57 protein-coding genes, 1 pseudogene and 1 other annotated feature are annotated in these 57,671 nt (G+C 42.7%); of the genes and pseudogenes, 44 read left to right on the top strand and 14 right to left on the bottom strand.

Features of this window, described 5'->3' with window-relative positions; translation table 11 throughout:
• Nucleotides 1-140: 140 nt before the first annotated feature.
• Entirely contained in the window at nucleotides 141-1,571 is a 1,431-nt protein-coding gene (gene proS, locus ACTWQL_RS17685) for a proline--tRNA ligase (protein ID WP_443143755.1), read from the bottom strand.
• A 217-nt stretch (nucleotides 1,572-1,788) separates the two neighbouring features.
• Nucleotides 1,789-2,012, bottom strand: a binding site (T-box leader).
• Nucleotides 2,013-2,170: 158 nt separating this feature from the next.
• Here proS and ACTWQL_RS17690 point away from each other — a divergent pair.
• A complete protein-coding gene (locus ACTWQL_RS17690; protein WP_443143756.1) occupies nucleotides 2,171-2,782 on the top strand; it encodes a peroxiredoxin family protein in 612 nt (203 codons plus the stop codon).
• A complete protein-coding gene (locus tag ACTWQL_RS17695; protein WP_443143757.1) occupies nucleotides 2,775-3,395 on the top strand; it encodes a hypothetical protein in 621 nt (206 codons plus the stop codon). The genes ACTWQL_RS17690 and ACTWQL_RS17695 overlap by 8 nt, the downstream gene beginning before the upstream one ends.
• Before the next feature lies 1 nt (nucleotide 3,396).
• On the opposite strand, the gene ACTWQL_RS17700 is transcribed toward ACTWQL_RS17695, so the two are convergent.
• Nucleotides 3,397-4,728 carry a DUF2254 domain-containing protein gene (locus ACTWQL_RS17700; protein ID WP_443143758.1) on the bottom strand — a complete coding sequence of 444 codons (1,332 nt, stop codon included), beginning with the start codon at nucleotides 4,726-4,728 and terminating at the stop codon, nucleotides 3,397-3,399.
• A gap of 308 nt (nucleotides 4,729-5,036) precedes the next feature.
• Here ACTWQL_RS17700 and ACTWQL_RS17705 point away from each other — a divergent pair, with 308 nt between their 5' ends.
• On the top strand, nucleotides 5,037-5,318 hold the full coding sequence (locus ACTWQL_RS17705; protein ID WP_443143759.1) for a hypothetical protein: 282 nt from the start codon (nucleotides 5,037-5,039) through the stop codon (nucleotides 5,316-5,318).
• A gap of 296 nt (nucleotides 5,319-5,614) precedes the next feature.
• Here the strand turns inward: ACTWQL_RS17705 and ACTWQL_RS17710 are convergent, their stop codons facing one another.
• Both ACTWQL_RS17710 and ACTWQL_RS17715 read right to left on the bottom strand, forming a co-directional pair.
• A complete protein-coding gene (locus ACTWQL_RS17710) occupies nucleotides 5,615-6,961 on the bottom strand; it encodes a DUF2254 domain-containing protein (protein WP_443143760.1) in 1,347 nt (448 codons plus the stop codon).
• Nucleotides 6,962-7,052: 91 nt separating this feature from the next.
• A complete protein-coding gene (locus tag ACTWQL_RS17715) occupies nucleotides 7,053-7,859 on the bottom strand; it encodes a CAP domain-containing protein (RefSeq protein WP_443143761.1) in 807 nt (268 codons plus the stop codon).
• Between the two features lie 219 nt (nucleotides 7,860-8,078).
• Between ACTWQL_RS17715 and ACTWQL_RS17720 the strand changes: the two genes are divergently transcribed.
• On the top strand, nucleotides 8,079-8,708 hold the full coding sequence (locus ACTWQL_RS17720; RefSeq protein WP_443143762.1) for a hypothetical protein: 630 nt from the start codon (nucleotides 8,079-8,081) through the stop codon (nucleotides 8,706-8,708).
• A gap of 172 nt (nucleotides 8,709-8,880) precedes the next feature.
• Here ACTWQL_RS17720 and ACTWQL_RS17725 read toward each other — a convergent pair whose 3' ends face one another.
• On the bottom strand, nucleotides 8,881-8,988 hold the full coding sequence (locus tag ACTWQL_RS17725; RefSeq protein WP_443143763.1) for a YjcZ family sporulation protein: 108 nt from the start codon (nucleotides 8,986-8,988) through the stop codon (nucleotides 8,881-8,883).
• 311 nt (nucleotides 8,989-9,299) lie between these two features.
• On the opposite strand from ACTWQL_RS17725, the gene ACTWQL_RS17730 reads away from it, so the two are divergent.
• The 3 genes from ACTWQL_RS17730 to ACTWQL_RS17740 all read left to right on the top strand — a co-directional run bounded on the left by ACTWQL_RS17730 (nucleotide 9,300) and on the right by ACTWQL_RS17740 (nucleotide 10,826).
• Nucleotides 9,300-9,458 (top strand): hypothetical protein, encoded by a 159-nt coding sequence (locus ACTWQL_RS17730; protein WP_443143764.1) that lies wholly within the window; start codon nucleotides 9,300-9,302, stop codon nucleotides 9,456-9,458.
• 266 nt (nucleotides 9,459-9,724) lie between these two features.
• Nucleotides 9,725-9,955, top strand: coding sequence for a hypothetical protein (locus ACTWQL_RS17735; RefSeq protein ID WP_443143765.1), 231 nt, complete (start codon nucleotides 9,725-9,727; stop codon nucleotides 9,953-9,955).
• A 136-nt stretch (nucleotides 9,956-10,091) separates the two neighbouring features.
• Nucleotides 10,092-10,826, top strand: coding sequence for a C39 family peptidase (locus tag ACTWQL_RS17740; protein ID WP_443143766.1), 735 nt, complete (start codon nucleotides 10,092-10,094; stop codon nucleotides 10,824-10,826).
• A gap of 187 nt (nucleotides 10,827-11,013) precedes the next feature.
• Here the strand turns inward: ACTWQL_RS17740 and ACTWQL_RS17745 are convergent, their stop codons facing one another.
• A complete protein-coding gene (locus ACTWQL_RS17745) occupies nucleotides 11,014-11,490 on the bottom strand; it encodes a hypothetical protein (protein WP_443143767.1) in 477 nt (158 codons plus the stop codon).
• Between the two features lie 350 nt (nucleotides 11,491-11,840).
• Between ACTWQL_RS17745 and hutH the strand changes: the two genes are divergently transcribed.
• From hutH to hutG, 4 genes are read left to right on the top strand one after another with little or no spacing between them, the layout of a single operon-like run.
• Nucleotides 11,841-13,346, top strand: coding sequence for a histidine ammonia-lyase (hutH, locus tag ACTWQL_RS17750; RefSeq protein WP_443143768.1), 1,506 nt, complete (start codon nucleotides 11,841-11,843; stop codon nucleotides 13,344-13,346).
• A 12-nt stretch (nucleotides 13,347-13,358) separates the two neighbouring features.
• Entirely contained in the window at nucleotides 13,359-15,050 is a 1,692-nt protein-coding gene (hutU, locus tag ACTWQL_RS17755) for a urocanate hydratase (RefSeq protein ID WP_443143769.1), read from the top strand.
• A 2-nt stretch (nucleotides 15,051-15,052) separates the two neighbouring features.
• Nucleotides 15,053-16,333 (top strand): imidazolonepropionase, encoded by a 1,281-nt coding sequence (gene hutI / locus ACTWQL_RS17760; protein ID WP_443143770.1) that lies wholly within the window; start codon nucleotides 15,053-15,055, stop codon nucleotides 16,331-16,333.
• Complete coding sequence (gene hutG, locus ACTWQL_RS17765) at nucleotides 16,311-17,261, top strand: formimidoylglutamase (protein ID WP_443143771.1); 951 nt, start codon at nucleotides 16,311-16,313, stop codon at nucleotides 17,259-17,261. The genes hutI and hutG overlap by 23 nt, the downstream gene beginning before the upstream one ends.
• 243 nt (nucleotides 17,262-17,504) lie before the next feature.
• Here hutG and ACTWQL_RS17770 read toward each other — a convergent pair whose 3' ends face one another.
• Complete coding sequence (locus tag ACTWQL_RS17770) at nucleotides 17,505-18,884, bottom strand: Glu/Leu/Phe/Val family dehydrogenase (RefSeq protein WP_443143772.1); 1,380 nt, start codon at nucleotides 18,882-18,884, stop codon at nucleotides 17,505-17,507.
• Between the two features lie 266 nt (nucleotides 18,885-19,150).
• On the opposite strand from ACTWQL_RS17770, the gene ACTWQL_RS17775 reads away from it, so the two are divergent.
• The 11 genes from ACTWQL_RS17775 to ACTWQL_RS17825 all read left to right on the top strand — a co-directional run bounded on the left by ACTWQL_RS17775 (nucleotide 19,151) and on the right by ACTWQL_RS17825 (nucleotide 34,403).
• Entirely contained in the window at nucleotides 19,151-20,875 is a 1,725-nt protein-coding gene (locus tag ACTWQL_RS17775) for a S8 family serine peptidase (protein WP_443143773.1), read from the top strand.
• A gap of 316 nt (nucleotides 20,876-21,191) precedes the next feature.
• Nucleotides 21,192-22,640: a Na+/H+ antiporter NhaC gene (gene nhaC, locus ACTWQL_RS17780; protein ID WP_443143774.1), complete on the top strand. Its 1,449-nt coding sequence runs from the start codon at nucleotides 21,192-21,194 to the stop codon at nucleotides 22,638-22,640.
• Between the two features lie 46 nt (nucleotides 22,641-22,686).
• Complete coding sequence (locus ACTWQL_RS17785) at nucleotides 22,687-22,938, top strand: hypothetical protein (RefSeq protein WP_443143775.1); 252 nt, start codon at nucleotides 22,687-22,689, stop codon at nucleotides 22,936-22,938.
• Nucleotides 22,939-23,045: 107 nt separating this feature from the next.
• Complete coding sequence (locus tag ACTWQL_RS17790; protein ID WP_443143776.1) at nucleotides 23,046-25,175, top strand: sigma 54-interacting transcriptional regulator; 2,130 nt, start codon at nucleotides 23,046-23,048, stop codon at nucleotides 25,173-25,175.
• Nucleotides 25,176-25,580: 405 nt separating this feature from the next.
• Nucleotides 25,581-26,966 (top strand): aminotransferase family protein, encoded by a 1,386-nt coding sequence (locus ACTWQL_RS17795; protein ID WP_443143777.1) that lies wholly within the window; start codon nucleotides 25,581-25,583, stop codon nucleotides 26,964-26,966.
• 151 nt (nucleotides 26,967-27,117) lie between these two features.
• On the top strand, nucleotides 27,118-28,542 hold the full coding sequence (locus ACTWQL_RS17800; protein WP_443143778.1) for an NAD-dependent succinate-semialdehyde dehydrogenase: 1,425 nt from the start codon (nucleotides 27,118-27,120) through the stop codon (nucleotides 28,540-28,542).
• Nucleotides 28,543-28,575: 33 nt separating this feature from the next.
• The gene (locus tag ACTWQL_RS17805) at nucleotides 28,576-29,229 is read left to right on the top strand and encodes a GNAT family N-acetyltransferase (protein ID WP_443143779.1); all 654 of its coding nucleotides are present in this window, start codon (nucleotides 28,576-28,578) and stop codon (nucleotides 29,227-29,229) included.
• A gap of 40 nt (nucleotides 29,230-29,269) precedes the next feature.
• Nucleotides 29,270-30,403, top strand: coding sequence for an alanine dehydrogenase (gene ald, locus ACTWQL_RS17810; protein ID WP_443143780.1), 1,134 nt, complete (start codon nucleotides 29,270-29,272; stop codon nucleotides 30,401-30,403).
• A 44-nt stretch (nucleotides 30,404-30,447) separates the two neighbouring features.
• Nucleotides 30,448-31,800, top strand: coding sequence for a 4-aminobutyrate--2-oxoglutarate transaminase (gene gabT / locus ACTWQL_RS17815; protein WP_443143781.1), 1,353 nt, complete (start codon nucleotides 30,448-30,450; stop codon nucleotides 31,798-31,800).
• Nucleotides 31,801-31,814: 14 nt separating this feature from the next.
• The gene (locus tag ACTWQL_RS17820) at nucleotides 31,815-33,251 is read left to right on the top strand and encodes an aldehyde dehydrogenase family protein (RefSeq protein WP_443143782.1); all 1,437 of its coding nucleotides are present in this window, start codon (nucleotides 31,815-31,817) and stop codon (nucleotides 33,249-33,251) included.
• Between the two features lie 33 nt (nucleotides 33,252-33,284).
• On the top strand, nucleotides 33,285-34,403 hold the full coding sequence (locus ACTWQL_RS17825; protein WP_443143783.1) for a C45 family autoproteolytic acyltransferase/hydolase: 1,119 nt from the start codon (nucleotides 33,285-33,287) through the stop codon (nucleotides 34,401-34,403).
• Between the two features lie 35 nt (nucleotides 34,404-34,438).
• Here ACTWQL_RS17825 and ACTWQL_RS17830 read toward each other — a convergent pair whose 3' ends face one another.
• A complete protein-coding gene (locus tag ACTWQL_RS17830) occupies nucleotides 34,439-34,597 on the bottom strand; it encodes a hypothetical protein (protein ID WP_443143784.1) in 159 nt (52 codons plus the stop codon).
• A gap of 447 nt (nucleotides 34,598-35,044) precedes the next feature.
• Between ACTWQL_RS17830 and ACTWQL_RS17835 the strand changes: the two genes are divergently transcribed.
• The 13 genes and pseudogenes from ACTWQL_RS17835 (at nucleotide 35,045) to ACTWQL_RS17895 (ending at nucleotide 45,809) form a co-directional block, all read left to right on the top strand.
• A complete protein-coding gene (locus tag ACTWQL_RS17835) occupies nucleotides 35,045-36,085 on the top strand; it encodes a hypothetical protein (protein ID WP_443143855.1) in 1,041 nt (346 codons plus the stop codon).
• A complete protein-coding gene (locus ACTWQL_RS17840) occupies nucleotides 36,072-38,237 on the top strand; it encodes a molybdopterin oxidoreductase family protein (RefSeq protein ID WP_443143785.1) in 2,166 nt (721 codons plus the stop codon). Before ACTWQL_RS17835 ends, ACTWQL_RS17840 begins: the two co-directional genes overlap by 14 nt.
• A gap of 2 nt (nucleotides 38,238-38,239) precedes the next feature.
• Complete coding sequence (locus ACTWQL_RS17845; protein WP_443143786.1) at nucleotides 38,240-38,800, top strand: 4Fe-4S dicluster domain-containing protein; 561 nt, start codon at nucleotides 38,240-38,242, stop codon at nucleotides 38,798-38,800.
• A 20-nt stretch (nucleotides 38,801-38,820) separates the two neighbouring features.
• Nucleotides 38,821-39,345 (top strand): Rieske (2Fe-2S) protein, encoded by a 525-nt coding sequence (locus tag ACTWQL_RS17850; RefSeq protein ID WP_443143787.1) that lies wholly within the window; start codon nucleotides 38,821-38,823, stop codon nucleotides 39,343-39,345.
• Nucleotides 39,335-39,547 carry a hypothetical protein gene (locus ACTWQL_RS17855; RefSeq protein ID WP_443143788.1) on the top strand — a complete coding sequence of 71 codons (213 nt, stop codon included), beginning with the start codon at nucleotides 39,335-39,337 and terminating at the stop codon, nucleotides 39,545-39,547. The genes ACTWQL_RS17850 and ACTWQL_RS17855 overlap by 11 nt, the downstream gene beginning before the upstream one ends.
• Nucleotides 39,537-39,839 carry a hypothetical protein gene (locus ACTWQL_RS17860; RefSeq protein WP_443143789.1) on the top strand — a complete coding sequence of 101 codons (303 nt, stop codon included), beginning with the start codon at nucleotides 39,537-39,539 and terminating at the stop codon, nucleotides 39,837-39,839. The genes ACTWQL_RS17855 and ACTWQL_RS17860 overlap by 11 nt, the downstream gene beginning before the upstream one ends.
• The gene (locus ACTWQL_RS17865; protein ID WP_443143790.1) at nucleotides 39,832-40,110 is read left to right on the top strand and encodes a hypothetical protein; all 279 of its coding nucleotides are present in this window, start codon (nucleotides 39,832-39,834) and stop codon (nucleotides 40,108-40,110) included. Before ACTWQL_RS17860 ends, ACTWQL_RS17865 begins: the two co-directional genes overlap by 8 nt.
• The gene (locus ACTWQL_RS17870; RefSeq protein ID WP_443143791.1) at nucleotides 40,107-41,624 is read left to right on the top strand and encodes a nitrate/nitrite transporter; all 1,518 of its coding nucleotides are present in this window, start codon (nucleotides 40,107-40,109) and stop codon (nucleotides 41,622-41,624) included. Before ACTWQL_RS17865 ends, ACTWQL_RS17870 begins: the two co-directional genes overlap by 4 nt.
• Nucleotides 41,625-41,664: 40 nt before the next feature.
• Nucleotides 41,665-42,324 carry a sensor histidine kinase gene (locus ACTWQL_RS17875; RefSeq protein WP_443143792.1) on the top strand — a complete coding sequence of 220 codons (660 nt, stop codon included), beginning with the start codon at nucleotides 41,665-41,667 and terminating at the stop codon, nucleotides 42,322-42,324.
• 157 nt (nucleotides 42,325-42,481) lie between these two features.
• The gene (locus tag ACTWQL_RS17880; protein WP_443143793.1) at nucleotides 42,482-43,138 is read left to right on the top strand and encodes a response regulator; all 657 of its coding nucleotides are present in this window, start codon (nucleotides 42,482-42,484) and stop codon (nucleotides 43,136-43,138) included.
• A gap of 13 nt (nucleotides 43,139-43,151) precedes the next feature.
• Nucleotides 43,152-43,610: a GAF domain-containing protein gene (locus ACTWQL_RS17885; RefSeq protein ID WP_443143794.1), complete on the top strand. Its 459-nt coding sequence runs from the start codon at nucleotides 43,152-43,154 to the stop codon at nucleotides 43,608-43,610.
• Between the two features lie 89 nt (nucleotides 43,611-43,699).
• Nucleotides 43,700-45,073, top strand: a pseudogene (locus ACTWQL_RS17890) (PAS domain-containing sensor histidine kinase); the annotation flags it as partial.
• A gap of 55 nt (nucleotides 45,074-45,128) precedes the next feature.
• On the top strand, nucleotides 45,129-45,809 hold the full coding sequence (locus ACTWQL_RS17895) for a Crp/Fnr family transcriptional regulator (protein WP_443143795.1): 681 nt from the start codon (nucleotides 45,129-45,131) through the stop codon (nucleotides 45,807-45,809).
• Nucleotides 45,810-45,919: 110 nt separating this feature from the next.
• On the opposite strand, the gene ric is transcribed toward ACTWQL_RS17895, so the two are convergent.
• Nucleotides 45,920-46,639 (bottom strand): iron-sulfur cluster repair di-iron protein, encoded by a 720-nt coding sequence (gene ric / locus ACTWQL_RS17900; RefSeq protein WP_443143796.1) that lies wholly within the window; start codon nucleotides 46,637-46,639, stop codon nucleotides 45,920-45,922.
• 135 nt (nucleotides 46,640-46,774) lie between these two features.
• Here ric and ACTWQL_RS17905 point away from each other — a divergent pair, with 135 nt between their 5' ends.
• Both ACTWQL_RS17905 and ACTWQL_RS17910 read left to right on the top strand, forming a co-directional pair.
• Nucleotides 46,775-47,197: a hemerythrin domain-containing protein gene (locus ACTWQL_RS17905; protein WP_443143797.1), complete on the top strand. Its 423-nt coding sequence runs from the start codon at nucleotides 46,775-46,777 to the stop codon at nucleotides 47,195-47,197.
• 121 nt (nucleotides 47,198-47,318) lie between these two features.
• The gene (locus ACTWQL_RS17910; protein ID WP_443143798.1) at nucleotides 47,319-47,600 is read left to right on the top strand and encodes a hypothetical protein; all 282 of its coding nucleotides are present in this window, start codon (nucleotides 47,319-47,321) and stop codon (nucleotides 47,598-47,600) included.
• Nucleotides 47,601-47,836: 236 nt separating this feature from the next.
• Here the strand turns inward: ACTWQL_RS17910 and ACTWQL_RS17915 are convergent, their stop codons facing one another.
• Nucleotides 47,837-48,343, bottom strand: a complete 507-nt coding sequence (locus ACTWQL_RS17915) for a hypothetical protein (RefSeq protein ID WP_443143799.1) — start codon at nucleotides 48,341-48,343, stop codon at nucleotides 47,837-47,839.
• A 307-nt stretch (nucleotides 48,344-48,650) separates the two neighbouring features.
• Here ACTWQL_RS17915 and ACTWQL_RS17920 point away from each other — a divergent pair, with 307 nt between their 5' ends.
• Nucleotides 48,651-49,370, top strand: a complete 720-nt coding sequence (locus ACTWQL_RS17920) for a Crp/Fnr family transcriptional regulator (RefSeq protein WP_443143800.1) — start codon at nucleotides 48,651-48,653, stop codon at nucleotides 49,368-49,370.
• A 119-nt stretch (nucleotides 49,371-49,489) separates the two neighbouring features.
• On the opposite strand, the gene ACTWQL_RS17925 is transcribed toward ACTWQL_RS17920, so the two are convergent.
• Nucleotides 49,490-49,999, bottom strand: coding sequence for a DoxX family protein (locus ACTWQL_RS17925; RefSeq protein ID WP_443143856.1), 510 nt, complete (start codon nucleotides 49,997-49,999; stop codon nucleotides 49,490-49,492).
• A gap of 110 nt (nucleotides 50,000-50,109) precedes the next feature.
• Complete coding sequence (locus tag ACTWQL_RS17930; protein ID WP_443143801.1) at nucleotides 50,110-50,832, bottom strand: YwiC-like family protein; 723 nt, start codon at nucleotides 50,830-50,832, stop codon at nucleotides 50,110-50,112.
• A gap of 230 nt (nucleotides 50,833-51,062) precedes the next feature.
• On the opposite strand from ACTWQL_RS17930, the gene ACTWQL_RS17935 reads away from it, so the two are divergent.
• From ACTWQL_RS17935 to ACTWQL_RS17955, 5 genes are all read left to right on the top strand, one after another.
• Nucleotides 51,063-51,224, top strand: coding sequence for a cytochrome c oxidase subunit 2A (locus tag ACTWQL_RS17935; RefSeq protein ID WP_443143802.1), 162 nt, complete (start codon nucleotides 51,063-51,065; stop codon nucleotides 51,222-51,224).
• Nucleotides 51,225-51,247: 23 nt separating this feature from the next.
• Nucleotides 51,248-51,715 (top strand): cytochrome c oxidase subunit II, encoded by a 468-nt coding sequence (locus tag ACTWQL_RS17940; protein WP_443143803.1) that lies wholly within the window; start codon nucleotides 51,248-51,250, stop codon nucleotides 51,713-51,715.
• Nucleotide 51,716: 1 nt separating this feature from the next.
• Nucleotides 51,717-53,372 (top strand): b(o/a)3-type cytochrome-c oxidase subunit 1, encoded by a 1,656-nt coding sequence (locus tag ACTWQL_RS17945; RefSeq protein WP_443143804.1) that lies wholly within the window; start codon nucleotides 51,717-51,719, stop codon nucleotides 53,370-53,372.
• A gap of 50 nt (nucleotides 53,373-53,422) precedes the next feature.
• On the top strand, nucleotides 53,423-53,782 hold the full coding sequence (locus ACTWQL_RS17950) for a cytochrome C oxidase subunit II (RefSeq protein ID WP_443143805.1): 360 nt from the start codon (nucleotides 53,423-53,425) through the stop codon (nucleotides 53,780-53,782).
• A gap of 276 nt (nucleotides 53,783-54,058) precedes the next feature.
• Nucleotides 54,059-54,292: a hypothetical protein gene (locus ACTWQL_RS17955; protein ID WP_443143806.1), complete on the top strand. Its 234-nt coding sequence runs from the start codon at nucleotides 54,059-54,061 to the stop codon at nucleotides 54,290-54,292.
• On the opposite strand, the gene ACTWQL_RS17960 is transcribed toward ACTWQL_RS17955, so the two are convergent.
• Nucleotides 54,289-55,314 carry an acyltransferase family protein gene (locus ACTWQL_RS17960; protein ID WP_443143807.1) on the bottom strand — a complete coding sequence of 342 codons (1,026 nt, stop codon included), beginning with the start codon at nucleotides 55,312-55,314 and terminating at the stop codon, nucleotides 54,289-54,291. The genes ACTWQL_RS17955 and ACTWQL_RS17960 overlap by 4 nt on opposite strands.
• A gap of 206 nt (nucleotides 55,315-55,520) precedes the next feature.
• On the opposite strand from ACTWQL_RS17960, the gene ACTWQL_RS17965 reads away from it, so the two are divergent.
• A complete protein-coding gene (locus ACTWQL_RS17965; RefSeq protein WP_443143808.1) occupies nucleotides 55,521-56,441 on the top strand; it encodes a DNA-3-methyladenine glycosylase family protein in 921 nt (306 codons plus the stop codon).
• A gap of 197 nt (nucleotides 56,442-56,638) precedes the next feature.
• Here the strand turns inward: ACTWQL_RS17965 and ACTWQL_RS17970 are convergent, their stop codons facing one another.
• Nucleotides 56,639-57,517, bottom strand: coding sequence for a peptidoglycan-binding protein (locus ACTWQL_RS17970; protein WP_443143809.1), 879 nt, complete (start codon nucleotides 57,515-57,517; stop codon nucleotides 56,639-56,641).
• Nucleotides 57,518-57,671 lie beyond the last annotated feature (154 nt).

The following is a 57,671-nucleotide window of genomic DNA, read 5'->3' on the forward strand; positions in this document are numbered from 1 at the left end:
CGGAAATCAACGACTTTTAAAGAAAACTTGGCGAGACCAAGCCTTTTGTAGGTCGAGCCTTAGTTGCCCTTATACTGAAGAAAGTATTTTATACTTTCTTTAAGTGCAAAAGCAACAAAGTTTGCGATAACAGCCTTGATTTAATACGCCTTCGCCCAGTAAACCATATGCTTCGCTTCTTTCTCGCAGCAGAAGCAGGTGGCCTCTAATTTTTCCTGCTCGAACGGGATGCATCGTGATGTTGCGCCCGTTTCCTCTTTGATCTTTTCTTCACAGGCGGTTTCGCCGCACCACATCGCTTTGATAAATCCAGGTTGATCATTGAGTGTTGTTTTGAACTCATCAAAGCTTAAAGCAGTATATGTTCTTTCAGCTCGTAACGCTTTTGCTTTTTCAAAAAGATTCCTTTGAATATCTGCAAGAAGGTTTTCAATTGTTACATCAAGATCTTTTAATGGGACGAATTGTTTTTCTCCAGTATCCCGTCTCACCAAAACAACCTGCTCTTTTTCGATATCCTTAGGTCCGACCTCTAAACGGACCGGGATTCCTTTCATTTCGTATTCGTTGAACTTCCATCCAGGCTTTTTGTCACTCGCATCGATATCCACACGTGCGGCAGCGGAGAGGTGTTTTTTTAGCTCATAAGCAAAATCGAGCACTCCTTCTTTATGTTGGGCAATTGGCACGATCATCACCTGGGTTGGCGCCACTTTAGGAGGAATCACTAGCCCTCTGTTGTCCCCATGCACCATAATCAACGCCCCGATGATACGTGTTGTAAGACCCCAGGACGTTTGATGGACATGCTGAAGGTCGCCGTTTTGGTCGGAGTATTGAATGCCGAAAGCTTTTGCAAATCCATCTCCGAGATAGTGGGAAGTCCCGGATTGCAGCGCCTTCCCGTCATGCATGAGACTCTCGATCGTATAGGTGAAATCAGCACCTGCGAACTTTTCCTTCTCTGTTTTCTTTCCTTTTAAAACAGGAATAGCGAGGATGTCTTCACAGAGCTCAGCATAGACATTCAGCATTCGCGTCGTTTCCGCTTGTGCATCCTCAGCATCTGCATGACACGTGTGCCCCTCTTGCCATAAAAATTCTAAGGTACGCAAGAATGGCCGCGTCGTTTTTTCCCAGCGGACGACATTTGCCCATTGATTATAGAGCTTCGGCAGATCACGGTAGGAATGGATGATATTTTTATAATGCTCGCAAAACAGGATTTCAGAGGTCGGTCTGACACAAAGCCGTTCAGTAAGTTCTTCTTCACCGCCATGTGTGACCCATGCGACTTCAGGTGCAAATCCTTCGATATGATCCTTCTCTTTATTTAAGAGGCTTTCTGGTATGAACAAAGGCATATAGACGTTTTCATGACCTGTTTCTTTAATCATATGGTCAAGTTCGTTTTTGATATTTTCCCATAGCGCATACCCGTAAGGACGTATGATCATAGAACCGCGTACACTCGAATAGTCGATCAGATCAGCTTTCTTGACGACATCTGTATACCATTGCGCGAAATCCTCTTCCATCGCAGTAACATCTTGGACAAATCCTTTTCCCATTTCGATCACCTCTTGTTTATTCAAAAATTTAATGTTGATTTTCCATGTCTTAGCCTACTTCTGTAAGCTCTCCCGCTCGTTCCTAGCTCGAACCAAGTTGCATTTGCCCATTAGCGGGCTCAGGAGACCTTATTGACCAAAAGAATAGGATGTTACAAAAGTAACGGACTGCTTGAGATTGCTCGCTTTTCCCTCCATAACAAAAAGCCTTGACCCCAGAAGGGACCAAGACTTGGCGGTACCACCCTAATTCATAACGCACAATGATGCGCAATATACACTCGATGTTGATAACGGATTGCTTATCCGCTGTATCTTAGTCGATTTCGATACAGAACTCAGAGGCAGGTTCAAGTGCGGGCCCATGGAAACCTTTCAGCAGATGGCTTCCTCTCTAGAAAGGGCGTGATTCACTTTACTAATCCCCGTCATTGTTTCAGGTTGTTTGAAAGTAATATAATCCGGTTGACTATATTTGTCAAGAAGTAATATACAGGTTATCCACATTTAATAAAAAATATAAGAATTTTCAATGCTTGTTCATTTTTTTACTGATTCCTACTTATAGTATAGTAAGGCACTTTGTAGAGGTGAGGTAAATGCAACGACAGCTACAGTTTACAATTTTAGTTGGCTTGATCGTATTCCTGGGAATAATGGCATGGAGAATCCCAAATACGGCCGAACAATCGAAACAAACTGTGGAACATATTAAAGCTGAACAATCCAATAGAATCGGCGAAAATCCTGAATCGGTGGAAGTTGCAAATGTCCAGTCTGCTATTGCTGAAATTGGCAAGGAAGCACCGGATTTTACTTTGCAAAACCTTGACGGGGAAGAAGTCTCTTTATCGGATTATCGTGGAAAAACAGTAATCCTTAATTTCTGGACAACATGGTGTACGTATTGTAAAAAAGAAATCCCTGAACTGATCAATTTCCATCATCTCCATGAAAATGAAGAGGTTGTTATTCTTGCAGTGAATCTCAGCTCTGAAGAAGAAAATGTGGAGCAGGTGACGATGTTCGCAAAAGAATTCGAAATCCCTTTTCAAGTTCCGCTTGATACAGAAGGAATGGTCGGTCAAGCTTATCAGATCATTGTCATACCGACAACCTTTATCATCGACCCGGACGGCCTCGTAAAAAACAAAATCATGGGGCCCATGAATCTGGATGAACTTGAACAGCAGTTAAAAGGAGGTGGATAATTCATCAGGAGGAAAATACATCCTTTTATTGAATCTATACAAGTCAAATCATTATAAAGATGGTGTTGGGGATATGCGTGAATATAATAGCCTGATGAAGGATGAAGAACTTGATTTTTTTATTCAAGCCGTAGGTCTTGAACTTAAATGTATTGAAAGCAATTCGGTTTCATTTTATTTGAACCTTAATGAGGGATCCTACAGTTTCTATGAACCACTCTTATTACAAATAGATAATTATTTTCTTAGATTGGATTGTTGTGAAAAGGAAACGGACGATTATGAAGAGTATTACCATATCACTTGTAAAAAGCAGGATACACCTGAACCCCTGCAATATGAAATGAATGAAAACAATACTTTCGAGTACGCTGTACAGCCGCATTCGATTATTTCTATTTTTAATAAAATAATACGGGTTACGATTTACACGAAGGAGTTTCAAACAGAAAATGAACAAATCGTTTATGATTCGTCTCTCATATTCGATCTGGATAATGGGAAAAGAATTTGCCTCTCTCCACAACCAGTGATGGGTTTTGAATTGACCTTTGACCAGCAAAAGATGAAAAGCATAACGGAGGGGTATCACAAACGTATGGTTCTTGAATGATTCACAAAAGCTGTTTCTCCTTCTGGTGGCCCGTGTGCCGTGCTAAAATATCCAGCTTATAGTTCAAGTATTTGAAATCAAGGTGTATGAGAGCAGAGCGATCGATTCCTTCAACAATCGATTTTGCAAACTCCCAAATCGAATCTTTCATAGGTGCAGCGCTTTTTTCGGCAATCAATGTCAAGGCTTCGAAGATTGCACCAATGACAGAGACATCCTGTTTCCCATAATGGCGGATCTGGTAGAAACTTTTATACAAGACCTGTGAAAATTCACCTGTGTTCAGGATGACACGCAGGTTTTTTTCACTGTCATAGATATAAGGTTCCTCCAGTGACGTTTGAGCCAGTCTGGAGAGGATTTTACCCAGTCTCTGTATACAGGTGATGGCTGTGTAAGGGTCATTGACGGCAGGTGAGATGGCACGAAGGGCGATTTCTGTCAGCTTCTGGATACCATATTCGATATCTTGCTCAGTGGTCCTTTGCGTACCAACGCGTATATTTTGCAAATAATCCTCTATATCAAACGAGCGATCATCCAAAGACCAATAAGAAAAAAGGACCGTACCTTCATCTACATAGTCTCCAATGTTCTTTTCGAAACGGATGAGTAAATCATTTCTTGTTGCCAGTTTCACCATCTTGTCCAAATCAATGAATTGAAGATAGCCTGAGAATTCAGAGGATGCTTTCCCGCATTCCTTTGTTTTGTATTCTTCATTTTCCCAGCTCGACCAAGGGGAGGAGGGAGATGAAACCAGATCGGATCTGTCATCTTTATGGGATGATAGAATGGAAAGACAGTTGTCTGTGATATCCTGAATGAGGTTGTTGACCTGAATCCAAGTGCCTACATGATGGATGAAATAGACAAAAAATCCGAGACATAATGCGGATAAGGAAACGGACAACGAAGGGATCACTAAAAAGCTCCGTTGATCGGAAATGTTCATCCATAGCAGGACGAGGACGAAATACAAAAAAGATCCGATAAATATTCCCAACACTCTTCGTGTCACCATATCACTTAAAAAGTTATCGAGTGTACGAGGGGAATATTGCGCTAGATAGGTAGATAAGAGTACCATGATTGATGAAAATGTGATGGCTGTCATCGTCAGGATCGAAGTCGCTAATGCGCTAAGAATCAACTGGGTGGTGTTGCGATCGGTAATCATGAAGCCTGGGAAATGCATATGGAATTGCCTCAAATCCATCCAAAAATCCACTTCTACGGATAGATAGGCAAGCAAGACAGCAATCAAACTATAAAATGTAGGAAGATACCAGAAGCTTTGATGGATCTTATGTAATGAAATCTTTAAATACATCTTCCGCTCACCTCACAATTCATCTAACCTATTCTTCCTCTAAAAAAGAATTTTATGAAAGGCGTGTATGATTTCTCATCAATTACTCACTTTCGGTAAAATGGAATCGATCAGTTTAAAATTTAGGCTGTATTCGTAAACTTTGTAGCTCTTGAAAGTCGTTGATTTCCGCTCCAGGATGCTCGCTTTCCGCGGGGCGTGCGGTGAGCCCACTCGTCGCCTTGCGACCTCAGGAGTCTCCTTTTCAAGGAAGCATTTGTGCTCCTGCGTCTACAAGAAAGTCCTGTCGAAGCGAGCTTCCTCGTCGCATGCCTTGCGAGGAGACTATTCAGGTAGTAGGCACGCTGACCCCGCAGGAGTCTCGCACCTTGCTCTCCAATCAACTTGCACAATGTGAGTTTTTTAAAATGACTCAAAAACAACAATCTTTTAGAAAAGAGCCAAAATTTAAGAGGAGTCTGTCGTTGCTTCAGAAAGTTGTGATTGATCCTCCTGCTATAAAGAACTGCGGGTTTCCAAAGTTCACGGATCTGTGTGTCCGTATAATAGCGGTTCTGCGAAATATACGGATAGAAAACCTGTCTTTGTGACCGTATAATAGCGGTTCTGCGAAGTATACGGATAGAAAAACCGTCTTTGTGACCGTATAATAGCGGTTCTGCGAAATATACGGATAGAAAACCTGTCTTTATATCCGTCAAACTCCGATTCTCCCGTTTTCACGGAATGAAAGCTTCTCACATGTACATGGATGTACTTGGTTCACGTTCACACAATTCGTGGTGGTATTTAGTCGAAGGTCATTATTTTCGTTGGCTCGCTTTCTCGCCTTTGTGTATTAAATTTAGTTTGGAGCTATGATATTCCATTACAGTTTTGGGCATCTTTAATGCAATTTAACTTGCTGATATTCTTTTTCGCGACCGATGGTTTTTGCAAGGCGCATGATTTTTTCATTGATGAACTGTTTATCCCACTCTAACAATACATCTGCTTCAATTCCTTCAATGAAATAGACAGCAAAATCCCAGACAATTTTATGGAGCGAACGATCAAGGATATTCCGTTCAACAATCCCATGCAGTACGGATATAGTAGATGCGCACACCGAGACATCTTCACGCGCATAGTGGCGAAGCTGATAAAACGCTTTATAGAGCAGTTCCCGATAAGATTGGATATCCAGAATCACCCTTAAATTGTTTTCTTCATCGTAATAATAAGGCTTTGGAAACATGATTTCTCCCAATTCAGATAAAATCGTTCCGATCCGATTGATGGAGTTGATCGCCGTATGTGGATCGTTGATACCTGGTGAAATAGCTCGAAGTGCAATCTCAACCAATTTCTGAATACCAAATTCAACATCCTGAACCGTATTCCTTTCAGTACCGATCAAAAAGCATTCCTCGTATCGTGTTTCAGCTTCTTTAGTTAAAGAATCAGTATCAAGAAAGGAATACAATGGTGTCTCTTTAAAGACATAATCGCCGATCCTGCGTTCTACCTTGAGGATCTCATCGTTTTTTGTTGCTTTTTCCAATATTGGTTCTAGTTTGATCATTTGCAAATAGCCTGATGTAGGAGCATTGATCGTAACCTTACGCTTTTTTTCAAGATCATTGATGTTTTCTTTTACGGATATCTGTTTCGATTTTGCCTGATCGACCCCTAAGTGGAAGCTGTTACGGATCGTTTCTTGTGTCCGAGTTGTGATTTTGTCAATTAGATTGTTGACCTGAGTCCATGTTGCCACATGGTGGATGAAAAAGACGAAGAACCCAAGGCAAACAATCGCCCAAATGACGGCAATACCTGGACCAAGGAATAATTTCTTATCACTGAGATCCTTAAGAAAAAGCAATAAAAGCAATGAGTAGATGAATCCACCAGTAAAAACACCTAGGACCCGTTGTGTAACGACATCACTGATGAAATCCTGCAATGTCCTTGGTGAAAACTGGGATGAATATGTAGTCAACACGACCATGATTGAAGAGAATGTGATGGTCGTCATTGTGAGAACCGATACAGCAATCGCATTCAAAATGGTTTGTCCGAGCTTAACATCGGTCATCAAGGCGTTCGGCACATATTTTGCGATGATCTTCGTAGGGATCGCTTCTTCCAGATACATGCTCAACATCGCCATGAAAAGCGCTAGGACACCATAGAAGATGGGTAAGAACCAGAAGCTGTGTCTAAATTTAAGCCAATAGTCATTAAGTTTCATTTCCTCATCCTTCTTTCTACCCCTATTTATATCCAAAAAGAAGAAGCACCAACCGATATGGCTGATGCTTTCTTTCTATTTTATCAATTTATTAACCAGTGAATTCTTGAGAGAACATTTTACCGTATGGTCCGCCGTCAACAATTCCGATACCAATCTTCGTGTATTGGCTGCCAAGAATGTTTTTGCGGTGTCCATCAGAGTTCATAAGAGAAGTGTGTGCACCCTCTACTGAACTGTTTCCAGCAATGTTTTCACCTGCAGTGTTATATTCGATGCCGAATTGCTTCATCATATCAAATGGAGAACCATATGTTGGTGAATCATGACTGAAGTAGTTGTTATCGATCATGTCTTTTGATTTTGCACGTGCCATTTTTGTCAATTCTGGATCGACTTCCAATGGTTTTAGTCCAGCTTTTTCACGTTCCTGGTTCACAAGGTCAACCATTTGCTGCTCATCAGCAGTAAGTTGGAATTCACCTTCTGCAGCAGGCTGTTCAGATTGTTGTTGCTCAGTATTAGGCTGCTCTTGTGGAGTTGCCTTTTGCTCAGGGGCAGGAGCCGCTTCTTCTTTTGGAGCTGGCTCTTCAGCTTTAGGTTCATCAGCTTTAGGTTGCTCTTGTTTTGGAGCTTCCTGTTTTTGCTCACCTTGTTGGTCTTGTGCTTTCTTCAACGCTTCTTGGATTTTCTCTTGAAGCGCTGGGTCAAGCTCTTTACCCTTCAAGCAATTTTGGATGTATTCTTGCACTTTGTCTTGATCTACTTGACCAAGAACAACTTGTTTTTTCACATGTACTTGAGGCTGTTCAGCACCTGTAGATGCTTGACCAATGCCTGCGTTAACCCCAAAAATTGATGCAGATAGTAAAGAAGTAATAAGAAGTTTTTTGAACAATTTTTCCTACCTCCTAATTTTTTATAGTTACATAGACACATTTCGACTATGAAACTATTTGATGGGGGTTAGGAATTAATTGGAAATCACAATAGGTTTAGTTTGTATTCATATGGTCAATAATAATTGGTTAAGGAAAACTTGGAACTTGATAGCGAAAACTGCGATTTGTTTTCGAATACTATGAGGGATGAGCGGGAATTTAAGGAGGAGTCTGTTTTGTATCCAGAATTAGAAAAGTATAAACAACTGAAAAAACAATATGAAGAACAATTGCAACGTTTAAAGATAGACCAAGATGACTTAGAGGAAGAAAAAGAGAAGATGCTTCAAAAGTATGAGGATCTGCTTGGGAATTTCGGAGGCAGAGGTACGGTCGATCGATATAACAAAGAAAATGTTTCATCGTTACGATCAGAAATTCAAGAACTGACAGAAGAGCTTGGAGATGTGCTTGAAGAGACATCTCACCTGTCACGAGAGCAAAAAGAAAGGCTGAACGAATGGATGGAACCTTTGAAAAAAGGGTTGGATCGTGAAGTGATGGCTGCAAAGCAGCATTTGAAAATAAAAAAGGATGAGTTCCGTCGTTATCGTATTGAAATGCTGCTCTTGATGCAACAGGTTTTTGAAATCGAAGAGTACATACACGACGTTCATCTTTCATATACTGAAGCTTGTCAGGATTACTTGACGAATCAAGACCGGCAAACATTGCAGCTGCAAGCGATCGGTGTACGGCAGGATGTAAAACTGATGCTTGAGGAATTACAGGAAGACCTCGACTATGTAAACAAGTATGGAAAGATGCCAGAGTGGTTTCAGGAGGAAGTGAAATCGAAGGCATGATTTTAAGCAAAGGATTCGTGCAGAATTTCTCATGATTACAAACTTCACGAAAAAATAAGCCACAACAGGGGGGTGTTGTGGCTTTTTACTCCGTACAAGATTGGAAGGGTAATAGTAATTACATAAAGCGTTCGTAATTAACTATTTAGGATTAGGGGAAGTACAATTAGGTTTAATATACAAACGCTGTACCTACAATAATTAGCAAGATGAACAATACTAAGATTATGGAAAATCCAGTACCGTGAGAGTGACTTATGCTAATGCCCCCTTCGAACACTGCTCCAGTGAGAGTTCCTCACACTAATACAATATGCTCGTAAACACACTTGGTATGGACAAGTGCATTAGGACAAATATGGAATTTTATGATTTCAAAGGATTTTTTTCGTTTTTTTTTTAGGAAATTGCTGTATTCGCAAACTTTGTTGCTCTTGAAAGTCGTAGATTTCCGCTCCAGGATGCTCGCTTTCCGCGGGGCGTGCGGTGAGCCAACTCGTCGCCTTGCGATCTCAGGAGTCTCCTTTTCAAGGAAGCATTTGTGCTCCTGCGTCTACAAGAAAGTCCTGTCGAAGCGAGCTTCCTCGTCGCATGCCTTGCGAGGAGATTATTCAGGTAGTAGGCACGCTGATCCCGCAGGAGTCTCGCACCTTGCTCTCCAATCAACTTGCACAAGGTGAGTTTTTAAAAATGACTCAAAAGCAACCATCTTTTAGAAAAGTGCCAACGAAATTAAGTTCCATAAAATAAATCTGGGTCGAAAAACTGGATGTAATGATCGTATGAACACTCAATATGACCAATCTGGCGTGAAATACTGGATTTAGTGACCGTATGAGAAACAAATTGCTTAATTTTTCTTGAAGAATCAACAAAATCTTATGAGACTAAAGCGCTATATCAATATAACGGATAATAGGACTTTAATCCCCTTTCGACAATAAATGTTTTGTTTTCAACTTAAAAGGATATAGTTGCTTATACCAACATATTTATTGCAAAGGGGAGCTTAACACATGAAACAAATTGTAAGGGGTATCGTACTGATTTTAGTCAGCGTAGTCGGTTTTAACTGGTGGGATACGCTTTTAAGTTCAACTAAGATCCATGAAGCTCAATCCACACTTTTCTTTTATTCGGTTCCATATATCCTTTCATTCATGCTTGCGATTATCGGTGTAAGTTCGATTACATATGGCATGGGTTCATATAAAAAAGATCAATCAGATTTTGAAGAAACAGCCTGAATATAGGCTGTTTTTATTTTTTGCAAAAATAAGCAAGATATGCGTTCTAGACCCCTGAATTACCAAAAAATCATAGGGTTTTTGTATATGAACTTGGTCAACCTAATCATACATCCCTAGAAAATGGGGTATGATAATGAGGAAAATCACCACTGCAATCGCATTTGCAATGTTCGTTGCAGGGTGCAGCAATTCCGTTGCGATTTCAGAGCAACCGAAAAAGGCAACTTCCTCATTTAAAGAAATTCAAACTGTTGAAGCAATCAAAAAAGAAAAGGTCCTGTTACAGGTTCCTTTAATCAAACAGTTACCTGAATTACCAAGAGGATGTGAAGTCACCAGCCTTGCAATGTTATTGCGACATGCAGGAATAAATGTTGATAAAATGACCCTGGCAAAAGAGGTCAGAAAAGATCCAACACCTTACCAAAGAAAAAATGGTATAACTTATTTCGGCAATCCAAATCAAGGTTTTGTCGGAAATATGTATGATATAAATAAACCAGGATTAGGTGTATATTCAAAACCAATCGCTGATTTAGCTGAGCGATATCTCCCTGGGCGAGTAGTCAATCTCACAGGATCGGATTTTGAGGAAGTCATGCAGCATGTTGAACAAGAAAAGCCTGTATGGGTCATTAATAATACCTGGTTCTCCAGGGTACCAGCAAAGTATTGGGTCCAATGGCAGACTCCTCAAGGAAAAATGAACATCACCTATAAAGAACATTCCGTTTTGATCACTGGCTACGATGAACAAAACATTTATTTCAACGATCCTTTGGCGGGTATGAAAAACCGGAAAGTCCCAAAAGCCCAATTCCAAAAAGGATGGGAGCAGATGGGACGCCATGCGATCACATATAAGTGACCTGAAGAGTGATTCTTCATGGTCACTTTTTAAAAGTGGTTCATGAAGCACTTACAAGCATTTTTCGGGTTGGAAGTATCATATGAAACACTCATGGAACTCTGACTAATTTTGCAAAAATCAATAATAAGGTATAACAAAGCCAAGTAAAAACCGCCCTGAAAGCATGGGCGGTTTTCAATAACTGCTATTTCATTTCTTTACTGGTTTGTCCACTATAGCGGCTTAATTTTTCCCTGATTGACTGCCGGAGTTCTTCTGATTTCGCCGAGGAATAAGAATCCAAAAGCTCGTTGATCTGGTCCTGGCGGATGCCATTGCTCCACATTACATATGAACGATATTCGGTGCTCTTTAAATATTTTTTCAACATGTTATATTCAGGTCCGAAGTAGTAGGTGAGGTCGCAGTGGAACTCGATCATGTCATTCAGGTCGACAGCCAAAATCGTATCATCCAGTAAATACAGGGATGCCTCTTTTTTCCTCATCAATACAGGGACGGCATAAAGCTCATGTTCTTCAAGGACACCATGTGAAGTAGGTAAGAATAAATACGGTGTGTTTTCGCTATCAAAGCCTACAAAAAAGTCAGCGGCAGATTCTTGTAAAGTCGGTTGACGAAGCATCGTGCATTGGACGAGCAAGCGTTGAGATTCGATCATTCCCGGTTCCCCCTCGGTTTTTCGTTTAAGTATCAACAGAATGTCCACAATAAAGCTTTTTTATACACACGTTTGGAAGATTAATAGAGTCTGAAGACAACTTGTCCATTTTCGACTTGTCATTGACAAAGGAACGAGAAACCGTTTACACTAAAAATAGTATTATTGAATTACGAAAATTATGAAAGAAGTTGGCCAAAATGCGAGATTTATTTTTGCATCGAATTCAAATTCCAATAAAATCAATAGAATGCAGGAAGCCGTTGATCGATTGAAAAATCGGATCAGCGGCTTTTTTGATTGGATTTTATCTCGCTAAATTGGTAGTGCAATAGGAAGGGGGAGGTCAAATGATCACATTGACAGGGAATACGTTGACATTAAAAGAAATTTATCACGTGTTATTTGAAGGAGAACAGGTTCAAGCATCAGCCGAGAGTATGGAGAATGTTAAAGTGAGCCGTAAATCCGTCGAAAAGATCGTGTCCAATAATGAAGTTGTCTATGGAATCACGACCGGATTCGGAAAAATGAGTGACGTGTGGATTGATCAGTCACAGGTTGAAGCACTTCAGCTTAATTTGATCAGAAGTCATGCCTGTGGAGTGGGAGAGCCATTTCCAGAGATCGTCAGCAGGGCGATGCTTCTTTTAAGGACGAACGCTTTATTGAAGGGATATTCAGGGGTCCGTGTTGAAGTCATCAATTTATTGATTGACTGTATCAATAGTGGGATCCATCCAATTGTTCCGCAGCAAGGCTCGCTAGGAGCAAGCGGTGATCTAGCACCATTATCACATCTGGCGCTTGTACTCATCGGGGAAGGTGAAGCTTACTATAAAGGAAAAAGGGTGAGCGGAGAAGAAGCATTAGAAAGAGAAAATCTAACCCCGCTTGTGTTAAGTGCGAAGGAAGGTCTCGCTTTGATCAACGGGACACAAGCGATGACCGCCATGGGGGTAGTCGCTTATCTGGAGGCAGAAAAACTTGCATATCAAAGTGAACTGGTCGCAGCAATGACCTTAGAAGGGTTGAGAGGAATTACAGATGCGTTTGAGGAAGAAATCCATCAGGCGAGAGGATATCCCGAACAGGTCGGTGTCGCACAGCGGATCAGGATGTATATCAAACAAAGCAGGCTTTCGACAAAGCAAGGGGAAGTAAGGGTCCAGGACGCTTATTCATTGAGGTGTATTCCGCAAGTCCATGGCGCTACATGGCAAGCGTTGAACTATGTAAAAGAGAAGCTTGAGATTGAAATCAATGCTGCAACGGATAATCCCCTGATATTCGATTACGGGAACAAAGTGATATCCGGAGGAAATTTCCACGGTCAGCCGATTGCGATTGCCATGGATTTATTAAGCATTGCCATCGCTGAACTTGCGAACATTTCAGAGCGCCGCATCGAGAGGATGGTCAATCCACAGTTGAATGATCTCCCAGCATTCTTATCGGCGGATCCTGGAGTGGAATCAGGGGCGATGATCCTCCAATATGCTGCGGCTTCACTTGTTTCAGAAAATAAAACGCTGGCACACCCATCGAGCGTGGATTCGATTCCTTCGTCTGCGAACCAGGAAGATCACGTAAGTATGGGAACAATCGGTTCGCGTCACGCATACCAGGTCATCCAAAACACGCGGAATGTGCTTGCGATCGAATGGTTTTGCGCAATGCAAGCGGTTGAATTTAGAGGAGTTGAAAGGATGGCGCAGCGGACACGGAAAGCGTTTGACCGGGGAAGAGGAATTGCCCCGAGCATTACCGGAGACCGTGTATTCGCCAAAGACATTGAAAAGCTGTCACAGGATTTAAAGGAAGCCAATTGGCTTGGCATTTTAATTGAACAATAAATTTATTCCGAAATGGAGGGTTTTAAAATGACAAAAATCAAAGCGCCTAGAGGAACGACATTGAATACGAAAGGGTGGGTGCAGGAAGCGGCTTTGCGAATGCTGATGAACAATCTGGACCCTGAAGTGGCAGAAAAGCCTGAAGAACTCGTCGTTTATGGAGGGATCGGAAAAGCTGCACGAAATTGGGAAAGCTTTGATGCGATTGTCGAATCACTTAAGGATCTGGAAAACGATGAAACGTTGATGGTGCAATCCGGAAAGCCGGTCGCAATATTCAAGTCGCATGAAAACGCACCGCGTGTGTTGATTGCTAATTCCAATCTCGTACCAGCCTGGTCGAATTGGGAAACATTCCGGGATCTCGAGAAAAAAGGGTTAATGATGTATGGACAAATGACAGCGGGAAGCTGGATCTATATCGGAACCCAGGGGATTTTACAAGGAACGTATGAAACCTTCGCGGAGGCAGCTAGAAAGCATTTTGGCGGAACCCTCGCTGGTACTTTGACCGTAACTGCTGGACTTGGTGGAATGGGTGGCGCCCAGCCGCTTGCGGTCACGATGAATGATGGAGTCGTCATTGCAATCGAATGTGACCCGCATCGAATCCAGCGCAGAATTGAAACGAGGTATTGTGATACGAAAGCTGAGACGCTTGATGAAGCCTTGAAATTGGCAAAAGAAGCGATGGCGAAAAAAGAACCGCTTTCGATTGCTCTGCTTGGAAATGCGGCAGACATTTTACCTGAGCTTGTTAGACGCGGCGAAATTCCAGATCTTGTGACCGACCAGACTTCGGCCCATGATGTTTTGAATGGGTATTTGCCAATTGGATTCACTTTAGAAGAGGGCGAAGAATTACGGAAACGGGACCAAGAAACGTATATCTCAAAATCAAAAGAAAGCATCAAGCAACATGTGGAAGCGATGGTTGACCTGCAAAAGGCAGGGGCGGTCGTTTTTGACTACGGAAACAATATTCGTCAAGTTGCAAAAGATGAAGGATACGAAAATGCATTCGATTTCCCAGGATTCGTACCAGCCTTCATCCGACCGATGTTCTGCGAAGGAAAAGGACCATTCCGTTGGGCAGCGCTCTCAGGTGATCCTGAAGACATCCATGCGATTGATGAGGTGATCCTCAAGGAATTCGCACATGATGAACATTTGTGCAAATGGATCAAGATGGCACAGGAGAAAGTTGCGTTCCAGGGACTACCGTCTCGTATTTGCTGGCTAGGTTACGGGGATCGTGCCAAACTTGGGAAAATCATCAATGATATGGTCGAAAGCGGTAAAGTTAGTGCTCCAATCGTCATTGGTCGTGACCACCTTGACTGTGGTTCAGTCGCCTCCCCGAACAGGGAAACGGAAGCGATGAAAGACGGCAGTGATGCCATCAGCGATTGGCCGATATTGAACGCGTTGATCAATGGCGTCAACGGGGCAAGCTGGGTTTCTGTCCATCACGGCGGTGGTGTCGGAATGGGATACTCACAGCATGCTGGTATGGTCATTGTAGCGGACGGTACGAAGGAAGCAGGAGAAAGACTGGAACGCGTATTAACGTCTGACCCTGGTATGGGCGTGGTAAGACATGCAGATGCAGGTTATGGTTTAGCAATTAAGACAGCAAAGGAGAAGGGTGTCCGAATCCCGATGCTGGATAAGAGTAATGTAAGCGAAAGGAGTGGCGTATAATCATGACATTGAATGCAGATTTACTTTTGAAGAATATCGGTCAGTTACTGACGATGCAAGGAGAAGAAGGCATCCGTAAAGGTGAAGCGATGAAACAGATCGGGTTGATCGAAAAGGCTGTCGTAGCCGTGAAAGATGAGAAGGTCGTCTACGCAGGCCCGGCTGATCAGGCTCCATCTATTGAAGCAGAAGAAGAGATCGATTGTGAAGGGAAACTTGTAACACCAGGTTTAGTCGATCCGCACACCCATCTTGTGTTCGGGGGATCACGCGAGCATGAACTCGCCCTTAAACAGCAGGGCGTACCATACCTGGAAATCCTGAAACAGGGCGGGGGCATTTTATCAACGGTTAAAGCCACGCGCGAGACAGACGAAGAAACTCTTTATGACAGAGCCGTCTTCCATTTGGAGCGGATGCAAAGCTACGGGATTACGACGATGGAAGCGAAAAGCGGCTATGGGCTGGATGCAGAAACAGAGCTCAAGCAGCTTCGTGTCCTCAAAAGGCTCCAGGAAAACCAGAAGACAGACATCGTATCAACATATCTAGGCGCGCATGCGATTCCGAATGAATATAAAGGGAAGTCTGAAGCGTTTCTAGATGAGATGATCAACGTGATGGAAACCGTAAAAGAACAAGAGCTGGCAAGCTTCGTTGATATTTTCTGTGAAACAGGCGTCTTTACTGTCGAAGAGTCTCGACAGTATCTTCGTAAAGCAAAAGAAATGGGCTTTGACGTCAAAATCCACGCTGATGAAATCGATCCTTTAGGCGGAACTGAAATGGCCTGCGAAGTCGGCGCGATATCAGCTGATCATTTAGTCGGAGCATCGGAAGAGGGGATCCGAAAATTAGGTGAAACAAACACGATTGCAGTCCTTTTGCCCGGAACGACCTTTTATCTGAATAAAAATGAATTCGCGAAAGCGCGGGAGATGATCGAAGCGAATGCGGCTGTAGCGCTTGCGACAGATTTTAATCCAGGAAGCTCTCCGACCGAAAATCTGCAGTTCATCATGAATCTGGCGGCATTGAAATTAAAGATGACACCGGAAGAAATTTGGAATGCGGTAACGGTAAATGCAGCGTATGCGATCGGGTGTGGCGAACAGGCTGGGAAAATTGAAGAAGGACGTAATGCAGACATGGTGATCTGGGATGCTCCTAACTATCTCTATCTTCCTTATCATTATGGCGTGAATCATGTCAGGACTGTGTTGAAGAATGGGGAAACGCTCTTTGAAAGGGGAGAGCGTGTTGGCAAAGTTTCCGTATCTTAAGAAAGCTGGAGAAGCAGGATTTACAGACTCTCAGGTCATAAAAGCACATGAAATCGTCCGTGGATGGGATGAAGAAAGCCAGGTAAGTGGGATTGGTCTTTTAGGAGCTCCATTATCGAAGCCTTCGATCAGTCTATCTGGTGCCTCGCAAACACCAGGTGTGATCCGGCAGATGTTTTCAGCACTCTCGACCTATGCGATTGAACAAGAAAAGGACCTGGCAGAGGAGACGATCACCGATTTTGGAGATGTGGAAATGCATCTCACGGATATTCCTGCCTCACATGATCGAATCTATCAAACTTTTTCAAGCATATTAAAAGATCAGCCGACTATGGTTCCAATCATATTAGGCGGCGATCATTCAATCAGTTATCCAAGCATCAGAGCGTTTTCCGAGAACAGAAAAAAAGTAGGAATCATCCAATTCGATGCACATCATGATCTTCGTAATCGTGAGGATGGAGGGACTGGTAACGGTACGCCATTCCGTGCGCTTATTGAAGAAGGGGTTATTAAAGGGGATCAATTGATACAGATCGGAATCCGCAACTTTTCAAATAGCCAGCCTTATCATGAGTATGGCAAGGAACATGGTGTCACGATCCATACGATGAAAGATGTACGCGAAAAGAGCATGACGGAAATTTTACGCCAATCTATCAATCAACTAAAAGAGAAGGTCGATGTCATCTATGTTTCGTTGGATATGGATGTTCTCGACCAGGCTTTTGCACCTGGTTGTCCGGCAGTAGGACCAGGTGGAATGACGAGTGATTGCTTACTAGAGGGGATCGAAATGCTCGCAAAAGAGCCGATGGTCAAGGGGATGGACATCGTCGAAATTGATCCGACAGTCGATTTCCGGAACATGACAAGTAAACTGGCAGCATTCGTCATTCTGACTTTCATGCTGCATCGGGCATAAGAAAACAAAGCTATAACTGCCATCAGAAAAGAGCGTAGACAACATCCGTAGACTCCTGCGGGAACAGCACGAGTCGAAGACCCCGGAAGAAAGCGGTCTGTGCTTTCTGAGGAGGCTGAGGCCGTGCCCGCGGAAAGCGAAGGATGTTGACGAAGCGGAACCTTCATATATTGCTCAATAAGAAAACCCGGACAAATTGTCCGGGTTTTCTATTGATCAAAGTCGCATTTGCCGTTGACTCGATCAATACAACTTGCCTTGTCGGAACAGTACCGTAGATAGCTTCATAACGGCCTGGATGTAACAATTCTCTCTTAGCGGGAAAGGATCTCCGAAAAATTGAGGCAAAATGGTATCCATCGTTGATTGCATTTTTTCAAAGAGCATATCGAACACCTGCTCTTCACTATAGAACTGTGTTTCTCGGCCTTGCAGCCATTCGAAATAGGAAACGATGACACCACCAGCGTTGGCAAGGATATCGGGAACGATGATAACGCCGTTGTCCGCTAAATATTCATCGGCTTCACCCGTAACAGGGGCGTTGGCGCCTTCAACGATAATTTTCGCTTTAACCTGTGCCACATTATCTTTATGAACTTGGTCCTCTAGTGCAGCTAAGACTAACACATCGACATCCAGGTAAAGTACTTTTTCACGATCAAGGATCTCCGCTTTCATTTCCAACCCATTCAGTTCGTCTTCTGTAGTAGGAAGATCTCCTTCATTATTAGCGGTAAAATCAACAAGTGCAGGGATATCAAGACCTTCCGGATTAAATAAAGTAACATTACGATCACTTACGGCTACGATTTTGTTGTTCAAATGGGAACATCGAGAGGCTTCTAGAGCTGCAACTGAGCCGACATTTCCGAACCCTTGTACGGCCATCTTCAGTGGTTTTCCGCCATGGTCCAATGCAGTCTTTGCAAACGGATTCTCTTGTGCATCAAGCCATTCCCTTTTTCCGTTCAGAAAATCCGACATCATATAACGGTAGGTGAAATAGACACCTTTTCCAGTTGCTTCTCTTCTTCCCAATGAACCACCATTGATGATGCTTTTTCCGGTAAAGCTCCCTCGGTAAGTTGTTCCTGGCCGGATGCTCTTATATTCAGCCATCATCCAATCCATTTCACGATCTCCCGTCCCCATATCTGGTGCAGGGATATCCTTATCAGGACCAAGAATGTCACTGAAATAATGCACATATTTTTTACAGATTTGATGCAGTTCTTTGACTGTATATGTTCTTGGATTGAGGACTACTCCGCCCTTTCCGCCGCCGAAGGGGACTTCATGAAGGGCGTTCTTCAATGTCATGAGTGAAGCAAGGTTCGTGACTTCATCTTCATTGACAGATTCATGAAACCGGATCCCGCCTTTGTACGGTCCCAAAGTATTGTTGTGTTGGACACGAAAAGATGGGATCCGTACCACTTTCCCGTTTTCTAAAGCAATACGTAGAAACGATTTATGTATATGGTTCGGTGTTGAAAGAATCGCAGTAAGAGAAGTGAAAGCTTGTTCTCGATCCTGTTCCTTCAAATCTGGTAAAAAGGTCTCGTCTTCTAGTAATGCATCTAATGAGTGTTGGACAATTGAACCAGTCTGACTTGCCATATAGAAAACCTCCTATCAAATGTTTGGCTATATAAAGTATATCAATCTTTTCCCGCCATTTAAAAAGATAAACACTTGCTTAACTAGGATGGTGTTACTGTTATCAAAAAACAGACATAGAAATAAATCCTACATTTTACATAGTTTTGAAAATCAAATAAACCCCACTTATTCCTCATTATATACTAGGTCAAATGTAATACGATTAAACTACAGAAAAATCAAAATATTCCTAAAATGTAACAAAAACCGAGGGAGGAAAGGGAATGAAAAAGAAACATGTTGTCGCATCAGCAGTGTTAGCAACAAGTATGTTATTGACATCCTTAGGAGGTGCAAGCGGAGCGGAGCCAGGTAAAAAGCTGCAGCAAGCGAAGAATCCTAACTTTGCAGCCGCTATGGTCAACAAAAACCAAAACAAACTATTCGATAACTTAGAGTCGATGCTTACGGAAAAGAAAGCTTCAGAAAAGGTTGAGGTCATCATCCAATTTGATAATTCAATGGCTAATCAAAAGGCTCATGAAGCGATCATGAAGAAAGTCGGAAAGTTCGATACAACATTCAAATTCGATAAAGCGATCAATGGGGTAGCTGCAACTTTGACGAAAAAGCAGATCGAGCGACTTGAAAGAATCCCATTCGTTAAATCGGTTGAATATGATGCTCCTGTAAAAGCATTCAATGGAACAGCAAATACATGGTTCGGGACAGAAAAAGCAAGAGCGGATTACGGATTGACTGGAGATGGCGATGGAAATGTCAATTCGTATTCAATGGATGATCAGGTGGTAGCCGTCATTGATACAGGAATCGATGCAAGCCACGTCGATCTCGATGAAGGAAAAGTCATCGGATGGAAGGACCTTGTCAACAATCGTACGACCCCTTATGACGATCAAGGTCATGGAACACATGTGGCAAGTACTGTAGCTGGTGACGGGGATGGAAATCCGACGCATAAAGGTGTGGCTCCAGGGGCTGCATTAGTTGGTGTCAAAGTATTGGACAGCCAGGGCAGCGGAAGTATGAGTACAGTAACTGCTGGGATCGAATGGGCAGTAGAAAATAAAGATGTTTATGGCATTGAAGTATTAAGCTTAAGCCTAGGAACATCCGCGAGCTCGGATGGTACGGATTCGACTTCCCAGGCAGTCAATAATGCAGTAGATGCTGGACTAGCTGTAACGGTTGCTGCAGGGAATGCAGGACCTAGTAAGGAAACGATCGGTTCCCCAGGGGCTGCTGATAAAGTCATCACAGTAGGAGCTGGTGCTGACCTTGGAGAAGGCGGCTATTTCCTGGCTTATTTTTCAAGCCGTGGAGAAACAGCTGATGGACGTATCAAGCCTGACGTTGTTGCACCAGGGTATAATCTGACTGCAGCAGAAGCAAATAGCGGAAATGGTTATGTGACCTATTCAGGAACCAGTATGGCGACTCCGTTCACTGCCGGTACGATCGCATTGATGCTTGAAGCGAATCCTTCGCTTACACCGAATCAAGTGAAAAATATCATTGCAGGTACAGCGGAAGACTGGGGTCCGGCAGGTAAAGATGTCGATTATGGACATGGTTTCCTGGATGGCTTTGAAGCAATCAGCGATGCTGGCAATCTATCAGGAACAAACATTACGAAGCCGAATCACTTTGCTGAACAGAATTCTCTAGGTGGATCTGGTGCAGCAGATACGTATCAATTCAATGTGGATAATACGAACTATCCAGCCGCTGTAACACTGATCATCCCGGATTGGCAGCCTGGCTTCCTATGGTGGGGAAGTGAACCTGACTTTGATGTCTATCTCTATAACCCATCAGGTCAGCAGGTTGCAAAAGCAGAAGGTACTGAACGACAAGAAACGCTTACGTTCAATCCGACTGCGACAGGAACGTATACGTTAAAAGTATCCTCTTATGACGGCAGCGGAACCTACTACTTAGACTTGAGTGCAGGGACGGATGGTCTGAACCTGACTTCCAATCAATAAAACTAGTAACACAAGATGGCTTGCTCCGGCAGGTCATCTTTTTTTGTACAATGAATGCTTTGATTCAAACTCAAGTGGAAGAATCATCCATACATTCCTCTCCCTTTTTTATATAAAGTTAAAAAAGCACAAAATCTATCGAATAATTATGAAAAAACAAATAATCTATGCAAAAATGGGTAATCACCTCTATCTGAAATCTGAATTATCCGAATAAATCAAAAAATATTACATTGGCATGAAACTTGCATATTTAAAGTGTAGCGGGCCGGATATGCAAATCGGCTCAAATACGTTGTATAGAGAGGGGATTATTTTGAACGAAAACAAGAAGGTAGTTAAAAGACCGTCATTAAAAGTAGCCATGATCCCGATCGTCTTCATGATTGTGTCCTTGTATTTCGGGATTTCAACGTTTGAACTCGATCCACACATTCCGTTGTTACTGAGCGGGGTCGTCGCTACAATCGTTGCGTTATGGCTGGGACATTCCTGGAACGATATTGAAACGTCTTTCCTAAACACCATCCGTTTGTCATTACAAGCAGTCATGATTTTGCTCATTATCGGGGCGATCATTGGATCGTGGATTGCAGCCGGAATCGTTCCAACGATGATTTATTATGGATTGGATCTATTGTCACCACAATATTTTCTTGTGTCTGCGTGTGCCATTTCTTGCGTCGTCGCTTTGGCCTCAGGGAATGCCTGGACTGCAGCAGGTACGATTGGAATTGCCATCATGGGAATCGGCCAGGGGCTGGGAGTAGATTTGGCGATGGTGGCCGGTGCTGTTATCTCAGGTGTTTATTTTGGAGATAAGGTTTCCCCATTATCTGAAACGACAAACATGGCTCCTGGGATCACTGGTGCTGAGCTTTTTGAACATATCAAGCATATGATGTATACGACTATACCTGCACTGCTCATCTCGTTGATCATCTACACTTTCATCGGTCTGCGATTCACTGAAAGTGGATCCAGTATTGCAGAAGTACAAGCTCTACAAAACCAATTGGGTGATATTTTCAACATTACTCCTTGGTTATTGCTGGCACCAGCTGCAGTCATTGTGATGATGGTTTTCAAAATGCCTGCCATCCCGGGTCTTACGATTGGAGCCGTCATCGGAGTTTTATTTGCAATCGGATTCCAAGGTATGGCTACAGGAGATGCAGTCAACGTCATGTATTATGGATTCTCGAAGGATGTTGGAATTGAAGTAGTGGACAATCTTCTTAACAATGGCGGGATGGAAAGTATGATGTACACTGTAGCTTTGATCCTGATTGCCATGTCTTTCGGAGGAATATTGGAAAAAGCAGGTATTTTGGAAGCTATTGTAGTAGCGTTGCTGTCCTTTGCGAAAAAGACGGGAAGCTTGATTGCAACGACGGTTGCTACCTGTATCGCTGCTAACATCATCGCATGTGATCAATATTTATCGATCATCTTGCCGGGGAGGATGTATTCAAAGGCTTACGAGGACCGGAACCTGCATCCGAAAAATTTGTCCAGAACGCTTGAAGATGCTGGCACGATGACATCACCGCTTGTACCTTGGAATACATGCGGAGCATTCATGTTCGCAACACTTGGTGTATCAGCATTGAGTTATGCGCCATTTGCATTTTTATGTATCCTAAGTCCGATCATCGCTGTCATTTACGGATATCTCAATTTCAAGATCGAGTACTTGCCTGAAAAATCCGAATCGACAAAAATGAATCTGGAATTTTCGGAACGGAAGCGTGCTGAAGCTTAAAAAGAATTGAAAACGATTACTTCATATAGGGAAGGAAGAGATAAAATTGAACTATGATGAAATGATCACGAGTCCTTATGATGGGGTGATTGAAGAGGTTCATATAAAAGAAAACGGAAGGATTTATGAATGGGATGCACTTTTTAAAATCCGTACCATTGGAGGAATTCTTGAAACCATTTCAGTTGGTCTTAGTGGTTCCATCAAATCCTTGGAAGTGAGCGAAGGCGAAGAAGTTATCTCCGGGATGGTACTGGCTTATGTAGCGGAGGATCTAGTTGTAGGTGGAAGTGATTGATTCCTACAGGGCCAGTTAAACAAGGAAAAAACCTAATTTTCCGAAAAATGATTATATTTGATATAATGTATCCTTAGATGCAGCCATCTTGGGAAGGAGTCAGCCGAATGAATCATACAATCATAGATAAACTGAGCCCTATTACATGTTTATCGATCAATTCCACAGAAAACGAAATCAAGAAGTCTTTAAAGAACATAAACCAGCCCTTTGTGTTCCTTACAAAGGATGATGAGTTATATGCCTATGTTTATATGGATGATTTATACAGTGCTGAAGGAAAAGATGTAAAGCTGTCTGTAGATACACTCGAAAATTATGCCATTCCGATTACGAATGTGGGCGAATGGAAGCAAGGGAAGCCGATTTCCCTGCCCTTCATTTTCCAGGTTCTCGGTGAGCATATCACACTGATTAAAGATGAAGAGGATGAATTCATTGGTTATATTCGAAGAGAGGATGCCCTGGTAGAACTGTTCCGACAGGATAATCAAAATATCAATCTACTGAAAGTCATGCTCTCTTCTATACCTATGGGCGTCTTCGTCATCGATAGCGACAAAAAAATCGTCAACTGTAACGAATCTGGTTTGAAGATGATCAAGTCAACCTATCAGCAGATGATAAACCTTCCGGCTGGGAAGACATTTAACCAGTCCCATATTGATCAAGCTTTTTCTACAGGAGAGACATTGCTCAACCAGATCCATATCACTGATGAAATGGGCTTATTGGTGGATTATAGCCCTATCCTTAATGAAAAAAAGCAAGCAGACGGTATGATCATCATTGTCCAGGACCTGCCGATGGTTGAAGAAATGGCGATGGAAATCGAATATGTGAAGGACTTGAATACAGATCTGAATGCCATTCTAGCAACCATGTATGATGAAATCCTCGTCGTTAATAAAAATGGGGAGCTCCTGCGTCACAGTGAGAATTTTATCCCTGATTTCTGGGGTGTGGACAACCTGGAAGAGCTTGTCGGAAAGAACCTTATGGAATTCGAAGCGAAAGGGATTTTCAGTCCTTCTGTCGCAAGGCTCGCACTCGATAAAAAGAAAAAGTTTTCTGTCGTACAACAGACCCCTTCCGGTAAGAGTGTACTAGCTGTAGCGAACCCAGTATTCAATGATAAGGGGGAAATCCACAGGATCATCATCGCATCAAGGGATATCACGGAAACGAAGAAATTGAAATCCGAACTGAGGGAAACGAAACGTCTTTCTAAAAATTATAAAGAAGAACTGGAGAAGTTGAAGAACAAAGATGATTTTGCCAACAAAATCATTTATTGCAGCTCCAAGATGGAACAGGTGATCAACCGGACGAAGAAACTGGCCGATTTTGATTCGACTGTCCTCATATTAGGGGAATCAGGGGTTGGGAAGGAATTGATTGCAAAAACGATCCATCGGGAAGGAAACCGCAGGGAGAAACCATTCCTTACGCTCAACTGTGGAGCCATTCCGGAAGACTTGCTCGAAAGCGAACTTTTCGGGTATACGAAAGGTGCTTTTACAGGCGCTGATACAAAAGGCAAAGTCGGATATTTCGAACAAGCGGATCAAGGCGTTCTGTTCCTTGATGAAATCAGTGAACTTCCAACACGCCTCCAGGTGAAGCTGTTGAGAGTGTTACAAGAGAAGGAAGTAACACCAGTCGGGAGCACAAAATCAATACCAGTCGATGTGCAAATCATCGCTGCTACGAATCGAAATTTGGACAAGATGGTAGAGGACGGTACCTTCAGGGAAGATTTGTTCTACCGGATCAATGTCATCCCTATTCAGATCCCTCCATTACGTGAAAGACCGGAGGATGTTCCGCTGTTGGCTTTCCATTTCATCCAGCAATTGAACGAAAAATACGACAAGAATTATCATCTATCACCTGAAGCACTTAATCTATTAGAAGTATATGATTGGCCAGGTAACATCAGGGAACTGCAAAATCTCGTTGAGAGACTTGTAGTGACAGCTGATGATGATGTAATCAGTGCAGACTTTGTAAATCAGTCACTAAGGTTCGGTGACTCGAAGAAAGCGAAGCCGATGGTTACTGGCATATTACCTCTCCAAGAAGCTCGGGAACATTTGGAGGAACAACTGATCATACTAGCTATGAAAAAACACAAGACTACTACCAAAGCGGCAAAAGCATTGGACATCAGTCAATCAGCCGTCAGCCGCAAATACCAGAAAATATTGCAGAAGCAAGAGAAAATAGAATTATAGAAAATGAAAAGCAGGTGATTCCATCATGGAATTAGCTGCTTTTTTCTTTCTGAAGATCGAATTAACGGACATGAGAGCCCTTATTTTTATTAAAAACATCGTTTCGGGATTTTAACGGACACAGGAGCTCTTATTTAGCGAATTGAAGGTGATTTCAGGTGCATTTTGAAGAAATAACGTCCCTGGTGTCCGTTAGCGATCCGGAACAAGCCTTTTTCGGATGAATAACGTCTCTGGTGTCCGTTAACCACACCTCATGCAATCATAAATAGCGTTATGCTTTTTTGCATAATTTCAAAATCTTCAAGTATTAGATTTCCCATTAATAAAAGGATTTGAAGTTGGCATGATTATTGCATTACTTATATATGAATTTAAATTCCACCTATATCAGGAGGTCAGATCATGACAAATCAACTTACTTTGAACAATTCTGTGACTACTAATCTAGATGAACTCGATAAAAGGCATTATCTTCATCCAACTACGAATCCGAAACTTCTTGTAGACAATGGGCCGAAGCTCAGATTCGCAACTGGAGATGGTATCTACGTCAGTGATGCGGAAGGGTCCCGATATATCGATGGGCTTTCGATGCTATGGAATGTCAACCTCGGCCATGGTAATGAAGAGCTTGCCGAAACCGCGAAAGAACAAATGACAAAGTTGGCATTCAGTTCTTCCTTCGCAGGTTTCTCGAATGAACCAGCAGTACGCTTGGCTGAGAAGCTCGCATCCATGGCACCAGGTGACCTGAATGCTGTTTTCTATACATCAGGGGGATCGGAATCGAACGATACTGCATTCAAGCTTTCCCGATTTTATTGGGCTCTGAAAGGACTTCCGCAAAAGAAGAAGATCATCGCATTGAAGCAATCTTATCATGGTGTGACGATTGGCGCGCAAACTGCTACAGCGATTCCGGCATTCCATACTTTTTCTGGATCGAGCATGACTGAAGTCTATCATGCAGAACCTCACCTCACGAATTGTGAATTGGGGGATAAAAGTGATCCGGACTATAAGGGATGTATCCGTGATGTGATCGAAAGGGAAGGGGCGGAAACGGTAGCGGCTGTCATTGTCGAACCAGTACAAGGTTCAGGCGGTGTGCATGTCCCGACAGACGGTTACCTGGAAGCAGTCCGTAAGCTTTGTGATGAGTTCCATGTCCATTTCATCGCGGATGAAGTCATTTGTGGATTTGGTCGCACAGGTGAAATGTTCGGTGTAGATAATTGGGGAGTCGTTCCTGACTTGATGTGTGTCGCAAAAGGGATTTCAAGCGGATACTCGCAATTAGGTGCAGTCCTTCTGAAAGATGAAATTCGTAATACATTGGTTCAATATGACGATGTGTTGGCACACGGTTTCACCTACAGTGGACATCCAACCGCATGTGCAGTGGCACTGAAGAATATCGAAATTCTGGAGCGGGACAATATTGTGGCAAATGCAAAAAACATGGAATTCGAGCTTAAGGCGGGATTCGAATATCTGAAAGAACGGCATCCGAGTGTGACGAACGAGAGGGCATTAGGGTTGTTGGCAGGATTTGAATTGTATGCAGATCGGGATAAGGGCGTACCCTTCGATTCTTCCCTTTTACCAGCGACGGAAGTGACAGAGGAATGTTTTAGAAGAAAGTTGATCCTCCGTCCGCTCGTTTCCAAGGTAGGCCGGAACATCGTAGCGATTGCACCGCCGTTGATCATCAACAGGCAACAAGTACAGGACATCGTCAATATTTTGGATGAGGCAATCACCGTGTTTGAAAAGAAATATCGATGAATCAAATTCAATGAATGCCTTCCGCTTTTCTTGCGCTCGAGGAAAAAAGTACATTCCTAACGTGTTATCCATGGAACTAAAAATCAACAGTCTTTGCTATAAGAGTTTGAATATATTACACGAAAATCCATCATTTCAAGGAGGATGAAACATGCTTTATATAAATGGAGAATGGAGAAAATCCAATTCAGGTGAAACGATAGAGGTTTATAACCCCGCTACAGGAGAACTCATTGATTCGGTTGCTTCCGGAGGTCGTGAAGAGACCCGAGAAGCGATCCAAAGTGCAAAGGAAGCGTTCAAGATCTGGAAGAAAGAGACCGGTCAAAAACGTGGTAAATACTTAGCGAGAGTAGTCGCGAAGATGAAAGAGAAAGCGGATGATATCGCGAAAACGATCACGGTGGAAATGGGGAAACCGTTACCTGATGCCAAGAGAGAGGTTGGGGGAGCAATCGCTTATCTGGATTGGTACGCTGAAGAAGCGAAACGGATTTACGGAGAGACCATACCAGCTTCCCATCCTGATAAACATTTGATGGTTTTACGGGAACCTGTAGGGGTCACGGCTGCAATTACGCCATGGAATTTCCCTGCTTCGATGATCACAAGGAAAATCGGGCCAGCACTTGCCGCAGGTTGTACGGTTGTATTAAAACCTGCACCATCAACACCACTCTCAGCAATCAAAGTTTTTGAATGTTTTCATGAAGCTGGATTGCCGAAAGGAGTAGCGAATCTGGTCATTGGACCAGCAGAGGAGATCGGTGATGAAATGACCGGAAATCCCGATGTCCGTAAGTTGACGTTCACGGGTTCCACAAATGTCGGTAAATTGCTCCTCAGAAAAGCGGCGAACACGGTTAAGAAAGTGTCTATGGAGCTTGGCGGCCATGCACCATTAATCGTATTTGAGGATGCTGACCTCGATGCTGCCGTCCAGGGTGTCCTCGTGACGAAGTTCAAGAACTCAGGTCAGACATGCATTAGTACAAACAGGGTGTACGTGGCCGAAAACATTGCAGAAGAGTTCGGGAAGAAGCTTGCTGAAGCAGCGGCAAAATTGAAAGTCGGAAATGGAATTGAAGAAGGAATCGATGTCGGTCCGCTTATCAACCGCCAGGCTTTAGAAAAGGTGGAAAGCCACGTTGAAGATGCAGTGAGACAAAACGGAAAGGTGTTATGCGGTGGCAAGCGTACCGAAAGCGATGCAGGTAACTTCTATGAACCGACTGTCATCAACTATGCCCAAGATAATATGAAAATTTCCACCGAAGAAACATTTGGTCCGGTGGCCCCTATTTTCACGTTTAAAGATGAAGCAGAAATCATCGAGAGAGCAAATCATGAAAGCTATGGACTTGCAGCATATTGCTTCACCAAGGATCTTGGAAGAGGACATCGCATGATGAAAGAATTGGAGTATGGCATCGTCGGAATCAATGATCCAGCACCGATTGTCCCTCAAGCTCCATTCGGCGGGATTAAGGAGAGCGGAATGGGAAAAGAGGGTGGAAAGTCCGGCTTATTGGAATATCTGGAAGAAAAATTTGTCTCCATCAGCACTGGAAACTAAAACGCGACCATTATTGAAAGGAGCGAATGATGTATGACCAGCATTGATTTACCCAGGTTAGAAAAAGAAATCGTGATCAGAAACATTACACAGGAAGATGTATTGGAGGTGGCTGAACTATCTGATGACAGCTTCGGTCCTGATATTTCATTTAAAAGAGAGCATTTCGCCAGTCAGGCTGAAGTTTTTCCAGAGGGGCAGATCTGTGTGGAATATGAAGGAAAGATTGTTGGATCCTGTTCGAGTCTCATCGTCAATTTCGATGATTATGCAGACAATCATTCTTATACGGCGATATCCGACAATGGGTATATCAGGAACCATAACCCCGATGGCTTGAATCTCTACGGCGTGGAAGTAAGTGTCCACAAAGAGTACAGGAAGTTGAAGCTCGGCCGTCGTCTATACGATGCACGAAAACAGGTTTGCAAGGACTTGAACCTGAAGAGCATCATCATCGGTGGCCGTATTCCTTACTACTATAAGTATTCCGAAGTCATGTCCGCACAGGAGTATGCTGAAAAGGTCATCAATGATGAAATCTACGATCCTGTGTTGACCTTCCAGAAGAACAATGGATTCATGTTGAGGGAGGTCACACCGAATTACCTACCGGAAGACGACGCTTCAAGAGGCTACGCGACTTCTATGGAATGGACCAATGAAGCGTATAACCCGAGTAAATAAAACAATAGCACCCAAGTTGAGATGATTGAGGAGGATTCATATGCGTATCGGTATCCCGAGAGAAATTAAGAATAACGAGAATCGTGTGGCACTGGCTCCATCGGGAGTACTCAACCTGACTACATCCGGTCACGAGGTTTATATCGAAACAGGTGCCGGTCTTGGATCAGGCTTCACAGACGACCAATACATGTCTGCCGGCGCAAAGATCGTTTTGACCGCCCGTGAGGCATGGGCACAAGAAATGGTGATGAAGGTTAAAGAACCACAATCCGAAGAGTACAGCTATTTCCGTAAAGGATTGATACTATTCACTTACTTGCATTTGGCTGCAGAACCAGCATTGACAAAAGCTTTGCTAGATAAGAAAGTAGTAAGCATTGCTTATGAGACGATTCAGTTACGTAATGGAAGCCTGCCATTATTGACGCCGATGAGTGAAGTCGCAGGGAGGATGGCTGCTCAGAGCGGGGCACAGTTCCTTGCAAAGACTCATGGCGGTCAAGGTGTTTTGTTGAGCGGGATACCAGGAGTCAGACGTGGCAAAGTGACCATCATCGGTGGTGGCGTCGTCGGTATGAATGTCGCTAAATTAGCGGTCGGTTTCGGTGCAAATGTGACTGTTGTCGATCTCAACCCTGAAAGATTGCGTGAACTGGACAATATTTTTGGAAATGCCATCAATACATTGATGTCCAACCCACTGAACATCGCAGAAGCTGTTGCGGAGTCAGACCTTGTCATTGGTGCGGTTCTTATCCCAGGGGCCAAAGCACCTAAACTGGTTACGGAAGAAATGGTGAAAACGATGAAGGACGGTGCCGTTATCGTAGATGTAGCGATCGATCAGGGAGGAATTTTTGAAACCGTCGACAGGATTACGACGCATGATCAACCCACTTATGAAAAGCATGGTGTCGTTCATTATGCGGTGGCGAACATGCCTGGAGCAGTGCCAAAAACGTCGACGATCGGCCTGACGAACGTAACCGTCCCGTACGCACTACAAATTGCTAAAAAAGGGTATGCGAAAGCAAGCCTGGAGAATGAGGCGATTCTGAAAGGAATCAACACACTGGACGGAGTGTTGACGTACCAAGCCGTCGCTGATGCACACGGATTGGAATTCAAGCCCGCTGTGACCCTTTTATCTGAAAAAACATTGGCTGTCTAAACCATCACAATAATAGAAGATGTAGAAAAAAGGAGTGTCTACCAATGTTGCTGAAAACGAAGCACATCAATCTGAAAACAGAACTACCTGGACCCAAATCAATGGCCCTCATAAAACGGAAGGAAGAAAATGTTCCTCGTGGTCCGTTCAATACCTCTCCTGCATTCATTGAAAAAGGGGAAGGCGCTCTCATTACTGATATTGACGGAAATACATTGATCGATCTTGCGGGTGCGATCGGATCTTTGAATACCGGACATTGTCCACCAACAGTCGTCAAGGCGGTACAGGAACAAGTGGAAAAGTACATCCATCCTTGTTTCCATGTAGCGATGTATGAACCTTACATCGAACTTGCAGAGAAATTGAATGCAATCACGCCAGGCAATTTTAAAAAGAAAACCTTTTTTCTTAATTCTGGGGCAGAAGCGGTAGAAAATGCAGTTAAAATCGCACGTAAATACACCGGCAGAAGAGCGATCGTATCGTTCGAAAGAGGCTACCATGGAAGGACCTCGATGACGATGGCGTTGACCAGTAAAGTGAAGCCTTATAAGAACGGATTCGGACCATTTCCTTCCGATACGTACAAAGTGCGTCACCCTTATTATTATCGAAAACCCAAAGGGATGACGGACGATCAACTGGATGACTACCTGTTGAAACAGTTAAACGATTTCTTCCTGGGTGAAGTGCCTCCTGAAGATATCGCAGCTTTCATCTTAGAGCCGATTCAGGGTGAAGGAGGATTCATCGTACCTTCAAAACGGTTTGTACAAGGAGTCCGGGAAATTTGCAGAGAACACGGTATCTTATTCATATCCGATGAGGTTCAGACAGGATTCGGCCGGACAGGAAAAATGTTCGCTTCCGAGCATTTTGACATCGATCCTGATCTGATCACGATGTCTAAATCGATTGCGGCAGGTCTACCAATAAGTGCCGTGACAGGAAAAGCGGAAATCATGGAAGCTCCGAATCCTGGAGAAATCGGAGGGACATACGGAGGAAGTCCGCTAGGTTGTGTTGCTGCTCTTGAAGTGATCAAGTTATTGGAGGAGCAGAACCTGATTTCAAGAGCAAACGAAATCGGTACACTTATCAAAAACCGATTTAAGGAAATGCGGAAAAAAACAAATGTGATTGGTGATATTCGTGGCCTTGGAGCAATGACAGCGATGGAAATCGTTAAAGACCGGGATTCAAAGGACCCAGACAAGGTATTAACAGGTAAGATCATTGCTGAATGTAACCGTCGTGGGGTCGTCATTCTAGGGGCTGGATTATATGGAAATGTCATACGGACGCTCTGTCCTCTTGTCATCACAGACGATCAATTGAATGAGGCACTTGATGTCATAGATCAAGTAATCGAAGATGTCGTAAAGGAACAATAAGAGGGGGAGCAGTAATGGAGATGACGTTAGTGAAAAAGAATCTATTCATCAATGGAAAGTGGATCGAAACAGAAACCTATAAACCTCTTTACGCCCCTTTCAGTGGAAAACAAATCGCAGAAATTCCTGAGGGAAGTGTAGAAGACGTGGACAAGGCGATCATCGCTGCGGAAGGAGCAAGAACAGTATTAAGAAAAATGCCATCACATCAACGTGCTTCTATCCTCGAAAAGATTGCGTTTCTGATGGAAGAACGATCAGAAGAAGCAGCGCGCATCATCGCGCTCGAAGCTTCGAAGCCGATTACAACAGCCAGGGGAGAGGTAACACGTACGATCCAGACGTATAAGTTCGCAGCGGAGGAAGCAAAACGGATTGAAGGAAAGACAATACCGTTGGATGCTGCTCCTGGAGGGGAAAACCGTCTCGCTTATACTGTAAGAGAACCGATTGGTGTAGTAGCCGCAATCACTCCATTTAATTTTCCTATGAATCTCGTTGCACATAAAGTTGGACCTGCTATCGCTGCGGGAAACCCTGTCATCCTTAAACCGGCGAATCAAACGCCGTTGTCCGCCTTTTTCCTGGCAGAATTGATTGAGGCTGCAGGGTTGCCAGCGGGCGGATTCAATATTGTCACAGGAAAGGGAAGTGTAATTGGAGAAGCGCTTGTTACCGATAATCGGGTGAAGGCTATTACGTTCACCGGGAGCCCTGAAGTAGGAACAGGGATCAGAAATAAGGCGGGCTTGAAAAAAGTCACACTGGAATTAGGATCAAATTCCGGGGTTATTGTTGATGAAGATGTCGACCTTGATAAGATCATACCAAGAGCAGTACATGGTGCTTTCGCATTCCAGGGGCAGGTCTGTATCTCTTTGCAACGAATATTTGTACATGAAGCGATTTATGACAAATTCGTTCAAAAGTTCATTGCTGAAACAAAAAAATTAGTTGTGGGAAATCCTTTGGACGAAAATACGGATGTAGCGGCAATGATTTCTGGACAAGATTTGGGACGCAGCTTGGATTGGATACAAGAAGCTGTAAATGCCGGTGCTGAAGTTGCATTCGGTGGAAAAGCTGAAGGGAATGCACTGACTCCGACAGTCCTATTGGAGGCAGCTTCTGATGTCAAAGTGTCCTGCCAGGAGGTGTTCGCGCCAATCGTCATCATTAATCGCATCTCTTCCATTGACGAAGGGATTACCTTGATGAACGATTCACGTTATGGACTGCAAGCAGGAATTTATACTAAGGATATCAATGCAGGACTGGATGCAGCAGATCAGTTGGAAGTCGGCGGTGTGCTGATCAACGATATCCCTACTTTCAGGGTCGACCATATGCCGTATGGTGGTGTTAAAGAAAGTGGGACAGGACGTGAAGGTCTGAAATATGCGATTGAAGAAATGACAGAAATGAAGCTGGTTATCATCAACCGGAATTGAACCTGGTAACTTTGATTGAAAGGATACTGATTAATGATCAAACATCTAACGCTGAAGGGTACACCAATGGAAATCGGAAGGAATCATGGAGAGAAAGGTAGAGAACAGGTCTTGCAAAGCCTATCTACTTATGAAGCTTTGTTTCATGGGTACAGCAAGATCAGCTGGAAACAAGCGAAGGAAATGGCACTGTCACACTTGCACGCAATCGAACAATATAACCCAGATTTCATTGAGGAGATGGAGGGTGTCGCACAAGGGGCGGGTGTCGAATTCGAAGACATCCTTGCATTGAATGCAAGAAGTGAGATCGCCCTTGCCACTTACTCCGGCAAGACCAGAAGTTTCAGTGATGGGTGTACAGCCATTGGCATCACACCACCTCTTTCTAACAATGCGATCCTATCACAGAACTGGGATTGGAAGGCTGCGCAGATCAAAAGTCTTTTGTTATTGGATATCGAGCAAGAAGGGAAACCTTCAATCCAAATGGTCACAGAAGGTGGAATAATCGGAAAGATCGGGTACAATTCTGCAGGGATGGGTGTCTGTCTCAATGCCCTGCTGACCAATAGAAAAAGTGAACAAGTTCCAATACACCTTGGCTTGCGGAGTGTATTGAACTCCAGCTCCTTACATGAAGCCGTTTCTAAGATAAAAGATGGTCAGATGGCTTCTACCGCGAACTTCATGATCGGCAGTGATCAGGGTGATGGAAGAGCGATGGTAGCCAATTATGAGGTCTCCCCCTATGGAATCGATATGATGACGACCAATGAAGGGAAAGTCGTTCACACAAATCATATTTTATCAGACAAGATTTTGGAAAACGTCGAGGATCGGAACGAATTCAAATTTGATGACTCTTTAATAAGGAAAAACAGAGCAGAACAGTTGATCCATTCGAAGGTACACTTAAATCAGACTATCGATACTGAAACATTCAAAATCTGGTTATCTGATGAATTCAACAAGCCGAATTCCATTAATCATTATGAAAATGAAAGGGCACCAGAACACCGGAGAATGGAGACGGTATTCTCAATCATCATGAATCTTTCAAATCATAGTATGGAGCTGTGTGTCGGAAAAGCAGACCCGAATGAATATACCTATTACAATCTTTCGAATAAAGGTGTTATTAAATCTTAAAGGCTCTTTTCTAAAAGATTGTTGCTTTTGAGTAATTAAAAAAATTCACCTTGTGCAAGTTGATTGGAGAGCAAGGTGCGAGACTCCTCGAACATGAAAATCGCATTTTCTTCGTGCGATGTAACGCTGCCGAAGCTTTCCTTGTCCTGCGGGACCAGCGTGCCTACTACCTGAATAATCTCCTCGCAAGGCATGCGACGAGGAAACTCGCTTCGACAGGACTTTCTTGTAGACGCAGGAGCACAAATGCTTCCTTGATAAGGAGACTCCTGAGGTCGCAAGGCGACGAGTGGGCTCACCGCATGCCCCGCGGAAAGCGAGCATCCTGGAGCGGGAATCAACGACTTTTAAAGAAAACTTGGCGAGACCAAGCCTTTTGTAGGTTGAGCCTTAGTTGCCTTTATACTGAAGAAAGTATTTTATACTTTCTTTAAGTGCAAGAGCAATAAAGTTTGTAGCCATCTTAAAAAACAATATCAGGGTTTTCTTAACCGAAGATGGGGGAGTCCCCCGATTACGAAAACACTTTCTATTGTCTACCATAGATATAGAAAGTGTTTTTCTTTTTTTACGACTTCTTTTCAGGGGGTAACAAAATGCAGCAAGTAACGGAAACCACTAAACTTACGAAAGACCCGGCGATCAATCGGGCATTCGCATCACACTACGCAAAATCAATGTTTTTGGCAGTAAGCGGTCTTTTTATACTATCAATGATCGGAACTAGAATGTTCACTCATATTGATTTGAACCTGTATGGCTACATGGTAGGGACACTCGTTTTTCTAGGAGGATTCTTCTACAGATTCATAGCCTGGGGAGAGCGGCCACCGACCAAGATCATCCTTAAAAAAGGGATCAAGCTCCTTCGTCGTAAATCAACTCCAAAGACCTCGGTTGAGCATCTTGGAACATACAAGTTCATTTGGAATAGGGGAATTTACCGATGGACGCAGCATCTATTGATCGGATGGGGATGTATCCTCTCTTGCTTCGTGACATTTCCGCTTGTGTTCGGATGGATGTATTTCACCATGGAAGAGAACGGCCTTTATACAGTGGTTGCAATGGGTGTGAACATCATGAGCGTGGATGCAGAGGGAATCATAGCTTACCTGTTTTATAATGCGTTGAACATAACAGCCTTAATGGTCATTACTGGTGTTTCAATGGCTATCTATAGACGTTTGAAAAATATGCAAGCACGGGCAGAGCAGACGTTCGTTTACGATTTTCTTCCATTATACCTTTTGCTTTTCATCAGCATCACTGGTTTGTTGTTGACTTTCAGTAACGTTTTCTTACATGGTTTCGGTCAACCGACAATGTCTCTGATCCATCAATTTTCCGTCATTGTGACATTGATCTATCTGCCTTTTGGAAAGCTGGCGCATATTCCGTTCAGACCGATGAGTGTGTTTGCACGAAATTATCGCGAACATTACAGCGAACAATCGATGGAAAATTGCAAAGTGTGCGGCACGCAATTCGTATCAACAGAACAAACGGACGATGTCATTGATGTTCTACGTCAAAATCAAATCAATTTTGAAATGGAAGAAGGATTTCAGCTTGCTGAACTGTGCCTCCCTTGTCGAAGGAAGTATCGGATTTCACGGTTTTCAGGGGCACCAACTCATGAAATAAAGGTAAAAGAGGGGAATCAAAATGCAAAGGGATAAATTTTTCAGAGAGATCGAAAACAAAGAACACCCAAATGAAAAGCTGGTCAAAACACACTGCAGCTATTGTGGTATGCAATGTGGTATGAATCTTCGGGTCGATACCAGCACGAACAAAATCATTGGGGTGGAGCCGAGATATGATTGGCCTGTCACCGTCGGGAAGATGTGTCCGAAAGGGGTTACGGCATATCAGCAGACCAACCATAAAGACCGGTTGTTGACTCCACTGATCCGTGATGATGCTTCTACAAAAGGGACGAAAGAAGGCTTTCGGGAAGCCTCCTGGGAGGAAGCATATGATTTGATCGCCCACAATTTCAAGAAGCTCCAAGAGGAATATGGAAAAGATACACTCTCCGTATTCAGCGGGGTTTCAATGACAAATGAGAAATGTTATTTGACCGGGAAGTTTGCGCGAGTGGTACTGCAAACAAGATATATCGATTATAACGGACGCTTTTGTATGTCGAGTGCCGCCGGAGGTTTCCTTCGCTCTTTCGGTGTCGATCGCGGTTCAACACTACCATGGACGGATATCCATGAAACGGACTGCCTATTCATAGCTGGAAGCAATACTGCAGAATGCCATCCGACTTCGATGTTCCGTGTCTGGGAGGTACAGAATCGTGGAGGATACCTGATCGTAGTAGATCCAAGGGAAACACCACTTGCGAGAAGAGCCGATATTCATCTTGATCTGAAGCCAGGGACGGATCTTGCGCTCGCGAACGGAATCGTCCATCTGTTGATTGAAAATGGAAAGATCGATGAAGATTTCATCAGGAATCACACGAATGGAATCGAGGAAACAAAAGCAGTCGTAAAAGAATTCACCCCTGAGTATACGAGTCAAATCACCGGGATCGATAAAGACAAGATCATCCGTGCCGCGGAAATCTATGGGAAGGCACCAAATGCGATCGTCATGTTCGCAAGAGGGATTGAACAGCAGCATAAAGGTGTCGATAATGTATCCGCCTATGTGAATATGGCGCTTGTCACTGGGAAGATCGGCCGTCCGAAATCGGGTGTCGCAACATTTACAGGGCAAGGAAATGGTCAGGGCGGAAGGGAACATGGTCAGAAATCGGATCTATTACCTGGCTATCGGAAAATAACGAATCCAAAACATGTTGAAGAGGTCTGTAACGTATGGGGCATCACTCCAGAAGAAATGCCTGAGCCAGGTGTGTCAGCTTATGAAATGTTCGAATTGATGCAGGACAAAACAATCAGAGGGTTATACCTTCTTTGTTCAAATCCTGCTGTATCAGCACCGAACCTGAATTTCGTACGTGAAGCGCTCAAAAATCTCGATTTCATGGTGTGTGCTGATTTTTATCTCTCTGAATCTGCCGAGTTTGCGGATGTCATTTTACCTTCAGTCACATGGTCTGAAGATGAAGGAACAGTCACGAACCTCGAAGGCAGAATCATTAAAATCAACAAAGCGCAGGAACCAATTGGACATTCGAAGCCGGATTGGCAGATGCAAGTTGAACTTGCTGAAAAATTAGGACGCGGACAGTATTTCAGACACTTGAAAGATGCGAAGGATGTTGCAGAAGAATTTCGCCTAGCTTCAAAAGGAGGATATGCGGATTACTATGGTGCAACCTGGGATAAGATCGACAAACAAGATGGTGTGTTCTGGCCTTGCCGGGATGAAGACGATAAAGGGACACCGCACATGTTCACAGACAAAAAATTTTACCACCCGGATGGGAAAGCGAAAATCTGTGCCTTACCATATCGTCCACCTGCTGAAGAACCTTGTGAAGAATATCCACTCAGACTTACAACAGGTAGGGTGGTTTATCACTATCTCTCAGGCAACCAGACGAGAAGAATTCCGTTCCTGAAAGATATGTGTCCAGATCCTTATGTTGAAATACACCCAGAAACAGCAGAGAAATATCATATTTCTCACGAAGAAGAAGTCCGCTTGTTCACCCGTAGAGGTGAAGCGATTTATAGCGTAAAAATAACGGAAGCGATTCGAAAAGATACGGTATTCGTTCCCTATCATTTCGGCCATGAACAATCCATCAATCTGTTGACAATTCCAGCGCTTGACCCGATATCTAGAATGCCGGAATTCAAAGCATGTGCAGCACAAATCGAAAAACTTGCAAAAAGGGAGTCCTGATAATGGGGAAAAAGCTATTTCTAGAACTTGAAAATTGTATAGGATGCAGATCTTGCCTTGCAGCTTGTACCCAATGCGGAGGTCATGATCAACGAAACCGAAACTATGTATTGGACGTCAATCCGCTTGTAAACAGGCAGACCATGCCACTCATGTGTCTCCATTGTGTAAATCCAGCATGTGCAAGAAGCTGTCCAGCTCAGGCGATCCAGATTCATGAAACAGGTGCAGTCCTTTCCGCATTGGTAGAGAAGTGCATCGGATGTCAAAACTGTACGATTGCTTGTCCTTACGGAATTCCAAAGTTTGATGAAGAACAGAACCTGATGTATAAATGTGACCTTTGTATCGACCGAACGAAGGACGACATTCCACCGATGTGTGCTAGCGTTTGTCCTTCCAATACATTGCAATGGCTGACTGAAGAGGAAATTGCTGAAAAACAACAGCAGCACCGACTTGATAATGGTAAGTGGGTAACAAGCATGCCTTACTTGGAAGGTGAAACGAACGTCAAGATCAACCTGCCAGGGATTCTCCAAGGAACAGAAAAGTTATTTTAAAAAGCAAAGAGGTGAAAACCATGTGCCATAACAATAATCAATTTCCTTATGATGAGGATAATTTCACACATAATATCAATCGTTTGAACGAGCGTAAATTGGACCGAAGAGGATTTATGAAAACACTCGTAGGTGCAGCAGGATTATTTGCAGTATCAACTCTTCCGTGGGGTGCGGTCGCTGCAAAGGAATTAATGTCACTTGGCGACAAATCCTATCCGAAAAAGGCGATTACGAAAGTGAATAAACTTCAAATCGGCGATTCCGTAAAGTTCACTTATCCTGGTGAACATGATGACGCCTTATTAATCCGGCTTGGTGAAAACGAGTATAAAGCTTATCAGAATGCGTGTACACATCTCCGTTGTCCAGTGTTATGGAATAAGGAATCAGGTGACATGCTGTGTCCATGTCATCACGGTAAATTCGACGTACGGTCAGGTGAGCCGACAGCAGGTCCTCCAAGGAGACCACTGCCTGAAATCTTTGTAAAAGTAGAGAATGGGACGGTATATGCAACGAGGGTGAAACGTTATGAAGCGTAGCTACCTGGGGGTATTGTTACTTTGTGGTGTTTTGATGCTCAATATCATTTTCACGCAATATGCAGTACACCAATTTTATTTTGAACATTACCTGGAGACGATCATATTTTCGGTACTGAATGTCATCATGTTCCCGATTGCGATCATGATCTATCGAATAGAGAAAAATAGGGTAGGAAAGGGGACGGCAAATGATAAGTGAAGTTTATATCGACCTTTGTTTCATAAGGAAACCTCAAACAGATTTCAAAGGATTTATCGAACAGGAATTCCGCCAGTTGTTCCCTTCTACAATCCACTGGTATTTGGATGTCAAAGTGGGAGAAGATTTTGAAATGATCATCGCTGAATTGAGAGGTATGGGCCGGTGGCAATCAGAGGAAGAAGTCATGGCGCATTTAGATAAGCATGGAAGTGAACGGTTCTGGGATTACTTACAAGGTGTTCAGATGAACATATATCCCGTCATGAAAGGTTGTGCAAGGAATGGTTGAACCAAATGAAAGATTAAAAGAGATGATTGGTGCACCAATCGTAGTGACGATACAGGGGGACCATGACGAAGACCAGGGTCTGCCTGTAGAAAAACACCTTTATAAGATTGCTGAATGCCCTGATCATACCCATATGCGGATTTATTTCGATTCATTCAATTTTGTCGCTTTTCCGATTGATAGCTCCATGGAATGGTTCGGCGACACTTTCCAGGCTTATGATTCTCAATCCAACCTTTATTATCGTATCCGAAAGGGGAAAGGGAAATGATTTCACGTATACAGTTACCTTTGCAGACGACCAACCTGATCGTTGGCTTCATGACATGGGTATTGATTTCGTCCTTAATGCCATTCATAAAAGAAGATATCCAAATGAATGCTGGCCAGTTGGCGCTCGTAACGGCCATACCAGTCATACTAGGGTCGTTATTAAGAATTCCCTTAGGATATATGGCCAACCGGATCGGCGCCAGGATCGTATTTGCCACAAGTTTTTTCGTTTTGTTGATTCCAGTGTATTTGATCAGTGAGGCAAATACCTTTACGATGCTTGCAATCGGCGGGCTGATGCTTGGAGTTTCAGGCGCAGTCTTTTCCGTAGGGGTCACTTCCCTTCCGAAATATTATCCGAAGAGTCGCCACGGATTTGTAAACGGAATCTATGGAGCTGGGAATATCGGTACTGCGATAACCGCTTTTTCAGCACCAGTGGTAGCGAACTATTTGGGATGGACGGTCACTGTGAAACTCTTTCTTATCCTGCTGGGTGTTTTCGGAGTCTTGAATTTGCTTGTAGGTGATCGTCATGAGAAGAAAGTAAAGACGTCATTGATTGAACAATTAAAAGGCGTCTATAAGAATGAAAAACTATGGCTCTTGTCACTTTTTTATTTCATCACATTCGGTTCATTCGTCGCTTTTACAATCTATCTGCCGAACTTTCTTGTTACTCATTTCGGATTGGATAAGGTGGATGCTGGCATGCGTACAGCAGGGTTCATCGTATTATGTACCCTCTTAAGGCCTGTTGGAGGATGGTTGGCTGATCGTTACGATGCACTGAAAGCCTTAATGGTCGTTTTTACTGGTTTTACCATTGCGGCTGTTGCTTTATCATTTGCACCTTCCATTGAAATTTACACGATCGGCTGTTTAACAATTGCGATGAGCGCAGGTATTGGGAATGGTGTCATCTTCAAACTAGTCCCTTTATATTTTCACAGAGAAGCTGGTATTGTAAATGGAATCGTGTCATGTATGGGCGGTCTAGGGGGATTTTTCCCGCCACTTATCTTGATGTTCGTCTTCAATATAACTGGACATTACGCAATTGGGTTCATGGCTCTTTCCCAGGTTGCCCTGGCCAGCTTGATCCTTGTAATCTGGATGTATTACCAGGGAAGATTACATCTATCCAATGATATACTTCGGAATACAGTTGAAGGAATCATGATTACAGATACAGATGGGAAAATCAAATCAGTCAATCCGGCTTTTACGAAACTGACAGGTTATGAATCTAAAGATGTGGTCGGTAAGCGTGCCAACCTATTGAAATCCGGCATACAGGATGCTGCATTTTATAAAAAGATGTGGAAACAGATCAATGAGACCGGTTTCTGGCAAGGTGAAATATGGAACAAAAAGAAGAACGGGGATGTCTACTTGGAGTGGCTTACGATCAGTGCCATCAAGAATGATGCAGGAGATGTGGAGCATTATGCTGGTATGTTCAGTGATGTCACTGATCATAAAGCGAAAATAACAGAAGTCGAGGGTTGAATACGCGCTCTTGAACTTGTATTGGTAAAGGAGAAAGGAAATGAAGACTCGACCTTCAAGTGACGAAATTGCTTCTTATATCATAGGGTCACAGGAAGAAGAACGGAAAAGGGTGGCAAGTGAACTGCACGAAGGGGTCTCCCAAACCGTCTATAGCCTCTACTCCGGTCTTCAACTTGTTGAAAACCAGCTTGAATCTGGTGAATTGAAGAACCTTACGCATGATTTGATTCAGATGGCCAGAAGGACGTTAGATGAGCTAAGGACACTATCAAATGAACTATATCCGCATACATTGGAACGTCTGGGTATCTATCAAACAATAAGAAGCTACCTGGACATCTATTCCAAAACCTTTGGTATACTTGTATATAGTAAAAGCCATGGATTATCGAAGGAATTGACTGAAGTACAGAATATTACGGTATTCAGGGCGTGTCAGGAAATCATTCTGAATGCAGCGACTCATGCTGATACTACTCAAATCAACGTTGATTTTGAATGGAAGGAACATGAACTGCTGATAACGATCGAAGACACAGGCATTGGATTTGATATCGAAAAATTAAAAGATGGACAAAATTCAGGGCTATCTGCTGTCATGTATCAACTCTCCATGATCAAGAGTGAAATCATGGTGGAATCCTCTTCTGAGGTGGGTACCCGAGTCACAATGAAAGTACCATATGAACTGAAATGATGAGAAAGTAAAGTTGATTCAATACAAAAGACTTGAGAAATGCACGACACTTCTGCGGAAATAGCGATCCTGGCTTTAGGATGACCTACGGAGTGCGTTTTGCGAAGGATTACCAGCTAGAATAATGGATCCTATGAAAAAGGAAAGGAGCGATGACATGATTCGAATCATTCTCGTCGATGATCATGCAGTTGTCCGGATGGGATTGAAAATGCTGCTTGATGCCAATCCCGAAATGGAAGTTGTTGGTGAAGCTTCTGAGGGAAACGAAGGAATAGAGCTTGCGGAAAGCCTTAAACCAGATGTCATCCTTATGGATCTCAGTATGCCTCATGGAAAAGACGGACTTTCTGCAACAATAGAATTAAAGAAAAGTATGCCGGAAATTTCAATATTAATATTGACGATGCACGATGATGACGAGTATTTATTCAGAGTCGTCCAGGCTGGCGCTTCCGGATGTATCCTCAAAAGTGCACCACATGAAGAACTGCTTTCGGCTATTAAAATGGTTGCAGACGGGCAAGCCTATCTGTATCCCAATGCTACAAAGCGGTTGATGGAAGAGTACGTCACAAAGTTGAAAGAAGGCAGGAATCTAGATACGTATTCGACCCTCTCCGAAAGGGAGAAGGAAATTCTCGGTTTGATCGCGAAAGGTTACTCCAACAAGGAAATCGGTGAATTACTTGTCATCAGTGTCAAAACAGTTGAAACACATAAAAGTAATTTGATGGAAAAATTGAAGATGAAAACACGGCCGGAACTAGTAAAATATGCTGCCCAAAAAGGGCTTCTCGATTTTGGCGTGTAAGGTTGTGAGGATCATGCAATCCAATGAGATTTTAAGTAGGTGCCAACAGCTTTCCACAGACTTGGACTGTGATTTTGTCGGTATTGCCGTTTATGACCTGTCTGGTAAACATTCAATATGGAAATATGCTGTAGGGAATCGGAATGATAAATATAAAAGGATCATAGTAAGATATGGTAGAGGAATAGCTGGAAATGTAATCAAAACCGGATCGCCTATGATCATCCGTTCATTTCCGGAAGATATTCTGGGAAAGCCTACAGATTATCCAATCATGTTAGCTGAACAACTATCAAGCTGTATAGCGATGCCTATAAGGAAGAAAAACGGAATTTGGGGTGTTCTTCTTGCAGGGCACCGTCAAAAGCCTGGCTATGATGATACATCCGTAGAAAAGATGAAAAACGCGGTGGGTCAATTAGAAGGGATCATCAATGGTGATTTCGATTCTCGGACTGAGGTGGTTTTGTGAGGACGAAAAAGACGACAGTACGTAGCTCAAATGATTCATGGAATGATACCGGAAACGAATATGAGCATGAGATCGGAAAGCTTCATGAATTAGCGGACATCAAGTATGCACTTGATGAATCTTCAATAGTAGCTGTGACAGACAAACACGGAATCATAAAGTATGTGAATGATAAATTCTGCCAGGTGTCAAAATACTCAAGTGACGAACTGATCGGTAAAACCCATCGGATCATCAACTCCGGTCATCATTCTAAAGAATTCATGAAAAACCTTTGGGAGACGATTGAAAGCGGTGAGGTTTGGAAAGGTCAAATTAAAAACAGAGCCAAGGATGGTTCCTATTATTGGGTAGATACCACCATCGTCCCATTCTTGGATGAGAACGGTCGCCCCTATCAATACCTTGCTTTACGTACTGAAGTAACGGAATATAAACGGATCAAGGAAGAACTTCGCAGCTCGATGAATGAACTGCTGGATTTCAAGTTTGCCCTCGATGAATCCTCGATTGTAGCGATAACGGACCAAAAAGGAACGATCAAATATGTAAACAATAAATTCTGCGAGATTTCCAAGTTCACCAGGGAAGCGTTGATTGGTGTTGATCACCGTATCATCAATTCCGGTTTTCATTCCAAAGACTTTTTCAAGAATTTATGGAACACGATCGGGAAGGGAAAAGTTTGGAAAGGTGAAATCAAAAACAAAGCGAAAGACGGTTCGTATTACTGGGTAGACACGACAATCGTTCCTTTTTTAAATGAAAATGGAAAACCGTATCAATACCTTGCGATCCGGAGTGAAATCACTGAACGAAAACGGGTGGAAGAAGAACTGCAACAAATGATGACCAGGCTCATCCATGTTCAGGAAGATGAAAGGAAAAAAGTATCGCGTGAACTGCATGATGGTATAGGTCAAAACCTCTATAGTCTGCTTATAACAATCAATAGACTCAGTACAGATACCAGCCATCCATTACTAGAACAGCTTCAATCCGATGTCACAACCTTGATCGAAGAAATCCGCGGTATATCATGGGAATTAAGACCTTCGTTATTAGACGATCTTGGACTTGTTCCAGCCTTGCGTTCGTTCATCAATCGTTATTCCCAACACTACGGCATTCGCGTTGATTTCAAGTGTGAAATTTCACAAAGGTTCGATGTACAGATTGAAACGACAATTTACCGTATCATTCAGGAAGCGTTAACCAACGTACGTAAGTATGCCGATGTAGATAAAGCAAAAGTGGAAATCCTCAAACAGGATGAAAAAATCCAGGTCAAGATAGAAGATGAAGGGAAGGGCTATGATCCGGACCAAGATTCAAAAGGGGTAGGCTTATTCAGTATGGAAGAGCGAGCAAAATCAATAAGGGGACAGCTTAAAATCGACTCCACCCCAGGCTATGGCACAACCGTTATGCTAATTATTCCTGAAAGCAGAGATAGCACCTGAATAAGTCCCAATAAATTCGATTGTCAGCTCGAAACGAGAAAAAGGGGTTGAGGATATGGAATGCATTGCGACAGATTTGAAAAAGTTACCGATATTCAGTTCGTTAGTAAGCGAGTCATTGAAAAAATTAGGGGATATAACGAATAAGAGGACATATAAAAAGCGGATGTTTGTTTTCATGGAAGGTGAAGAAAGAGAAGCGGTTTACTTTATACGTAAAGGTGTCGTGAAAACCTATCACGTGGATGAAGAGGGGAATCAACAAGTCATCTCCATCTTACATGCCGGGGATATGTTTCCCCACGTCGGGTTCTTTGATTCAACTCCTTATCCAGCTACAGCTGAAGTTGTCCAGGATGCAGAACTACTGATCATCAGGATTGATGATTTTGATAAGCTTATGATGAAACAGCCCCAAATCGGGATTTCCGTCATGAAGGTAATGGGGAAAAAGATCTTGCAGCTGCAGGAACGAGTCCAAAGCCTCATCTCAAAGGATGTACAGCATCGTTTGATCCACGCAATATTAGAACTGTCGATCGAACATGGCACTCAAAACGGAAACTCGGTGCAGATCAGCTTTCCAGTAACAAACCAGGATTTTGCCAATATCGTAGGAACCAGCAGGGAATCGATCAATCGCACGTTGAACCATTTGAAAAAGGAAAAGATTTTATCGTGCACGCGGAGCGGTATCCAGATCCATGACCTTAAGAAGTTAAAACAATTAAGATGAAAAGCAGGATGGAAGGGGTTGTTCCATCCTTTTTCACATTTTAAGGAAGCATAAAATACTTTCTTCAACAAAAGCTCTGCCTGCGACTAATCTAATCTCTGGTCTCCGTTCTATTCCTCAGCCAACATCTCAGCTTCCAATCTTGGGAAAAGGATGTTGTTTTCAAGATGGATATGCTGAAAGAGATCTTCCTCTAATTCTTGTAGCTTCAAGTACATCACCTGATAAGTCATGCACGCATCGTCAGGGAGCTTGTAATCAGCTGTACACTCTCGTAACTCCTTCAGATAAAGCCCTGCAGTTTCATGTTCTTTTTCAAGAAGAAAATTCGCATTCAAGATTTCGGGCAATTTTTCAGTCTGTCGATCAAAACTATAAGCATTGATTTGTGGGAAGAAATCCTCTTCTTCATGGATCATATGTTCCTCCAACTCGACCTTCAAATTATGAAACAGCTTATATACACTCGCTAACTCAGGGTGTTTTTTTCCATGCACACGATAAACTTTAGTCACAAATGCACTTAGCTCCGGGAGCAGGTCTGATAGAAATTTGTGGTGTTTGTTTATGATATGATCAATCAACTCATGATAAGGAGCTTTCGTCCAATCTGTATCTTCATCGGTAGTATGGACCACCTTCCTATACATATCGTTCAGGGTATCCAAAAATTCAACTGCATTCAGCTTTTTCTCCTGAAGGGCCTCTCCGATCGGACGATTTCCCCCACAGCAAAAATCGATTTTATACTTTTTGAGATATTGGCTCGCATTTGGAAAGCGAGTGACGATATCTCCAGTTTTTGTTTCTGTAGTAAAAACAGCTTCCATAACAAGAACCTCCTTTATATTCGATACCTTTACTTTAAGGCATATTTTCGAGTAGTACCGTGACATACATCACGGTTATGAAAGAAATATACTGCTAAATTGGTATTGTAAGAAACAATATAAGGAGGGATTGTCATGAAATCAGAATCGCAGTTTGCGTGTCACCAAATGGCGGCACAGTCTACGAAGTATTGTCCAGCAATTGCTGGATTAATTGACGAACACCTTAAGTTAAAGCTAGTAATGGAAGAGCTTCTTTTGAAAACAAAAGGGATACTGGATTCTTTGGAAAAAACAGAATATGTGGAGAAGGCAGCATTAAGAAAAGAAGTAGTGAGGTTCAAAAAAAATCTGGAGTTGCATTCATATAAAGAAGAAGCCTATTTGTTTGATACACTTGCCAATTATATTGGCAGGAATTCAGGGCCGATCGCTGTGATGGAATATGAGCATCAGACAGCTAAAACCTATATTGGTCAATTTCTTTCAGAGGGATGTAGTGATAAGGAAGCACTTGATTCATTGAAAAACGGGATAATTATTGAAAGACCATTTTAACAAAGAAGAAGTCGTATTGTTTCTGATGGCCGAAAGCTTGCTATCTAATGAAGAAAAAGTAGAGATAGCCGAAAATATTCTTAAATAGAAGACAGTGTAATTCTTGCAACGGGGTCTCGTCATGCAGAATGTCACGAAGAAGTGGAAGAGTTCGGACAGAGATTGGCAGAAATCGCTTATTCCTGTCCGAAGAAGAGGGGACTTCGGACAGAGAATGGCAGAAACCGCTTGTCCCTGTCCGAAGAAGAGGGGACTTCGGACAGAGATTGGCAGAATCCGCTTGTCCCTGTCTGAAGAAGAGGGGACTTCGGACAGAGATTGGCAGAAACCGCTTGTCCCTGTCCGAAGAAGAGGGAACTTTGGACAGAGATTGGCAGAAACCGCTTGTCCCTGTCCGAATTAAGCTTGAATTATAAACGCGAAGAGGGAACTTCGGACAGAGATTGGCAGAAACCGCTTGTCCCTGTCCGAAGAAGAGCGGACTTCGGACAGAGATTGGCAGAAACCGCTTGTTCCTGTCCGAAAAAGAGGGGACTTCGGACAGAGATTGGCAGAAACCGCTTGTCCCTGTCCGAAGAAGAGGGAACTTTGGACAGAGATTGGCAGAAACCGCTTGTCCCTGTCCGAATTAAGCTTGAATTATAAACGCGAATTAATCTTACTACTGATGGAGGGACACAGTACCTGATCCTCAAACAGAAAATAGCTTTCTGTATATACCCTTAATTTTTCAATCAATTGACACGTATCTTGATCCATAAAAGTGATTATTTGAAGTTGTTCACTCATTTTATTGATACGAGCCTTCTGCGTTTTCAGTTCCTCGGTAATCCTCCCAATTTCGATCATCAAATTGAGCGTTGGTTTTTCATCGTAAATCCTTAACATTGGAAATAGGGTCTTTTCTTCCGTATTTATATAATGGTTCAAAGACCTCACCACTGTCATCACCAGTTGGTAATCCTGATGTTTTTTATTTTCAGCGCAGGAATTTCCTATACTGTTTTTCAATTGTTCAATATAGATTAGCAGCTGTTCGTGATGACTTGATCGGACATAATTTGTCAGTTGAGTGAAACCGAGCTTTTTCAATCTATGGACATGTATTTTTTCAAGTTTCAATTCTTCGGCTGAATTTTTCTCCATGGTTTCTCCTCCTTGTTTCCCCAAGTTTCTACCCATACTTTATTCCTCTGTCGTTCTCCCATCAATGACAATTATCACATTGAAAAAAAGAAAATCAGGAATGGGGGAGTTTTACCACATAAATGGGGAAGTTCCCTGATACTACTTCAGCTAATCTTTTCTTACACTATAAGTAAGTTGAAAAATCGGTCTTTCGTTGCATTTAAAGAAAGTATAAATACTTTCTTCAATATAAAGGCAACTAAGGCTCAGCCTACGCTAACGCTTGGTAAAGCCCAAGTTTTCTTTAAAAAGGAGTGAAGTTCAAATGAGTTCTTGTCACTTGCTTCAAAATTATTGTGCATTTCAAAATACGGATGTCTTTTCTGAGGAAACATTTGGATTGTTATCAGAAATAATGGTTGAGTATAAGGTGCAAAAAGGAACGTTTCTTTTTGCGGAGCATGAAACGGCAAACAAGATCTATTTTGTCCGTGATGGGCAGATCAAAATAACGAAAACAAGTGAAGATGGAAAAGAACTCATGTTTCATTTATTCCAGAAAGGCGATTTAATTGGTGAGCTTGGTACTGCGGAAACCCATAGTTTCAGTGGTAAAGCGACAATGGATAGTGTTATTGAAGTCATTTATAGAAAAGATTTGGAAACAATCCTGTCATCAAATGGGAAAGCAGCTTTGGAATTCATTAAGTGGATGGATCTGATGAATCGGATCACGAGTTCGAAACTGCGTGACTTGCTGCTCTATGGAAAAAATGGAGCGTTATGCTCGACGCTTATCCGGCTATCGAATTCTTTTGGTAAAGTTGGTAAGGATGGAATTTCGATCTGCATCAAACTGACTAACACGGAGCTGGCGGAACTGATCGGTACCTCACGGGAGACAGTTAATCGGATGTTAGCCTCATTGAAGAAAACCAAAGTAATCGATTTTGATTCGCATGGGTATCTGCGTATATTGGATTTGGACTATTTACGTATGGAATGTCGTTGCGAGGATTGTCCAATCGAAGTATGCCGCATTTAAATGAATAGGTTGCTAAGACTACTCGATGGCCATTTGCCCGGAGAGTAGTTTTTTACGTAACCGAACATCGAAAACAAAAAAATTGCAGGGAGATATTTCCCTTCCCTGCAACCTTTCACTTAATTGATGTATGACGTTTCTTTAGAATTGTTGGGCTTTTTCAAGCGATTCTTGATGCCTGACAAGATCCAACGGTCCAGCCCGATTTTTCCGGCATTAGCTCCAGCAATCAAGACAAAGAGAATCAACAGCAACATTTGAGGATTCGTACTTGTCGTACCAGATAAAAGAAATGCGAAGTTCATTGTTGCGGCCATCAGCGCAGCAAAGGTGGTGAAAGTCCCTGCAATCAATGCAATACCAACTAATAACTCTCCCCAAGGGACAAGGATATTAAACAACCCGACATTCGGAATTGCAAAACCTTCAAGGAAAGCTGCCCACCATGTTTGAACAGCTGGATGCTCTCCAGTCGCTTTACCAACAGCTCCCCTCAAATATCCTGAAGCATCGAATCCACCGGTAATCTTTTGCCAGCCTGTAACCGTCCATTCATACCCGAGGTATAGACGAATAAGGAAAAGAACATAAGAAGCCACTACATTTTCTCTGAAAAAATTAATGAATATGATCATCACCCACTTTGTTCATATCAAGGAGAATCGATCTCCCTGTCATTTAAAAATATACAGAACCATACAACCAGGATATGATGATCATCACACTTTGAAGCATGATTTTAGAAAAAGAAGAGAAGGCCACCTAAGAACCAAAGACTATTAATGATTTCGATAATGCCGATTACAATTGGTTTGATTGGTCTTTCCCTGGTAGTGAACCAGTCTTTCAGAATACCAGGAACATATGCTGCAACTAGTCCTCCCATGGCGAACAACCAGGGGACACTCCACAGAAGCCCATGGTAGAGGTGGGAGTAGACTGAAAATCGCTTGTTGTTCCTTTCCCGTATGAGCGATTTTACATAAAAGGCACTGCCTAAAAAATAGAATGTGACAAACAAGGCTAGGATGAATGCAGTATCTTCAATTCGTCCCTTCCCGATTGTATAGGCTGCTATCGCCCCTAATGAAAAAATCAGGATCCCGATCAAATCATTCAACATATTCCTTTCATTCTTCTTTTTAATGAAGTAAATATTCATCAACAATAATGGTACCAATAAAGATCCAATCAACAAGATCAGTGGCTCCGACAAAATTACGGGTAAAAGAAACAGGAATGAAGCACCTGAGTACCCGATAAACCACGGAAGCATCTCCCCCTTTGCCTTTGGCTTTCTTATCATTTGCAGCATGGGTGTAGAACTAAGATACAAAAGGAACCAACCGATTAAAAATGGAAGATGGATCCATTTCGGTCCGCCGCTTACGATTCCTGCAAGAACAGGAACAAAAAACATCATCCATGTTCCATGTTCCCGCGGTAATATCATCTTCAACATGATCCCTCCTAAGCCTGTTTCACTTGCTGAAATTCATGGTATCATGCCGGCTCTCCAATGAGTGTGAGGTGCGTCACTGTCATTAGCTGGACAATCCTCGCATGAAGATCGGAAATCGGTGTTCATCATTCCGTCAAATATCAGCTGACTATATGTGATTTTTATCACAGAGGATGAGATGGAATTCCAATAGACTATCAGTAGGAGGTAAGGAAAGGGGGAGGACACGGTTGGAACCTAAGGTTGGAAATAAGACCGAAGTGAAGGAATTGAAAGCGACACAGAAAGCTGAAAAGACGTTAAAAGGAACATTTTTATCAGTATTGTTTGTCGGAGGATTTATCGTCCTATCCTGGGTAGGAATTTATGTGCTTTTCTTATCAAGATTATAGTGAATTTGAAGAGGTGATTACGCATGCATTTACACAAATATGAAAAATGGTGGCTCATGCTTGGCGGCGGAACATTGATCATATTTCTATCGATCATTGGCATCAGTGCTTTTGCAATGGGTCATACTCCACCCAGTGACCATATGACGATCGATCCGAAACAGGTTGATACGACAGCGCCTTTCGATGAACCAGGATTGAAGAAAATCGGAGACAATGAATACGTATTGGTGATGGTTGCTCAAGCATTCACGTTTTTACCTAATGAAGTGAAAATTCCTGAAGGGGCCACTGTTCACTTTAAAGTCACAAGCAAAGATGTGGTTCACGGATTCGCGATTACAAAGACGAATATTAACATGATGATTACGCCAGGCCATATCAATTCGATTACCCATACGTTTGATAAAGCTGGCAGTTATCTTATTTTATGTAATGAATATTGTGGAGCTGGCCATCAGGTGATGAGTGCAAGAATCGAGGTGGGTTGATATGAATATAGGAAAAATTTCAGAAGTGGTAGATCGGCATGATGCAAAACTTTCAATGGCTCATTTGACTGTATCATTTACAGCGTTATTTCTCGGAGCTATCGCTGGATTGCTGCAAACACTGGTCAGGAGCGGGACAGTCACACTGCCAGCCGGAATCGGTTACTATCAGCTATTGACAGCACACGGTGTGTTACTTGGCCTTGTTTTCACCACTTACTTCATCATTGGGTTTCTATATGCAGGCATAAGCCGCACGACTGGTAAATTATTCGATATACCGCGGAGAGCTGGCTGGTATGGTTTTTACATGATGACAATCGGTACGATCCTTGGCGTCATCATGGTTCTCCTGAATAAAGCGACGGTCCTTTATACGTTTTATGCTCCTTTACAAGCCTCTCCCTGGTTCTACATCGCATTGACATTGATTATTGTAGGGAGTTGGATCAGCGGCGGAGGAATGTTTCGTCAGTATTATATATGGAAGAAGCTCCATAAAGGGCAGCTTTCACCCTTGATCAGTTTCATGGCAGTCATGACGATGCTTTTATGGTTGATTGCCACGATTGGGGTTGCTGTATCTGTTCTGTTCCAATTCATCCCCTGGTCATTTGGCTGGGTGGATACCATCAACATTTTATTAAGTCGGACATTGTTTTGGTATTTTGGTCATCCATTGGTATACTTCTGGTTGCTTCCGGCGTATATTTGCTGGTATGCAATCATACCGAAAATCATCGGTGGAAAGATTTTCAGTGATTCATTAGCCAGGTTGGCATTCGTTCTCTTTCTATTATTCTCGATACCTGTTGGATTCCACCACCAGTTGTTGGAGTCAGGAATCTCACCATTCTGGAAGTACTTGCAAGTCGTACTGACTTTCATGGTTATCATTCCATCGTTAATGACTGCGTTCTCTTTATTCGCAACGTTCGAATTGACTGGCAGAGAGAAAGGCTCTAAAGGTTTATTCCGGTGGTTCAAAGAACTTCCTTGGAAGGATGCAAGGTTCTTTGCTCCAATGATGGGAATGTTGATATTCATTCCCGCCGGGGCAGGCGGGATCATCAATGCAAGTAACCAATTGAATCAAGTGGTCCATAATACGCTATGGGTCACAGGGCATTTTCATTTGACGGTCGCTTCATCTGTCGCACTTACATTCTTCGGAATCGGTTACTGGCTCGTACCCCATCTGACAGGACGAAAATTGACTTCCCAAATGCACAAACTGGCAAATATCCAAACGATTCTTTGGGTGGTAGGAATGTTCTTCATGTCTGGTGCGATGCATACAGTTGGACTTTTCGGAGCTCCAAGACGTACCTCTTACACAACTTATAATGATCATCCTGACGCATTAGGATGGATCCCTTATGAGGTTGCAATGGCGATTGGTGGCAGCATTCTATTTATCGCAATTCTGTTGCTGATGTATATCATGGTGAATCTCGGATTGTTCGCACCAAAAGGAGTTGAAGAGTTTCCTATCGGAGAGCTTGCTCAAGGTGCAGAGAAAACACCTGCAATATTGGAGAACTGGAAGCTTTGGATTGGAATTACTGTGGCATTGATCTTGTTTGCCTATACAATTCCGCTTATCGATATGATCCAACATGCTCCGCCTGGTTCTCAAGGATATAAACTCTGGTAGTACATGAAACACCTTATATATACTTTAAAAAATCTAAGGAGGAATTTGAGATGAAGAAATTTATAATGGCAATCTTTTCAATGATGTTGATTACGGTACTTGCAGCATGTGGTGGGGGAGAAGAAGCAAGTTCCGATAAAGGCGGCAGTGGAGATGGTGGAACAGTCACGCTAGAGGCTACTAATTATGAATTTGATAAAGAAGTGTATAAAGTTGCTGCTGGTGAAGTGACGATCGATCTTAAAAGCTCCGAAGGGTATCACGGAATTACAGTTGAAGGAACTGATATCAAAATTGATGGAGAAGGCAGCGCTTCAGCAAACTTTAAGCCAGGAGAATATAAAATCATCTGCAGTATCCCTTGTGGGGAAGGGCATCATGAAATGACAGCGATGCTAGTAGTTGAGTAATCAAGGATGATTTCGCAAACTTTGTTGCTCTTGCACTTAAAGAAAGTATAAAATACTTTCTTCAGTATAAGGGCAACTAAGGATCGACCTACAAAGGGCTTGGTCTCGCCAAGTTTTCTTTAAAAGTGGTTGATTTCCGCTCCAGGATGCTCGCTTTCCACGGGGCGTGCGGTGAGCCCACTCGTCGCCTTGCTACCTCAGGAGTCTCCTTTTCAAGGAAGCATTTGTGCTCCTGCGTCTACAAGAAAGTCCTGTCGAAGCGAGCTTCCTCGTCGCATGCCTTGCGAGGAGATTATTCAGGTAGTAGGCACGCTGATCCCGCTGGAGTCTCGCACCTTGCTCTCCAATCAACTTGCACAAGGTGAGTTTTTTAAAAGTAACTCAAACAGCAACAAACTTTTAGAAAAGAGCCATAATCAAAAAAAAAGGCTGCCACTATTAAGTGGCGCCCTTTTTGTGTCGAGAAATCACAGTATTTCCCAGGTGATAGCGAAGATTTGTCGAAGCTAGGAAGCATCTGCGGTTTTTCGACTCATATATCGTTGAATCAAACTGGTTTTAAGTTCGATCATCGGCTGTGCCAGTGTAATGATTGGTTTTGAAGCTGTTATCAACGTCACGATAGCCGCCAGGACCAATAATGTTAAATAATTACCTGATTCGCTGACCTTATCATAAAAAGGTGATAACTCGAACAGTTTGACGATGAATCCATGTAACAAGTATACATATAAGGTTCTTGTTCCTAGATGTGTAAAGAACATCTTCCTTCTAGGAACGATCGCCATGAAACTGAAAGTAGCAAGAGCCGTAAGTCCATACATCAACAAACGAATGAACCAAGCTTGCCCTAGCTCGACACCTAGTTCTTCATAAGAAGAGGAAGCCAGCAGCCAATCCTTCGCTTCTTGTGGGAAGAAGAAATAATAACTGACAAACATCCCAACTAAAATCAGACCTGCTGCAATCCTTTTTTCAGGGCTCAAAATAGCGTAAAAATGTTCCTTTTTCAACAGGTAACCACCAAGGAAGACCGGGAAAAATACAAAAGTTCTGGATAAACTAAAGTATGTGCCGATATCTTGGATATAACCTGCAAAAACACCGATTGTTATCGCTATAATCATCATGATTGCCGGATGTTTCAGTTTGATGAATAGAAGCAGTAATACATTCCAAAGCACCATGCTCAATAGGAACCATAGTGTCCAATACGGATCGAATAAAGTTAATGTTTCTTTACCATTCCAAATTCTGTGAAGCACAAAATAGATAAGTTGGAAAATGAAATAAGGAATCAGGATCTTTTTAAATATCTTCTTCAAGTACCCGGGTTTCCTTATACTCTTTGAGAAAAAACCACCTATCAAGATGAATGCCGGCATGTGGAAGGTATAGATGAAGTTATATATTGTATATAAAGCTTCACTATCTCCCTTGTGTGGACTGATGAAATGTCCGAATACGACGAGGAAGATCAATATGAACTTCGCATTGTCGAAATAGAATTCACGTGTTCCTTGTTTACTCATAACCAGGGCCTCCAAGATGCAAAATATTTTTCTAGAATACATAATAAAAAGAAGTATGTGCTACGTCTAACATACCCTGTTGGTTTATGAATGAATCGTATGTCACCTAATTTATTCGAATTTGTCACATGTATATGTAGGTATGTAAAAGATTTTTAACAACCAAGAAAACTCTGTAATAATTGTAATAGAGAGGTGGAGTCCACATGGGAGAAACTTATAATGAAATAATGATTGATGGTCCTTTTTCGTTTCGACATACCTTTAAAAGACATCATCGTTCTACAGATACATTAAATCCAATGGTGATCGACCAGGATGAGAATCGTTTCATTAAATGGATCCATTTAGGTGAGAAACCCTACTTGTTGGATGCGACAATCGAACACAGCCAAAATGGAGTGTCCATCGTAACAAACACAAAAAAGAAAGATAAGAAAGAAGCTCAAGCTATAAGAGAATATTTATCAAGAATGTTCGGGACAGGAAATTCACTGGTGGATTTTTACGATGGTTTCAGAGGTAATGAAAAAATTGAGATATTGATCAATGAATTTCATGGAATGAGGGTTCTGTCTAATCCTGATTTGTTCGAAGTGATGGTCGATACGATCATAGGTCAACAAATTAACCTTACATTTGCTGCTACACTAAAAGAACGCTTCATTCGGTTTGCAGGTGATATTAGGCCTTTGGATGGAGTCGATCTTTACCTTTTCCCTCGGCCAGAAGCTGTGGCCGAACTTGAATACGAACAGCTTCGCGAGCTTTCATTCAGTCAAAGGAAAGCTGAATACATTATTGATTTTGCCAGAAACGTCGTAACCGGAAGGATTGATATCGAGCAGTTATGGACAAGTTCGAATGAAGAGATCATCAAGGAATTACTTCCATTTAGAGGAATTGGCAGATGGACAATCGAATGTTTAATGTTATTCGGCTTAAACCGACCAGATGTATTACCAGCCGCAGATATCGGTCTGCGAAATGCGGTGAGGTTGATTTATGAACTGGATTTGCAGCCGCAAACAGAGGAAATACGCATGTTGGCACAGGAAGAAAACTGGAATCCCTGGGAAAGTTATATCACTTTCTATATGTGGCAGTATTTGAATACAACTTCTTAAAGAAAACTTGGTAAAGCCAAGTCTTAGGCGTAGGCTGAGCCATTCGTTCCTAGAAAAAGCAATTGCTTTTCCTTCGTGCGGTGTATTGCTTCCGAAGCCACCAGCTTGTGCACTTATACTGAAGAAAGTATTTTATACTTTCTTTAAGTGGAACAGAAAAAGAGTTGACCTACATTCTGGCCAACTCTTCATCAATACTAATCCAGGATGGTAACTTCAACTTGTTGTTTTCCGAAGCTTGTTGCATCTTCTTCAGATTGCATGTATAAATCGATCTTGTTACCGTCGATTGCTCCACCTGTATCTCCTGCTACAGCACGACCGTATCCTTCAACGTAAACCTCAGTTCCAAGAGGGATGACGTCAGGATCAACAGCAACGATCTTTTGATCCGGGTTCGCATTCAAGTCAATTCCTGTAGCTGTCACACCAGAGCAACCATCACAGTTTGCTGTATAGGCTGTCGCTTCCATTGTGAGCGTTTTTTGTTCTTCATCGTCAGCAGATGCTTGTCCGCTGTCGTTTGTTTCAGTAGTTTCTTTTTCAGCAGCTGCAACTTCAGAACCTTGTTGTGCGGCTTGTTTCAATTCAAATAGGGCTGTTTTTGTTTGAGGACCTGCAATGCCGTCCACTTGGAGATCATTCTTTTCTTGATATTCTGTGACAGCTTTTTCAGTCAATGGTCCGAAAATGCCATCTACTTTATAATCATAAAGCTTCAATTCGGTCAGATGTTCTTGTAAATGTTCAACTGCTTTACCGCGATCACCGCGTTCGATCATTTCTGTTGCTTCTTTCAATACATCCGCGGTTTCTTGATCGATCGTTCCTGTAGGATCAAGACCATACTCCTGCTGGAACCCTTTCACACCTTTATGCGTTATATCACCGTAGTAACCGGTTGTTTTATCATAGTCGAAAAAACCTAGTTCTTTCAGGTCTTGTTGAACTGTGTGGATATCATCATGCCACATATTCTTCTTTAGTGGTGTTTCTACATCTGCCGCCTGCGTTGCTGCTGGTGCAAGTACAGCTGATCCTGCTACCGCAGCAGTCAATGCTACCTTTTTGAACATATAGAAATTTCCCCTCCTTTGAAGTTAGAGACGTGTTTTTTGCGTCCCAATTGCACATTCTACAAGGACATTATGACATGACAATAATAGTGCAATTACAAAGGGATTACGTTTAAAATACAAGTGTCTGATTTGGTTGTCATATACACCAAAT

This window comes from Pseudalkalibacillus sp. R45 (assembly GCF_052246725.1).
In the GTDB taxonomy this organism is placed as follows: domain Bacteria; phylum Bacillota; class Bacilli; order Bacillales; family Fictibacillaceae; genus Pseudalkalibacillus.

Coding starts and splice junctions, on each gene's coding strand:
- ald (WP_443143780.1), top strand. CDS start 29,270: ATGCGTATCGGTATCCCGAGAGAAATTAAGAATAACGAGAATCGTGTG.
- ACTWQL_RS17690 (WP_443143756.1), top strand. CDS start 2,171: ATGCAACGACAGCTACAGTTTACAATTTTAGTTGGCTTGATCGTATTC.
- ACTWQL_RS17875 (WP_443143792.1), top strand. CDS start 41,665: ATGAAGACTCGACCTTCAAGTGACGAAATTGCTTCTTATATCATAGGG.
- ACTWQL_RS17870 (WP_443143791.1), top strand. CDS start 40,107: ATGATTTCACGTATACAGTTACCTTTGCAGACGACCAACCTGATCGTT.
- gabT (WP_443143781.1), top strand. CDS start 30,448: ATGTTGCTGAAAACGAAGCACATCAATCTGAAAACAGAACTACCTGGA.
- hutU (WP_443143769.1), top strand. CDS start 13,359: ATGGAGGGTTTTAAAATGACAAAAATCAAAGCGCCTAGAGGAACGACA.
- ACTWQL_RS17705 (WP_443143759.1), top strand. CDS start 5,037: ATGCCTTGCGAGGAGACTATTCAGGTAGTAGGCACGCTGACCCCGCAG.
- ACTWQL_RS17830 (WP_443143784.1), bottom strand. CDS start 34,597: ATGCCTTGCGAGGAGATTATTCAGGTAGTAGGCACGCTGGTCCCGCAG.
- ACTWQL_RS17825 (WP_443143783.1), top strand. CDS start 33,285: ATGATCAAACATCTAACGCTGAAGGGTACACCAATGGAAATCGGAAGG.
- ACTWQL_RS17775 (WP_443143773.1), top strand. CDS start 19,151: ATGAAAAAGAAACATGTTGTCGCATCAGCAGTGTTAGCAACAAGTATG.
- ACTWQL_RS17850 (WP_443143787.1), top strand. CDS start 38,821: ATGTGCCATAACAATAATCAATTTCCTTATGATGAGGATAATTTCACA.
- proS (WP_443143755.1), bottom strand. CDS start 1,571: ATGGGAAAAGGATTTGTCCAAGATGTTACTGCGATGGAAGAGGATTTC.
- ACTWQL_RS17795 (WP_443143777.1), top strand. CDS start 25,581: ATGACAAATCAACTTACTTTGAACAATTCTGTGACTACTAATCTAGAT.
- ACTWQL_RS17730 (WP_443143764.1), top strand. CDS start 9,300: ATGCCTTGCGAGGAGATTATTCAGGTAGTAGGCACGCTGATCCCGCAG.
- ACTWQL_RS17845 (WP_443143786.1), top strand. CDS start 38,240: ATGGGGAAAAAGCTATTTCTAGAACTTGAAAATTGTATAGGATGCAGA.
- ACTWQL_RS17895 (WP_443143795.1), top strand. CDS start 45,129: ATGGAATGCATTGCGACAGATTTGAAAAAGTTACCGATATTCAGTTCG.
- hutI (WP_443143770.1), top strand. CDS start 15,053: ATGACATTGAATGCAGATTTACTTTTGAAGAATATCGGTCAGTTACTG.
- hutH (WP_443143768.1), top strand. CDS start 11,841: ATGATCACATTGACAGGGAATACGTTGACATTAAAAGAAATTTATCAC.
- ACTWQL_RS17910 (WP_443143798.1), top strand. CDS start 47,319: ATGCAGAATGTCACGAAGAAGTGGAAGAGTTCGGACAGAGATTGGCAG.
- ACTWQL_RS17735 (WP_443143765.1), top strand. CDS start 9,725: ATGAAACAAATTGTAAGGGGTATCGTACTGATTTTAGTCAGCGTAGTC.
- ACTWQL_RS17740 (WP_443143766.1), top strand. CDS start 10,092: ATGAGGAAAATCACCACTGCAATCGCATTTGCAATGTTCGTTGCAGGG.
- ACTWQL_RS17920 (WP_443143800.1), top strand. CDS start 48,651: ATGAGTTCTTGTCACTTGCTTCAAAATTATTGTGCATTTCAAAATACG.
- ACTWQL_RS17915 (WP_443143799.1), bottom strand. CDS start 48,343: ATGGAGAAAAATTCAGCCGAAGAATTGAAACTTGAAAAAATACATGTC.
- ACTWQL_RS17880 (WP_443143793.1), top strand. CDS start 42,482: ATGATTCGAATCATTCTCGTCGATGATCATGCAGTTGTCCGGATGGGA.
- ACTWQL_RS17945 (WP_443143804.1), top strand. CDS start 51,717: ATGAATATAGGAAAAATTTCAGAAGTGGTAGATCGGCATGATGCAAAA.
- ACTWQL_RS17745 (WP_443143767.1), bottom strand. CDS start 11,490: ATGATCGAATCTCAACGCTTGCTCGTCCAATGCACGATGCTTCGTCAA.
- ACTWQL_RS17960 (WP_443143807.1), bottom strand. CDS start 55,314: ATGAGTAAACAAGGAACACGTGAATTCTATTTCGACAATGCGAAGTTC.
- ACTWQL_RS17940 (WP_443143803.1), top strand. CDS start 51,248: ATGCATTTACACAAATATGAAAAATGGTGGCTCATGCTTGGCGGCGGA.
- ACTWQL_RS17885 (WP_443143794.1), top strand. CDS start 43,152: ATGCAATCCAATGAGATTTTAAGTAGGTGCCAACAGCTTTCCACAGAC.
- ACTWQL_RS17865 (WP_443143790.1), top strand. CDS start 39,832: ATGGTTGAACCAAATGAAAGATTAAAAGAGATGATTGGTGCACCAATC.
- ACTWQL_RS17930 (WP_443143801.1), bottom strand. CDS start 50,832: ATGTTGAAGATGATATTACCGCGGGAACATGGAACATGGATGATGTTT.
- ACTWQL_RS17860 (WP_443143789.1), top strand. CDS start 39,537: ATGATAAGTGAAGTTTATATCGACCTTTGTTTCATAAGGAAACCTCAA.
- ACTWQL_RS17950 (WP_443143805.1), top strand. CDS start 53,423: ATGAAGAAATTTATAATGGCAATCTTTTCAATGATGTTGATTACGGTA.
- ACTWQL_RS17800 (WP_443143778.1), top strand. CDS start 27,118: ATGCTTTATATAAATGGAGAATGGAGAAAATCCAATTCAGGTGAAACG.
- ric (WP_443143796.1), bottom strand. CDS start 46,639: ATGGAAGCTGTTTTTACTACAGAAACAAAAACTGGAGATATCGTCACT.
- ACTWQL_RS17855 (WP_443143788.1), top strand. CDS start 39,335: ATGAAGCGTAGCTACCTGGGGGTATTGTTACTTTGTGGTGTTTTGATG.
- ACTWQL_RS17970 (WP_443143809.1), bottom strand. CDS start 57,517: ATGTTCAAAAAGGTAGCATTGACTGCTGCGGTAGCAGGATCAGCTGTA.
- ACTWQL_RS17805 (WP_443143779.1), top strand. CDS start 28,576: ATGACCAGCATTGATTTACCCAGGTTAGAAAAAGAAATCGTGATCAGA.
- ACTWQL_RS17965 (WP_443143808.1), top strand. CDS start 55,521: ATGGGAGAAACTTATAATGAAATAATGATTGATGGTCCTTTTTCGTTT.
- ACTWQL_RS17840 (WP_443143785.1), top strand. CDS start 36,072: ATGCAAAGGGATAAATTTTTCAGAGAGATCGAAAACAAAGAACACCCA.
- ACTWQL_RS17820 (WP_443143782.1), top strand. CDS start 31,815: ATGGAGATGACGTTAGTGAAAAAGAATCTATTCATCAATGGAAAGTGG.
- ACTWQL_RS17955 (WP_443143806.1), top strand. CDS start 54,059: ATGCCTTGCGAGGAGATTATTCAGGTAGTAGGCACGCTGATCCCGCTG.
- ACTWQL_RS17700 (WP_443143758.1), bottom strand. CDS start 4,728: ATGTATTTAAAGATTTCATTACATAAGATCCATCAAAGCTTCTGGTAT.
- ACTWQL_RS17770 (WP_443143772.1), bottom strand. CDS start 18,884: ATGGCAAGTCAGACTGGTTCAATTGTCCAACACTCATTAGATGCATTA.
- ACTWQL_RS17790 (WP_443143776.1), top strand. CDS start 23,046: ATGAATCATACAATCATAGATAAACTGAGCCCTATTACATGTTTATCG.
- ACTWQL_RS17905 (WP_443143797.1), top strand. CDS start 46,775: ATGAAATCAGAATCGCAGTTTGCGTGTCACCAAATGGCGGCACAGTCT.
- ACTWQL_RS17710 (WP_443143760.1), bottom strand. CDS start 6,961: ATGAAACTTAATGACTATTGGCTTAAATTTAGACACAGCTTCTGGTTC.